General features: G+C 68.9%; 41 protein-coding genes (1 of these 41 running past the window's edge). 9 read left to right on the top strand and 32 right to left on the bottom strand.

The window, feature by feature from the left end; genetic code table 11:
- The 4 genes from AWZ10_RS26405 to AWZ10_RS26390 all read left to right on the top strand — a co-directional run.
- Positions 1-1,272, top strand: the 3' portion of a protein-coding gene (locus tag AWZ10_RS26405) for a glycoside hydrolase family 15 protein (RefSeq protein ID WP_046703415.1). It extends 549 nt beyond the left edge of the window; only the last 1,272 of its 1,821 coding nucleotides appear in the window; its start codon lies off the left edge, out of view; its stop codon occupies positions 1,270-1,272.
- A gap of 3 nt (positions 1,273-1,275) precedes the next feature.
- On the top strand, positions 1,276-2,220 hold the full coding sequence (locus tag AWZ10_RS26400) for a cyclase family protein (protein ID WP_107084459.1): 945 nt from the start codon (positions 1,276-1,278) through the stop codon (positions 2,218-2,220).
- A gap of 26 nt (positions 2,221-2,246) precedes the next feature.
- Positions 2,247-2,732 (top strand): gluconokinase, encoded by a 486-nt coding sequence (locus tag AWZ10_RS26395; protein ID WP_060892173.1) that lies wholly within the window; start codon positions 2,247-2,249, stop codon positions 2,730-2,732.
- 174 nt (positions 2,733-2,906) lie between these two features.
- Positions 2,907-4,487: a GMC oxidoreductase gene (locus AWZ10_RS26390; RefSeq protein WP_060892165.1), complete on the top strand. Its 1,581-nt coding sequence runs from the start codon at positions 2,907-2,909 to the stop codon at positions 4,485-4,487.
- Positions 4,488-4,527: 40 nt separating this feature from the next.
- Here AWZ10_RS26390 and AWZ10_RS26385 read toward each other — a convergent pair whose 3' ends face one another.
- The 8 genes from AWZ10_RS26385 to AWZ10_RS26355 all read right to left on the bottom strand — a co-directional run bounded on the left by AWZ10_RS26385 (position 4,528) and on the right by AWZ10_RS26355 (position 13,396).
- Positions 4,528-5,568: a cytochrome d ubiquinol oxidase subunit II gene (locus AWZ10_RS26385; protein WP_046703417.1), complete on the bottom strand. Its 1,041-nt coding sequence runs from the start codon at positions 5,566-5,568 to the stop codon at positions 4,528-4,530.
- A complete protein-coding gene (locus AWZ10_RS26380; RefSeq protein WP_060892164.1) occupies positions 5,568-7,052 on the bottom strand; it encodes a cytochrome ubiquinol oxidase subunit I in 1,485 nt (494 codons plus the stop codon). Before AWZ10_RS26380 ends, AWZ10_RS26385 begins: the two co-directional genes overlap by 1 nt.
- Positions 7,053-7,145: 93 nt before the next feature.
- Positions 7,146-8,486: an NAD(P)/FAD-dependent oxidoreductase gene (locus AWZ10_RS26375; RefSeq protein WP_060892163.1), complete on the bottom strand. Its 1,341-nt coding sequence runs from the start codon at positions 8,484-8,486 to the stop codon at positions 7,146-7,148.
- A 6-nt stretch (positions 8,487-8,492) separates the two neighbouring features.
- Positions 8,493-9,332 (bottom strand): SDR family oxidoreductase, encoded by an 840-nt coding sequence (locus AWZ10_RS26370; protein ID WP_046703420.1) that lies wholly within the window; start codon positions 9,330-9,332, stop codon positions 8,493-8,495.
- A 294-nt stretch (positions 9,333-9,626) separates the two neighbouring features.
- Positions 9,627-9,902, bottom strand: coding sequence for a hypothetical protein (locus AWZ10_RS51600; RefSeq protein ID WP_159058339.1), 276 nt, complete (start codon positions 9,900-9,902; stop codon positions 9,627-9,629).
- A 355-nt stretch (positions 9,903-10,257) separates the two neighbouring features.
- Positions 10,258-10,407: a hypothetical protein gene (locus tag AWZ10_RS51595; protein ID WP_159058338.1), complete on the bottom strand. Its 150-nt coding sequence runs from the start codon at positions 10,405-10,407 to the stop codon at positions 10,258-10,260.
- A 144-nt stretch (positions 10,408-10,551) separates the two neighbouring features.
- The gene (locus tag AWZ10_RS26360) at positions 10,552-11,934 is read right to left on the bottom strand and encodes an RICIN domain-containing protein (protein ID WP_060892161.1); all 1,383 of its coding nucleotides are present in this window, start codon (positions 11,932-11,934) and stop codon (positions 10,552-10,554) included.
- A 31-nt stretch (positions 11,935-11,965) separates the two neighbouring features.
- On the bottom strand, positions 11,966-13,396 hold the full coding sequence (locus AWZ10_RS26355) for an endo-1,4-beta-xylanase (protein WP_046703423.1): 1,431 nt from the start codon (positions 13,394-13,396) through the stop codon (positions 11,966-11,968).
- Between the two features lie 901 nt (positions 13,397-14,297).
- On the opposite strand from AWZ10_RS26355, the gene AWZ10_RS26350 reads away from it, so the two are divergent.
- Complete coding sequence (locus AWZ10_RS26350) at positions 14,298-15,776, top strand: non-reducing end alpha-L-arabinofuranosidase family hydrolase (protein WP_046703424.1); 1,479 nt, start codon at positions 14,298-14,300, stop codon at positions 15,774-15,776.
- 498 nt (positions 15,777-16,274) lie between these two features.
- On the opposite strand, the gene AWZ10_RS26345 is transcribed toward AWZ10_RS26350, so the two are convergent.
- The 3 genes from AWZ10_RS26345 to AWZ10_RS26335 form a co-directional block, all read right to left on the bottom strand.
- Positions 16,275-16,667 carry a VOC family protein gene (locus AWZ10_RS26345; RefSeq protein WP_046703425.1) on the bottom strand — a complete coding sequence of 131 codons (393 nt, stop codon included), beginning with the start codon at positions 16,665-16,667 and terminating at the stop codon, positions 16,275-16,277.
- 697 nt (positions 16,668-17,364) lie between these two features.
- A complete protein-coding gene (gene pntB / locus AWZ10_RS26340; protein WP_060892160.1) occupies positions 17,365-18,795 on the bottom strand; it encodes a Re/Si-specific NAD(P)(+) transhydrogenase subunit beta in 1,431 nt (476 codons plus the stop codon).
- 6 nt (positions 18,796-18,801) lie between these two features.
- Positions 18,802-20,361 (bottom strand): Re/Si-specific NAD(P)(+) transhydrogenase subunit alpha, encoded by a 1,560-nt coding sequence (locus AWZ10_RS26335; protein WP_046703427.1) that lies wholly within the window; start codon positions 20,359-20,361, stop codon positions 18,802-18,804.
- A gap of 532 nt (positions 20,362-20,893) precedes the next feature.
- Between AWZ10_RS26335 and AWZ10_RS51590 the strand changes: the two genes are divergently transcribed.
- The gene (locus tag AWZ10_RS51590) at positions 20,894-21,136 is read left to right on the top strand and encodes a hypothetical protein (RefSeq protein ID WP_046703428.1); all 243 of its coding nucleotides are present in this window, start codon (positions 20,894-20,896) and stop codon (positions 21,134-21,136) included.
- A 46-nt stretch (positions 21,137-21,182) separates the two neighbouring features.
- Here the strand turns inward: AWZ10_RS51590 and AWZ10_RS26330 are convergent, their stop codons facing one another.
- From AWZ10_RS26330 to AWZ10_RS26275, 12 genes are all read right to left on the bottom strand, one after another.
- Positions 21,183-21,686 (bottom strand): hypothetical protein, encoded by a 504-nt coding sequence (locus AWZ10_RS26330; RefSeq protein WP_060892159.1) that lies wholly within the window; start codon positions 21,684-21,686, stop codon positions 21,183-21,185.
- 1,265 nt (positions 21,687-22,951) lie between these two features.
- The gene (locus AWZ10_RS26320) at positions 22,952-23,986 is read right to left on the bottom strand and encodes a ricin-type beta-trefoil lectin domain protein (RefSeq protein WP_319329268.1); all 1,035 of its coding nucleotides are present in this window, start codon (positions 23,984-23,986) and stop codon (positions 22,952-22,954) included.
- 374 nt (positions 23,987-24,360) lie between these two features.
- Positions 24,361-27,213: a glycosyl hydrolase family 95 catalytic domain-containing protein gene (locus AWZ10_RS26315; RefSeq protein WP_060892157.1), complete on the bottom strand. Its 2,853-nt coding sequence runs from the start codon at positions 27,211-27,213 to the stop codon at positions 24,361-24,363.
- Positions 27,201-27,515 (bottom strand): inositol-3-phosphate synthase, encoded by a 315-nt coding sequence (locus AWZ10_RS48135; RefSeq protein ID WP_159014982.1) that lies wholly within the window; start codon positions 27,513-27,515, stop codon positions 27,201-27,203. The genes AWZ10_RS26315 and AWZ10_RS48135 overlap by 13 nt, the downstream gene beginning before the upstream one ends.
- Before the next feature lie 255 nt (positions 27,516-27,770).
- Positions 27,771-29,252, bottom strand: coding sequence for a ricin-type beta-trefoil lectin domain protein (locus AWZ10_RS26310; RefSeq protein ID WP_060892156.1), 1,482 nt, complete (start codon positions 29,250-29,252; stop codon positions 27,771-27,773).
- 215 nt (positions 29,253-29,467) lie between these two features.
- Positions 29,468-29,944: a non-reducing end alpha-L-arabinofuranosidase family hydrolase gene (locus AWZ10_RS55505; protein ID WP_107417497.1), complete on the bottom strand. Its 477-nt coding sequence runs from the start codon at positions 29,942-29,944 to the stop codon at positions 29,468-29,470.
- 384 nt (positions 29,945-30,328) lie between these two features.
- Positions 30,329-31,282, bottom strand: coding sequence for an RNA polymerase sigma factor (locus AWZ10_RS26300; RefSeq protein ID WP_244172550.1), 954 nt, complete (start codon positions 31,280-31,282; stop codon positions 30,329-30,331).
- A 68-nt stretch (positions 31,283-31,350) separates the two neighbouring features.
- On the bottom strand, positions 31,351-31,662 hold the full coding sequence (locus tag AWZ10_RS26295) for an SDR family oxidoreductase (protein ID WP_046703435.1): 312 nt from the start codon (positions 31,660-31,662) through the stop codon (positions 31,351-31,353).
- Positions 31,659-32,864 (bottom strand): mandelate racemase/muconate lactonizing enzyme family protein, encoded by a 1,206-nt coding sequence (locus AWZ10_RS26290; RefSeq protein WP_046703436.1) that lies wholly within the window; start codon positions 32,862-32,864, stop codon positions 31,659-31,661. Before AWZ10_RS26290 ends, AWZ10_RS26295 begins: the two co-directional genes overlap by 4 nt.
- 3 nt (positions 32,865-32,867) lie before the next feature.
- Complete coding sequence (locus AWZ10_RS26285) at positions 32,868-33,695, bottom strand: carbohydrate ABC transporter permease (protein WP_046703437.1); 828 nt, start codon at positions 33,693-33,695, stop codon at positions 32,868-32,870.
- Complete coding sequence (locus tag AWZ10_RS26280; protein WP_240439302.1) at positions 33,695-34,495, bottom strand: carbohydrate ABC transporter permease; 801 nt, start codon at positions 34,493-34,495, stop codon at positions 33,695-33,697. Before AWZ10_RS26280 ends, AWZ10_RS26285 begins: the two co-directional genes overlap by 1 nt.
- Before the next feature lie 184 nt (positions 34,496-34,679).
- Positions 34,680-35,951, bottom strand: coding sequence for an ABC transporter substrate-binding protein (locus AWZ10_RS26275; RefSeq protein WP_060892154.1), 1,272 nt, complete (start codon positions 35,949-35,951; stop codon positions 34,680-34,682).
- 107 nt (positions 35,952-36,058) lie between these two features.
- On the opposite strand from AWZ10_RS26275, the gene AWZ10_RS26270 reads away from it, so the two are divergent.
- Positions 36,059-36,883 (top strand): FadR/GntR family transcriptional regulator, encoded by an 825-nt coding sequence (locus AWZ10_RS26270; protein WP_341846099.1) that lies wholly within the window; start codon positions 36,059-36,061, stop codon positions 36,881-36,883.
- A 673-nt stretch (positions 36,884-37,556) separates the two neighbouring features.
- Here AWZ10_RS26270 and AWZ10_RS26265 read toward each other — a convergent pair.
- The 6 genes from AWZ10_RS26265 to AWZ10_RS26240 form a co-directional block, all read right to left on the bottom strand.
- Complete coding sequence (locus AWZ10_RS26265) at positions 37,557-39,860, bottom strand: RICIN domain-containing protein (RefSeq protein ID WP_060892170.1); 2,304 nt, start codon at positions 39,858-39,860, stop codon at positions 37,557-37,559.
- A gap of 336 nt (positions 39,861-40,196) precedes the next feature.
- Positions 40,197-41,075, bottom strand: coding sequence for a sugar phosphate isomerase/epimerase family protein (locus AWZ10_RS26260; RefSeq protein ID WP_060892152.1), 879 nt, complete (start codon positions 41,073-41,075; stop codon positions 40,197-40,199).
- 4 nt (positions 41,076-41,079) lie between these two features.
- The gene (locus tag AWZ10_RS26255; protein ID WP_060892151.1) at positions 41,080-42,252 is read right to left on the bottom strand and encodes a substrate-binding domain-containing protein; all 1,173 of its coding nucleotides are present in this window, start codon (positions 42,250-42,252) and stop codon (positions 41,080-41,082) included.
- A 22-nt stretch (positions 42,253-42,274) separates the two neighbouring features.
- Positions 42,275-43,246 carry an ABC transporter permease gene (locus tag AWZ10_RS26250; protein WP_060892150.1) on the bottom strand — a complete coding sequence of 324 codons (972 nt, stop codon included), beginning with the start codon at positions 43,244-43,246 and terminating at the stop codon, positions 42,275-42,277.
- 1 nt (position 43,247) lies between these two features.
- The gene (locus tag AWZ10_RS26245; RefSeq protein WP_046703444.1) at positions 43,248-44,219 is read right to left on the bottom strand and encodes an ABC transporter permease; all 972 of its coding nucleotides are present in this window, start codon (positions 44,217-44,219) and stop codon (positions 43,248-43,250) included.
- Complete coding sequence (locus tag AWZ10_RS26240; protein WP_060892149.1) at positions 44,216-45,727, bottom strand: sugar ABC transporter ATP-binding protein; 1,512 nt, start codon at positions 45,725-45,727, stop codon at positions 44,216-44,218. The genes AWZ10_RS26245 and AWZ10_RS26240 overlap by 4 nt, the downstream gene beginning before the upstream one ends.
- Before the next feature lie 662 nt (positions 45,728-46,389).
- Here AWZ10_RS26240 and AWZ10_RS26235 point away from each other — a divergent pair.
- Together AWZ10_RS26235 and AWZ10_RS26230 are read left to right on the top strand one after the other, a co-directional pair.
- Positions 46,390-49,950 carry a ThuA domain-containing protein gene (locus AWZ10_RS26235; RefSeq protein WP_060892148.1) on the top strand — a complete coding sequence of 1,187 codons (3,561 nt, stop codon included), beginning with the start codon at positions 46,390-46,392 and terminating at the stop codon, positions 49,948-49,950.
- A gap of 71 nt (positions 49,951-50,021) precedes the next feature.
- Positions 50,022-51,515 carry an arabinofuranosidase catalytic domain-containing protein gene (locus AWZ10_RS26230; RefSeq protein ID WP_060892147.1) on the top strand — a complete coding sequence of 498 codons (1,494 nt, stop codon included), beginning with the start codon at positions 50,022-50,024 and terminating at the stop codon, positions 51,513-51,515.
- 469 nt (positions 51,516-51,984) lie between these two features.
- Here AWZ10_RS26230 and AWZ10_RS26225 read toward each other — a convergent pair whose 3' ends face one another.
- From AWZ10_RS26225 to AWZ10_RS26215, 3 genes are all read right to left on the bottom strand, one after another.
- The gene (locus AWZ10_RS26225) at positions 51,985-53,682 is read right to left on the bottom strand and encodes a ThuA domain-containing protein (RefSeq protein ID WP_060892169.1); all 1,698 of its coding nucleotides are present in this window, start codon (positions 53,680-53,682) and stop codon (positions 51,985-51,987) included.
- 29 nt (positions 53,683-53,711) lie between these two features.
- Positions 53,712-56,546: a carbohydrate-binding protein gene (locus AWZ10_RS26220; RefSeq protein WP_060892146.1), complete on the bottom strand. Its 2,835-nt coding sequence runs from the start codon at positions 56,544-56,546 to the stop codon at positions 53,712-53,714.
- Between the two features lie 700 nt (positions 56,547-57,246).
- Positions 57,247-57,671 (bottom strand): polyprenyl synthetase family protein (locus AWZ10_RS26215; protein WP_208618554.1); only part of this gene is annotated, 425 nt, incomplete at its 5' end.

Below are 57,671 nucleotides of genomic sequence, written 5' to 3'. Positions count from 1 at the left end.
TTCACCGTCTGCGCCTCCGGCGGCGAGGCACCCGCACCCCTCACGGTCGACGGGCTCACCGCACAGGTCGATGACACCGGCCTCTTCTGGCAGGGCTGGCTGCGTCAGTCCCGCTACCGGGGCCGCTGGCCCGAGCTGGTGCACCGTTCGGTCATCACCCTCAAGCTCCTCACCTACGCCCCCACCGGCGCCCTCGTCGCGGCGGCCACCATGGGCCTGCCCGAGCAGGTCGGCGGAGAGCGCAACTGGGACTACCGGTTCACCTGGGTACGCGACGGCGCGCTGTCCGTGCGGGCCATGCTGGACCTGGGGTTCGTCGAGGAGGCCACCGCCTTCGTCCACTGGCTCGTCGACAGACTGCACGAGCGCGAAGGCAAGGAGGAGGAGCCGCTCCAGACGATGTACCGGATCGACGGCAACCCCGACCTGCCGGAGGAGACACTCGAACACTTCGAGGGCTACCAAGGCTCCTCCCCCGTCCGCATCGGCAACGGCGCCGCCGACCAGCTCCAGCTGGACATCTACGGCGAGGCCCTCTACGCGGTGTCCCAGGGGCTCGAGCTCGCGCAGCAGACCACGTACCGGGGATGGAAGGTGGTGGCCAGGACGCTGGACTGGCTCGCCGACCACTGGGACCGGCCGGACGAGGGCATCTGGGAGACCCGCGGCGGCCGCCAGGACTTCACCTACAGCCGCGTGATGTGCTGGGTCGCCTTCGACCAGGGCCTGCGCCTGGCCGAGCACTTCCGCAGGCCCGCCGACGTGGAGAAGTGGCGAAGCGCCAGGGACGCCGTCCTCGAACAGGTCATGGAACGCGGCTGGAGCGAGCAGGAGGGTGCCTTCGTCCAGCACTACGGCGGCGACGTCCTGGACGCTTCCCTGCTGCTCATGCCCAGGGTCGAATTCATCGCCCCGAGGGACCCGGCCTGGCTCTCCACTCTCGACGCGATGGACCGCAAGCTGGTCTCCGACAGCCTCGTCTACCGCTACGACCCGGCGGCATCACCGGACGGGCTGCGCGGCTCGGAGGGCACCTTCAGCCTGTGCACCTTCCTCTACGTCGACGCGCTGGCCCGGGCGGGGCGGCTGCCCCAGGCCCGCTACACCTTCGAGAAGATGCAGACCTACGCGAACCACGTCGGACTGTTCGCCGAGGAGGTCGGTCCGAGCGGGGAGCAACTGGGCAACTTCCCCCAGGCGTTCACCCACCTGTCGCTCATCATGGCCGCCACCACCCTCGACAAGGCGCTCGACGCGGAGAACGGGCGCTGATCCATGGTCACGCATGCCCGTCCGGCAGGACCGCCGCCGCTGACCGAGGACGAGTTCGGCGTGCTGTACCGGCGTCTGCTCTCGCGCGCCGCCTGGGCCGCAGGTGACCGGGGTGCTTTGGACGCGCTCACTCCCTCCCGGGTGGTGGCCGCCACCCGGGAGGTGCGGACCGGCCGAACGGTGACGCTCTCCGCGCCGGTGGAGACGCTGGCCGGCCCGGACAATCCGGAGCCCGCGAGGCACCGGATGAGCGGGCAGCCGGACGAGGACGCCCCGGGCGGGCTCCACTTCGCGAGGGACAGCTTCGCGATGAACGTGCACGGCGACGCCGACAGCCACATCGACGCCCTCTGCCACGTGATCTACGACGGCACACTGCACGGTGGCGTGTCCGCGAGCAGCGTCACGGCGGGCGGGGCCACGGCGCTCTCGATCGAGGCGGCGCGCGACGGCATCGCCGGACGCGGCGTACTGCTGGACATCCCTCGGCTGCGCGGCGTGCCCTGGCTCGAACCGGGTGATCACGTGAGCGCCGACGACCTCACCGCGGCCGAGACGGCCCAGCGTGTCCGCGTGGCCGAGGGCGACCTCCTGTTCGTCCGGGTCGGCCACCGCCGACGCCGCGCCGAACTGGGCGCATGGCACGCGGCGGACGCTCGCGCGGGGCTCCATCCGTCCGCGTTGGAGTTCCTGGCGGACCGGCGGGTCGCCGTGCTCGGCGGCGACGGCAACAACGACACGGCCCCGAGCTCCACCGAGGGCGTCGACTTCCCCGTGCATGTGCTGGCAGTCCACGCCATGGGCCTTCACCTGCTGGACTACCTGCAGTTCGAGGACCTGGCACCGGTCTGCGAGGCGGAGGGACGCTGGTCCTTCCTCTGTGTGATCGCCCCGCTGAGGCTGCCGGACGCCACCGGCTCGCCGGTCAACCCGATTGCCGTCCTGTGACCCCGGTGCCCAAGGTCGTGGTGGTCATGGGGGTCTCGGGATCGGGCAAGTCCACCGTGGGACTTCTGCTCGCGCAGCGCCTCGGAGTGCCCTTCCTGGAGGCGGACGGCGTCCACCCGGCCGCGAACCGCGCCAAGATGACCGCGGGTCGCCCACTCGACGACGAGGATCGCCGGCCGTGGCTGCTGTCCCTCGCCGAGTGGATCCGCGAGGCGACCGATGCCGGCCAGGGCGGGGTGGTGGCGTGCTCGGCCCTCAAGCACGCGTACCGGAACGTCTTCCGCAGGGCGGGCGCGGGCGTGTGGTTCCTGTATCTGGCGCTCGACCGCGCGACCGCCGACCTACGGGTCGCAGGCCGTGTGGACCACTTCATGCCCGCCCGGCTGGTGGACTCCCAGTACGCCGCCCTCGAACCGCTGCGGCCGGACGAGCCCGGCCTGACCGTCGACGCGGCGGCGGACCCGCGGACCATCGTCGACCAGGCGGTGCGCGCCGTCCGGACCATGAGGTGACTGCACACCCGTTCGACTCCGTCGGGTCGCCGCCATCCAACCCACCCGATAGCTTGATGATTGGAGCTGAATGTCCCGATTGCGTAAGCGTCCGTGCGGAACAGCCCAGCCCACGGGCCCTCGGGCGGGCGCTACGGCCAGGACAGCCGACGACTTCCAGAACGGGACCCCCTCATGGCCGACGATCAGCACTACGACGTCATCATCATCGGTACGGGAGCGGGCGGCGGTACGCTCGCGCACCGGCTGGCCCCCACCGGCAAGCGGGTCCTGATCCTGGAGCGCGGCGACTACCTGCCGCGGGAGCGGGACAACTGGGACTCCACCGCCGTCTTCGTCAAGGGCAAGTACCGTGCCCCCGAGTTCTGGTACGACAGACACGGCAACCAGTTCCCCCCGGAGGTCAATTACTACGTCGGGGGCAACACCAAGTTCTACGGCGCCGCGCTCTTCCGACTCCGGCCCGAGGACTTCGGCGAACTCCGCCACCACGACGGCGTCTCACCGGCCTGGCCGATCCGCTACGAGGACCTGGAGCCGTACTACACCCAGGCCGAGCACCTCTATCTGGTGCACGGCCGCCACGGCGAGGACCCCACAGGAGGGCCGACCAGCGCGCAGTACGCCTACCCGCCGGTCGAGCACGAGGCGCGCATCCAGCAGCTCAGCGACGATCTGGGCAAGGCCGGCCTGCACCCCTTCCACCTGCCCATCGGCGTGAACCTCACCCAGGACGATAACGGTCGGGCCACCCACGACAGCGTCTGCATCCGCTGCGACCGCGTCGACGGCTTCCCCTGCCTGGTGGGCGCCAAGTCCGACGCGCAGGTGATCTGCGTCGACCCGGCGCTCGAGTACGACAACGTCACGATGGTGACCAACGCCAATGTGCGGCGTCTGGAGACCGACCCGACCGGACGCACCGTCACCAGCGTCGTCGCCGAACTCAGGAACGGAGTGACCGAGGGATTCAGCGCCGACATCGTGGTGGTCGCCGCCGGCGCGGTCAACTCCGCCGCCCTGCTGCTCCGTTCGGCGGGGGACAAGCACCCCGGCGGCCTGGCCAACAGCTCGGACGTGGTGGGACGCCACTACATGCGTCACAACAACCTGGCGCTGATGGCGGTCTCGAAGGAACCGAACCCCACCAGATTCCAGAAGACCTTGGCGCTGAACGACTGGTACCTGGGCGCGGACGACTGGGAGTATCCGCTCGGCGGCATCCAGATGCTCGGCAAGTCGGACGCCGACCAGATCCATGGCGAGGCACCGCGCTGGGCCGGTGCCGTCACGCCCGACATGCCCTTCGAGGTACTGGCGCACCATGCCGTCGACTTCTGGCTGTGCGGAGAGGACCTCCCGCTGCCCGAGAGCCGGGTCACCCTCGACAAGGACGACGGCATCCACCTGGCGCTCGACGAGAAGAACAACGTGGCCGGGTTGAAGCGCCTCCAGCACAAGCTTCAGGGCATGCTCGGGCACCTGGGCATGCACGAGCACCATCTGCTGTCGCACAGCATCTACCTGCACAAGGGCATGCCGATCGGCGCCACCGCGCACCAGGCGGGCACCGTGCGGTTCGGGGACGACCCGAAGAGTTCGGCCCTCGACGTCAACTGCAAGGCCCACGACCTCGACAACCTCTACGTCGTGGACACCAGCTTCTTCCCCAGCATCGGCGCGGTGAATCCGTCCCTGACCGCCATCGCCAACGCCCTGCGGGTCGGCGACCACATCGGCGCCCGACTGAGCTGACAAGGGTGTCGTACACAGCGACGGAGTCGGCCGGCCACTGTCACAGGTTGTCGCCGGGTGCTCCGGCGGCCCGGGTGTCGGCGTCGGTGAGTTCCTCCAGCTCACCCATCGTGTCGAGCCGGTAGAGCAGCGCCAGCGCCGGACCGACCAGCACGATCGCGATGACCGTGACGATCGCCAGCCAGCGCAGGGTGTGAGCGGCGCCGGCCGCTTCGGCCACCGTCAGCGAGGTGGGCAGCGCATAGGGCCGCTGCGCGAAGCCCCAGGCGCCGACGGTCAGGGCGACGCTCGCCACCGAGGTGTAGCGGGACCAGCCGTGGGACCGGCGCAGCACAAGCAGCACCGTGGCCAGACCGCAGACCGCGGCCAGGATGATCAGCAGCAGGCCCAGGCCCCCGATGAGGCCGTCCCAGACGTACCGGGCGTCGTCGTGGGTGACGGGCAGGCCGATGAGCGCAAGGACCACAACGGCGCCGAAGGCGATCAGCGCCCGTACGCGGAAGTAGTCGACGAGATCGTGCGCGCCGAACCGCACGGCGTCGGCGCAGAGGAAGACCGCCCCGAGGAAGGCGGTGGCGGCGATGGCCAGCAGTCCCACGAGGACGGAGGTTCCATTGGCCCAGGCATCCGCCGAGGCGGTCGTGCCGACCTTGACCCGGCCGGAGGCGATGCCACCGATCACCGCCCCGAGGAAGAACGGCGTCACCAGTGACGAGACGGCGAACACCGCGCCGTAGATGCGTCGTTGGGCCAGCCGCCGGGACGGCTTGCGCAGGGCGAACCCGGCGCCGCGGAGCACCAGGCCGATGGCGGCGAGGGCGAGCGGCAGCCACATCGCGGAGAAGACTGCCTGGAACATCGTCGGGAAGCCGGTCCACATGATGACCAGAATGAAGATCAACCAGACGTTGTTGACCTCCCAGACCGGCGCCATGGCGTGGTCGATGAGCCAGCGGGGCCGCTTGCCGCGTTCCGCGCCGCCGGCCATGAGGTCCCAGAAGCCCGCGCCGTAGTCCGTGCCTCCGGCGCAGGCGTAGGCGGCGATCGCGAACACCAGCACCCATGCGATGATTTCGGCCATTACGACGCACCGTCAGGGGTGTGGTCGGACCCGCCGCCGGGCGCGGTCCCGACGGCTGCGGGCTCGGGCTCGCTTCTGGGCCCATAAGGGGTGTCGGTCTCCGGGGGCAGTTCGCCGTGCGCGGCGGCCGAGCCCTCGTCGGCGATGCGCCAGCGGGTGCGCATCTTCAGGAGGACCGCGAGGAACGCACCGAATACGGCCACGTACACGACGATGACGATGCCGAGCATCGCCCACAGCGATCCGGCGTGAGTGCTGGTCACCGCCTCCGAGACCCTCATGTGGTGGTAGACGATCCAGGGCTGGCGGCCGACCTCCGTGGTGATCCAGCCGCACTCCACGGTGACCAGACAGGCGACTCCCGCGAGCGCGGCGCAGCGATAGAACCAGCGGCCGCCGGGGTTGTCCCGGTGTCGCCACCAGGACCAGGCGTACCAGAGCGCGAGCAGGAGCAGCAGGCTGCCGATGGTGACCATGATGTCGAAGGCCCAGTGGGCGATGGTGGCCTGAGTCGCCGTCGGGCGGTCACTCGCGGGGACCGACGACAGGCCCGTCACCTTGGTGTCCGGGCTGAATCCGGCGAGGATCGAGTCCAGTTGGGGGATCTTGAGGCCGCCGGAGATCGTCCCGTCGGGATGCAGACGCCCGAACATGTACTCCGGTACGTGGGTGTCGGTCTTCCAGACGATCTCCATGGCGGCGAACTTGATCGGCTGCTTGTGGAAGACGGCGCGAGCGGCGGAGTCACCGAGCATGAACTGGACCGGGGTGAGGATCGAGGCAACCGTGAACGGCACGGTGAAGCCGAGCCGGTGGTAGCGGTCGCGGCGTCCGCGCAGCCAGCCGACCGCGTACACACTGGCGACCACGTAGCCGGCTGTCAGGAGCATCGCGACCACGAAGTGCCAGTACTCCGGGCCGAACATCGGTGTGAAGATCGCCTGCCGCACGTTGACGTCGACCGGATTGCCCCGGGCGTCCAGGCGGAACCCCTGCGGGGTGTTCATCCAGGAGTTGGCGGCGATGATGCCGAACGATCCCATCAGCGCGGCCAGCGGCAGCGGTACGGCCAGCCAGAAGTGCGTCCAGGGCTTGAGCCGACGCCAGCCGTAGAGGTAGATCGCGATCAGGACGGCCTCCAGGAAGAACGCCCATGCCTCGATGCCGAACCCGAGGCCGAACACGTCACCCCAGCGGCCCATCAGGCCGGGCCACAGCAGACCGAACTCGAAGGACAGCACGGTGCCGGTGATGACGCCGATGGCGAACTGGACGGCCATCACCGCCGACCAGCGCCGGGCGAGGGTGAGGGCGACGGGGTCGTTGCGGCGCAGCCCCCGGTGGTGCATCAGCAGCGTGATGAACGGCAGTGCCACACCGAACGGGACCAGCAGGATGTGTGAGGCCAGGGTGAAAGCCATCAGTTCACGAGCCGGCAGGAGTTGGTCCGGCGTGTTCGCGAGATGGACCGCTGTGCTGAGCATGTGCGCCTCGGAGGTCTGCCCCGCATGAGGAGGCGGGGCTGAGGAAGGACGGGTTATGGAGGGACGACCCGGAGAGGCCGGCCGAGGACCGCGTCAGGAATCCGGCGGGGGCGCCTTCGACTCGGGCGGCCCGGCGGCTGGAGCGTCGGTGTCGGGCATGGTGAAGGCACGCTCGCGGCGCGATCCGGTGGCGAAGGCGCCGGACCAGCTGAGCACCGCTCCCAGCCTGTTGCGGAAGCCGGTGAGGAAGGCCAGGTGGATGAAGAGCCAGACGAGCCAGCCGATGAAGCCCGACAGATGCAGCGGACCGGCCTTGACGACGGCCCGGCCACGGGCGATGTAGGCGGCGCTGCCGAGATCCACGTACCTGAAGGGCTTCGGCTGTTTCGTCCTGCCTTCGACGGTGTGGCGCACCGTCCGGCCCGCGTAGGCGCCCGACTGTATGGCGACCTCGGCCAGGCCCGGCAGCCGGTTCAGGCTCATCACGTCGCCCGTGACGCGGATCTCCGGATGGCCGGGGACGGTGAGGTCGGGTTCGACGAGGATACGTCCGGCCCGGTCCTGTTCGGCACCGGTCGCCCGGGCCAGCGCGGCCGCGATCGGCGGCGCCTCGACGCCCGCCGTCCACAGCACGGTGCGCGCGTCGAACCGGGTCGTCCCGCCGCCACGGTCGCGTACCGTCAGGCCGTGCGCGTCGATGTCGGTGACCACCGTGCCCAGGTGGAGCTCCACGCCGAGGTGCTGCAGGGTTCGGGCCGCACGGTGGGCCAGCGGAGGGCCGAACGCGCCCAGCACCGCGTCGGACCCCTCGAACAGCAGCACCCGGGCCTTGGCCGAATCAATGCTCTGGAACTCCCGGTCGAGCGTGTGGCCGGCGATCTCCCGGATCTGTCCCGCGAGTTCGACACCGGTCGGGCCGCCGCCGACGAGCGCGAAGGTCAGCCACTGTTGCCGTTCGCCGTCGTCCGCGGCCGTTTCGGCCATCTCGAACGCCCGGTAGATCCGTCGGCGGACGTCCAGCGCGTCGTCCAGGGTCTTCATTCCCGGGGCGTGTGCGGCGAACTCGTTGTGCCCGAAGTAGGACTGGCGCATGCCCACTGCGACGATCAGATCGTCATAGGGCAGCGCGAGGGCTCCGCCCTCGGGTCGCCGTGCGTGGACCAGCCGGGCGCCGGCATCCACGTCGGTGGCTTCGGCCAGCACGCAGCGCACGTTGTGGTGGCGCCGCAGTACCCCGCGCATCGGTCGGGCGATCTGTCCCTCGGACAGGATTCCGGAGGCGCACTGGTACAGCAGCGGCTGGAAGAGGTGGTGGGCGCGGCGGTCGACCAGGGTCACCGCGACCGGTGACTTCCGGAGGGCACGGGCGGCGAACAGTCCGGCGAACCCCCCTCCGAGGATCACCACCCGGCGGGGCGTGACGTGATCCTGCATCGGGGATCAGCCTCCGGTGGCGAAGCCGGGGAAGAGCGTCATTCCGCCGTCGACGTAGAGGGTGGCGCCGACGACGTAGTCGAGCAGGTCGGACGCCATGGCGACGACCGCGTTGGCGATGTCGTCCGGGTCGCCCACGCGGCGGTACGGGATCAGGCGCAGCAGCTCGGCCTCGGCCTCGGGGGTGGACCAGGCGTCGCGGTTGATCGGCGTGCGGATGGCGCCGGGCGCGACCGCGTTGACCCTGATCCGCTTAGGGGCCAGTTCCTGGGCGAGGGTCTGCATCAGCATGCCCACACCGCCCTTGGAGGAGGCGTAGTTCACGTGCCCCGCCCACGGGACGATCTGGTGGACCGAACTCATACAGATGATCTTTCCGGCCGACCGGGAGACCTCCTCCACCACGCCGCGCCGGATGAACTCCTTGGCGGCCTCCCGCGCGCACAGGAACTGGCCGGTCAGGTTGACGTCGATGACCTTCTGCCACTGGGCGAGCGTCATCTCCGTCAGGGCCGCGTCCCGCTGGAGGCCCGCGTTGGCCACCATGATGTCGATGGTGCCGAACTCCTCGACCATCCGCGCGACCATGGCGGTCACCTGGTCCTCGTCGGACACGTCGGCCTCGTGGGCGTAGGCGCGGACCCCGAAGCCCTCGATCTCCTTCACGACGTTCTCCGCCTCGTGCGCGCCGACGACGTAGTTCACCACGACGTCCGCTCCGGCCCTGCCCAGGGCCACGGCGGTCGCCAGGCCGATGCCCGAGTTGGCACCGGTCACCAGCGCCTTCTGGCCCCTGAGAAGCTGCGCGGATGTCGTCCCGCGGTTCTCGACTCTTCCTGCAACCACGATCTCTCCTCGGGCGATTCGGACGGCACGCCCTCAGGAATCGGGCGACGCTCATGAGGTGGGCCGGGACTGAGGCCGGCCCGCCAGGACAGACACAGGAGCCGTCGCATACCCGGGCTCCCGACGAAAGCACCCTGCGCCCCGGGCTGGACCGACCGGCACGCTGTGCCGCCGATTTCGGCGCGGCACGTCACGCAGTCGGGCTACGGGCGCCGGCGTTCCCGCTGTTCATCAATCACGGCGGCGATCGGTGTCCTGGCAGCTGCTGGACGCGGTTTCCTCACTGTCCGATCTTCAGCGGGCTGGAGGTGAAGACCTGCTGGTCGAGGAGCGTGAAGCGTTCACTGGTTTTGAGCATGCGCCGGAGGTTGTCGGGCCGGCGGCTGCCAACAGTTCGTCGAAGAACAGGTGGGAGTGGACGTCGAGCACGGGCTCAGACTTCCTTTCCGTGGGAGCCGCCGGGTGCAGGCTGAGGTTGGGGCCGAGGGGGGCGAATGCGTGCCCCCACAGCTCGCCGGGCCTGCCCTCGGCGCTGTCGACGTACTGCGCCGGCCAGGTGGCGTCGTTCATCTGCACCCCCTTCCCCGGCGTGTGACAGGGCGCGCAGCATGGCTGAAGGGCCGGTCTCCGATCAGGACGTCGGTACCGGAGACCACCCGTGGTTTCGGCGGGCCCGGGTGGCTTCTTCTGTCCCGGCGAACGGCTCCACAGTGCCGTACGACGCCCACCGGACAGGCCTTCTTGGCGTGCAACCGTCACTATCGGCGCCGCCGAGGTCGGGGGGCGAACGTGAAGACGTCGAAGGCGGGGTCGGGGCGCCGTGGCGCGCCGTCCTGGTTCGGTGCTGCTGCCGAGTGCGGGGCGGTCGGTCGGGGCTGTCCACGAAGCGCACACCCCCGACCACGGCAGCCCTTCGCGGTCGTCCTTACGCGGCCATTGCCATCTTCTTCGCGCGCTCCTTGAGATCACCGCCGCCGTCGCCCTCGTTCAGCAAACCCGCGGCCGTGGCGGCCTGCGAGGCCGTGAACCGGGCGGACGAGACCTCCCGCCGCGAGGGCGTGTCCTCGAACACCACGTCTCTCAGGGCATGTTCACCAGCCGTGCCCAGAACGAGGGCGTGGGCGCTCTCCTGGAATAACCTCTCCGTCCTCCGATCCGGGACGGACGTCGACCGAGTGGAGCCAGGACCACCCTGGCTCCACTCAGAGGTGCGGGCGTGTCACTGGAACTGTGCGAAGAACCTCCAGATCTCTGCCTTGGTCCAGGTGGTGACGCCGCTTTCGCCGGAGGAGCCGTCGACCGGACCGGGTATGTGGCCTCCGTCGAACGCGGCCCACTGGACCGGGTATCCGGCACGGCAGCCCGAGTAGGTGGTGGTGATGTGTGTCCGGCTGCCCGGTCCGGGCTCGCGCGGGTTTTGGGCGGTGCAGCCGTTGTTGGCGACGAACTTGTCGCGCAGGGAACGTCCTTGCGCGATGCCGAGGACGTTGTCGCTGATGCCGTGGATTCCGAAGTAGGCGATGGGCTGGGAGCCGCCGCTGCACCCGCTGATCTGGGCGCCGGACATGACCGCGACGGCCCTGAAGACGTTCGCCCGGCTGCATGCGAGTGCGTAGCTCATACCGCCGCCCCAGCTGAATCCCGTGGCGAAGCGCTGTGCCGGGTTGACACAGAGGCCGCCCTCGATGCGCCGGATCATGTCGTCGACGAAGGTGATGTCCTCACCGCCCGAATTGGCCCAGCCGTTGCCGAGGCCCTGGGGGGCGACGAGGATCGCGCTGTTGTTCGACTGTTCCTGTTGGCCGTAATAGGACCAGGCGTTCCCGCTCGTGCCGCCCGAGGCGACGTCGCCGGCGGTTCCGCCCCGCCAGTGGAACGCGAAGATCAGCCGGTAGGGGCGGCTGTTGTCGTAGTTGGCGGGAACCCTGAGGATGAAGCTGCGGCTCTTGCCGCCGCTCTGAATCGTGTGCGTACCGCTCGCCAGCGTCGGGGCGCTGCCGCATCCGCCGCCACCACCGCCGCCACCACCGGACGACAGCTTGATCATCTGCCATTGCTGGTTGGCGCCGCCCCAGTCGGAGTATTGGACGACGGTGCCGCCGTCGGCGGTGGAGGCGCCCTGCACCTCCACCGCCTTGCTGCTGGTGCGGTTGATCAGCCGGACGTGGCCCGCGTCGGAGTCGGCCAGGCGGAACTGCTGGTTGGCCCCGTTGCCGTCGGCCCACTGCTGGATCGCGGCACCGTCTGCGGTCGAGGCGCCGGCCACGTCGAGAACCTTGCCCGAATGCCGGGCCTTGAGGCGGTAGAAGCCGCCGCCGGAGTCCACGAACTGCCACTGCTGGTTGGCTCCGTCGTTGCGCGTCCACTGGTTGACCCGCGCGCCGTCGGCGGTGGACGTGCCAGAGACGTCCAGTGCCTTGCCGCTGTTGCGATTGACCAGGGCATACCAGGCATTGGTGTCCACCGTCGCCGCCTCGGCGGGCGCCGGATTCACCGCGGTGAGCATGCCGATCGCGAGGGTAGCCGCCACCACGGCGGCGACCCGGGACCACCAGCGGTGTCTGCGTGGAGGGGCGGGGGAAGCCGCACGGTAGGTCTTCATCGATTCACCCTTCCGTTCGTGGCAGGTCCCATCAGGTGCGGGTCCAGCGTTGGTTGCTGCTGTTCGAGCAGGAGGAGAGCTGGATCAGGGTGCCGTTGGCGGTGCCGCCTGCGACGGTGTCGAGGCACAGGCTGGACTGGACGCCGGCGATGGATCCGTCGGAGTTGAGGCGCCATTTCTGGTTGTCGCCGCCCCAGCAGCTGTAGATCTGGACTTTGGTGCCGTTGCCGGTGCCGGCGGCGTCCAGGCACTTGTTGCCGTAGACCCTGAGTTCACCGGCGGCGGTGTACGTCCACTGCTGGTTGGTGCCGTTGTGACAGTCCCACAGGTGGAGCTGGGTGCCGTCGGTGGTACTGGTGCCGGGCACGTCCAGGCAGCGGCCCGAACCGACGCTCTTGATCGGTCCGGAACCCGGAGGGGGCGTGGTGGAGCCGCCGTTGAGTGCGTTGAGGACGGCGGTGTAGGCGGGCTTCTTGCTGCCGTTGCCGTTGAACAGCAGCGGCGTGTCCCCCGGTCGCCAGGAGTCGGTGTCGCGCACACCCCAGACGGTGATGCCGAGGCAGCGCGGGACGGCCAGGCAGTCGTTGGTCACGTTGGCGTAGGTCGTGGCCGAGGCGCCCTGGATGTCGAGTTCGGTGATGGCCACGTCGACGCCGAGAGCGGCGAAGTTCTGCAGGGTGGTGCGGAAGTTGCTGTTGTAGGGACTGCCGCTGTTGAAGTGCGACTGGAAGCCGACGCAGTCGATCGGTACGCCGCGCTGCTTGAAGTCTCGGACCATGCGGTACATGGCCTGGGTCTTGGCCCAGGTCCAGTCCTCGACGTTGTAGTCGTTGTAGCAGAGCTTGGCGGCCGGGTCGGCGGCGCGCGCGGTGCGGAAGGCGACCTCGATCCAGTCGTCGCCGCTGCGTTGCAGGTTGGAGTCGCGCCGGGCTCCCGAACTGCCGTCGGCGAAGGCCTCGTTCACGACGTCCCACTGGACGATCTTGCCCTTGTAGTGGGCCATCACGCCGTTGATGTGGCCGATCATCGCCTGGCGCAGGTTGCTGCCGCTGAGGCTCTGCATCCAGCCGGGCTGCTGGGAGTGCCAGGCCAGGGTGTGGCCACGCACCTGCTTGCCGTTCTGCACCGCCCAGTTGTAGACGCGGTCACCGGCGGCGAAGTTGAACTGGCCCCGCTGCGGTTCGGTGGCGTCGATCTTCATCTCGTTCTCGGCCGTCACCATGTTGAACTCACGGCCCGCGATCGTCGTGTACGCCGAGTCGCCCAGCCTGCCCGAGGCGATGGCGGTGCCGAAGTAGCGGCCGCTCTGCGCCGCCGCGGCGCCGAGCGTGTTCTCGGCGGCGTGTGCGGTCGGCGGCGCGACCAGTGTGGCGACCGCACCGAGGACGCCGACGAGCAGCGCCAACAGCAGGCCCCGGATCTTCCGGCGGACAACGGGTCTGGGAAGGGCATACGAGCCCATGAGTGTGCCTCCAAGGTAGAAATCACGGAAGGACTGAAGCGCAGGGGAATGCGTCGTCCGATCCCACTCGGCGGACGGACGGGGCGGGCCGGAAACCGGGCAGCACGGAATCACCGGACACGTCGGTCATGGGACCTGGACGATCTCGACCCGCACGGACGGCACCCGGTCGGCGGTCGGGTGACGTACGGCGGGGCGACGGCGGTGTTGCGACACAGGCATGGGGGTACTCCATCGCGGCTCAGCCGGGGGACCGCCACGCAGCGTCGAGTACCCCTCCAACTGCGCGAAGAGCCAGGATGCGCTGGTGCGAACCTCATCGGAACGAGACGGGTGGCGCAGGTGCTTTGGTGCGCAGATCTGTCGTTCGGCTGTGCGTGGATCTGTCGTGCAGCACAGATTGCCCCGGGCCGACGCGGTTCGACATCTCGAACTATGGCCGGGTTCTCAGAGTGGGATGATTGAGGAATTGACGATGGATCGTCAATACTCCCCGCAGAAGAAGTTTCGGTTCCTCGTCCGAAACTTTCCGGATTGCCGGCGAGCTGGACGGCGAACCCCGGCGCCGCCTTCGGCGGATGCCGTAGGACCGGGGCCGGAACAAGCGTGCGGACGCCGCTTGCTCGACTTCCCCTCTCCGTGGACGCCTTGGACTGGCGAGCCGTATCGCGATACCGGCGTGCTTCCGGTCGGCGTGACAGCTCGTCAAGCCCAAAGAGGAGGCGCTCTTTGTGGACAGATCTGTGACAGGCCTTGACCGGAGGGCACCACATTCCTAGCTTGTGGCATCGAAGCATCCGGGAATTTCTTCGAACGTTTCGAGATTGTCCCCGCCCCCGGCACGTCCGCTCCGCGGTTCATCGGGGTCACCTCACCCCAGCCCTCCAAAGGAGGCCCTCTGATGTGGTTTCGGCACCCGCCCCCGGTCCGCTTTAGACGCATACTCGCCGTCCTTGCGCCCTTGCTGCTCGTGGCCACCTTCCTCGGTGCCCAGCCCGCCAGCGCGGCGACCGTAGACCCCAACGCCTCGTATGTGCTGGTCAACCGCAACAGCGGCAAGGCCCTGGATGTCTACAACCTGGCGACCAACGACGGCGCCCGCATCACCCAGTGGACCAGGAACGATCAGAACCAGCAGCAGTGGCAGTTCGTTGATTCCGGGGGCGGCTACTACCGCATCAAGTCCCGCCACTCGGGCAAGGTGCTGAACGTCCTCAACGAGTCCACCGCCAACGGCGGCGCGATCGTCCAGTGGACCGACCTGAACAGCACCAACCAGCAGTGGCGGCTGGCCGACAGCTCGGACGGCTACGTGAGGTTCATCGCGCGCCACAGCAACAAGGCCCTCGAAGTACAAGGCGCGTCCACCGCCGACAGCGCGAACATCGTCCAGTACGACGACTGGGGTGGCAGCAACCAGCAGTGGCAGCTCGTCAAGGTCGGCGGCGGCAACCCCGGCACGTGCGATCTTCCGGCGACATACCGCTGGACATCGACGGGCGCGCTGGCGCAGCCCAAGGCTGGGTGGGCCTCGCTCAAGGACTTCACCGTCGTCCCCTACAACGGCAGGCATCTCGTCTATGCGACGACACACGGCGCCGCGGGAACGGGAGCGGGCTGGGGTTCGATGAACTTCGGCCTGTTCAGCAACTGGCCGGAGATGGCCTCGGCCGGCCAGAACGCGATGTCGAACTCCGCCGTGGCGCCCACGCTCTTCTACTTCGCGCCGAAGAGCATCTGGGTGCTCGCCTACCAGTGGGGAGGTGGGAGCGCCTTCTCCTACCGGACGTCGAGCGACCCCTCCAACCCCAATGGCTGGTCCGCACAGCAGGTGCTCTTCTCCGGAAGCATCACCGGCTCCGGCACCGGCCCCATCGACCAGACGCTCATCGCTGACGGCCAGAACATGTACCTGTTCTTCGCCGGTGACAACGGCAAGATCTACCGGGCCAGCATGCCGATCGGGAACTTCCCGAGCAGTTTCGGCTCGAACTACACAACGATCATGAGCGACACAGCGGACAACCTGTTCGAAGCCCCGCAGGTCTACAAGCTCCAGGGCCAGAACCGCTACCTCATGATCGTCGAGGCGAGAGGCTCGCAGGGCCGCTACTTCCGCTCATTCACGGCCACCAGCCTGAACGGCTCATGGACACCCCAGGCCGCGACCGAGAGCAACGCCTTCGCCGGCAAGGCCAACAGCGGCGCCACCTGGACCAACGACATCAGCCATGGCGAACTGATCCGCACCAGCGCCGATCAGACCTTCACCGTCGATCCCTGCAACCTGCAGTTCCTCTACCAAGGACGCAACCCCAACTCCGGCGGCGAGTACGGCCACTGGCCCTACCGGCCGGGTCTGCTGACACGGCAGCGCTGACGGCGTGACACGAGTCCGGTTCCGGTAGGGAGCCGGCGTGGCGGGCTCGGCGGAAGGCCGAGCCCGCCAGGGTCACGCGACCACGTCAGCGCTCGTACGGCGACGGAGCGCGGGTCGTGGGCGGCGATGGCTCGTACACACGGCGATGGCCGCGGTTGGAGGCGATGCGCATGGCGCGCTCGGGCCGGCCCATGCACCGCGCGGAGTTGCACCTGCCGCTGAGCCACAAGTGGGCGGTCTGGGACCACACCGACACCACGGTGAAGCTCACCCAAGGAAAGCCCGCCCTGACGCCGGCCGCGAGATCAACGGTACAGCCAGGGTGCAGCCTCCAGTCCGAAGCTCGACAGAGACAGAGACAGAGACAGAGACAGAGACAGAGACAGAAACGGAGACGGAGACGGAGACGGAGACGGAGACGTGGCCTGGGACGCGGTGGGCGACCCGGAGCTGATCCCGGCCGATGGTCCTCCGGACGCCTCGCCGTCACCTCGTTCGTCACTTCTCCTGGAGCACGGAGAGGACGTTCCCTGCGGGGTCGGTGAACCACGCGATCGCCGCAGGGCCGCCGTCGCCGACCCGGACGATGCCCTTCTCGTCGTGGTCGAATCCGGGATACCGCTCGAGGTTCACGCCGCGCCGATCCAGTTCGTCGACGGCGGACTCGATGTTGCCGACGGGGAAGTTGAGAAGCGTGAACGTCGCGGGAGTGTGCGTCTCCTTCGGGTAGACGAAGACACGCGCGCCGCTGCCAAGTGTGAGGATCAGCATCCGCATGTCTCCCTGTCCGGCCTCCTCCACCTGCAGCCCGAGAGTCTCCCCGTAGAACCTGCGGGCCTCGCCGAGGTCGTCGACCGCGAAACCACTGAACGCCGGTGCCTGTCCGAACATGCCGTGTGTCTCCTTCACGCGTGAGCCGTCCTGAGGACCTCAGGGCACACCAAGCGCGCCCGGGGCGCCGGCACGCCACACGGACAACGCCCGGATGGTCGCGTGCCCTTCACCCACACGAAGCGGTACCCGACCACCGGCGGCCCTCTGATCAGCCTTCAACCTGCTCCGCCGCGAGCCGACCGCACACGGTTCCGGTCCGTCCTTGCGCACACGGGGACGCTCGGTGTCCTGTGGACCTCGGAAGCGGTGTTCCTCGTTCTCTGCTCACCCTGCGACGTCTCGTACGGGGCGGGCCGATGGACCACCGTGTGCGCGGCGATCGTCGGGGGTGTTCCTCATGTTGGTCGCGACGCTATGCGCCTGTTGCGGGTCGGTTCCCGGGCCACGAGGCGATGGATTCCCCACCGGCCGGCGTCCAAGGCGCCGGCCGGCCGATGTTGCGGTGAGGGATGCAGGGCTCTGCGGGGTTCGTTGTCCTGACCGTCTGCACGGTATCGGCGCCGGGTTACGCGCTGGCGTCGCCTGCCGACGACCCGGTGCCGGTTTGGTCGGCGGGACGATGCGCCTGGGCCGGGGCCCGCCGGATCTGCCTGCCGAGCAGGACCACCACGGGCACGGACGACTGAGCAGTGCGGTGTTGCCGATCCGTGTCCCGGACGACGTACCGTCCGGGACACGCGTCGCACCTCGCGGTTCAGCGTGACGTGCCGGCCATCTCCGGGACCGGGGTGTCGAGGGCGTCGAGGCCCCGCAGGATGTCCTCCACCCGCTGCTTGGCGTCGCCGAAGAGCATCAGGGTGTTCTCGCGGAAGAACAGCGGGTTCTGCACGCCCGCGTAGCCGACGGCCATGGACCGCTTGAAGACCACCACGTTCGCGGCCTCCCACACGTGCAGCACGGGCATACCGGCGATGGGGCTGGCCGGGTTGTCGATGGCGGCCGGGTTGACGGTGTCGTTGGCGCCGATGACGAGGACGACCGAGGTGGCGGGGAAGTCGTCGTTGATCTCGTCCATTTCGAGGACGATGTCGTAGGGCACGTTGGCCTCGGCGAGCAGCACGTTCATGTGTCCGGGCAGCCGGCCGGCGACGGGGTGGATGCCGAAGCGCACCTCGACACCCCGCTCACGCAGCTTGCGCGCCAGTTCGGCCACCGGGTACTGGGCCTGGGCCACCGCCATGCCGTAGCCGGGCGTGATGATCACCGAGGAGGCGTCGCGCAGCAGTTGTGCGGTCTCCTCCGCGTTGATCTCCCGGTGTTCGCCCTGCTCACCGTCGTCGGCCGCCGCCGGGGCGCCGAAGCCGCCCGCGATCACCGAGATGAAGGAGCGGTTCATCGCTTTGCACATGATGTACGAGAGGTAGGCGCCGGACGATCCGACGAGCGCGCCGGTGACGATGAGCAGGTTGTTGGCGAGGAGGAAGCCGGAGGCCGCCGCGGCCCAGCCGGAGTAGCTGTTGAGCATGGAGACGACCACCGGCATGTCACCACCGCCGATGGAGGCGACCAGGTGCGCGCCCAGGGCGAGCGCGATCACGGTGACGGCGATGAGCAGGCCCATGCCGGGGCGGGCCACGAAGGCGACAGTGAGCACGACGAAGGCGACGAGGGCGCTCACGTTGAGGACGTGCTTGCCGGGCAGCGTGAGGGGGCGGGAGTCGATGCGTGCCGAGAGCTTCAGGTACGCGACGACGGAGCCGGTGAAGGTGACGGCGCCGATGAACACCCCGATGAACACCTCGGCGTGGTGGATGCCCAGCAGCGAACCGGTGAGATCGGCGTCGACATCGAGGTAGCCGTTCCAGCCGACGAACGCGGCGGCGAGACCGACGAGGCTGTGCATGATGGCGATCAGCTCGGGCATGCCTGTCATCTCGACGACCCGGGCGCGCCACAGTCCGATACCGGCGCCGAGGGCCGTGGCGACGGCGATCAGAACGAGACCGGTGGCCGTGATGCTCCGCGAGGCGAGCCCGACGGTGGCGGCCAGGGCGATGGCCATGCCCGTGATGCCCCAGACGACTCCCGAGCGGGACGTCCGGTGCTGGGAGAGCCCCGCGAGGCTGAGGATGAACAGCAACGCGGCGACGACGTAGGCGGCTTCTGCTGCCGTGACGATGGTCATCCCTGATCAGCCCTTCGAGAACATGCCGAGCATGCGGCGGGTGACGGCGAATCCGCCGAAGATGTTGATGCTCGCCAACAGGATCGCGGCGAACGACAGCACGGTGACGGCGGCGTTCCCGTGCCCGATCTGCAGCAGCGCGCCGACCACGACGATCCCGGAGATGGCGTTGGTGACCGACATCAGCGGGGTGTGCAGCGCGTGGTGCACCTGGCCGATGACGTAGAAGCCTATGACGATCGCCAGCACGAACACCGTGAAGTGGCCGATGAGTTCGCCCGGTGAGAAGGCGGTCACCAGGAACAGGGCGAGCGCTCCGGCGCCGACGAGGACGTAGGCGGACCGGGCCGGGCGTGCGGGCTTCGCCGCCGTCTCGGAGGAGGTCGGCGTCGCGGGTTCCGGGGCCCCGTCCGGGGCCGGCGCGGCGGTCACCTTCACCGGGGGCGGGGGCCAGGTCTTCGCTCCGTCGCGGACCACGGTCATCGAGCGCTGCACGGCGTCGTCGAAGTCGAGGACGAGCCGGCCGTCCTCGCCGGGGGTGAGCAGCTTCATCAGGTTGACGAGGTTGGTGCCGTAGAGCTGTGAGGCCTGGGCGGGGAGCCGGCCGGGCAGGTCGGTGTACCCGATGATCGTCACATCGTTGTCGGTGACGACGGCCTTGCCGGCGACCGTGCCCTCGACGTTGCCGCCCTGGGCGGCCGCCATGTCGACGATGACGCTGCCGGGCTTCATGCGCGCGACGTCCTCGGCGGTGATGAGCCTGGGTGCCGGACGGCCCGGGATGAGCGCGGTGGTGATGATGATGTCGACGTCGGCCGCCTGCTCGGCGTACAGCCGCTCGGCGAGCCGGTCGTAGTCGTCGGAGGTGGCCCTGGCGTAACCGTCGGTGCTGACTTCCTGCGCGGCGGAGACCGTGAGGAACTCGCCGCCCAGGGAGCGGACCTGCTCGGCGACCTCGGGCCGGGGGTCGGTGGCGCGGACCACGGCGCCGAGGCTGCGGGCAGCGCCGATCGCCGCGAGTCCGGCGACCCCGGCGCCGGCCACCAGGACCTTGGCGGGTGGCACCTTTCCTGCGGCGGTCACCTGGCCGGTGAAGAAGCGCCCGAAGGCGTGCGCGGCCTCGACGACGGCCCGGTATCCGGCGATGTTCGCCATCGAGCTGAGGACGTCCAGCGACTGGGCTCGGGAGATGCGGGGCACGGCGTCCATGGCGAGGACGGTGATGGGTCGCCGGGCCAGATCCTCGACCAGGTCCGGGTTGAGTGCCGGGCTGATCAGCGCGACCAGTGTCGCCCCGTCGCGCAGCCGGCCGACCTCCTCGGTGGAGGGGCCGTTCACCTTGAGCACGATCTCCGCCGCCCACGGGTCGCCGAGCCTGGCGCCGGCCTCCTCGTAGGCCGCGTCGGAGAAACGGGACGAGGCCCCCGCCCCCGGTTCGACCACCACGCCGTACCCGAGCGCGACGAGTCTCTTCACGGTGACCGGCGTCGCCGCCACCCTTGTCTCGCCCGCGGTGGACTCGGCCGGGACGCCGATGCTCTGGGGTTCGGGTTCCGCTTGGACCATCCTCTGTCTCTCTTCCCGTGGACGTCGTGGTGCCGGGCCTCACCACCCGGCGCTTGGTGTGCTGGTCCGTTCCTCGGTGCTCATGCCTGGGCGCTCGCCCCTGTGGTTCCGGCTCCCCCTTGTCGACCCACTTGTTGACCCATGCCCCGTGAGTACGAGGTGGATACGGGGCGGGCGCACCCAATCGCTGCTCGGGTAGGCGGGGTTGATGCCGCCGTTGCGACGGGTCGGCGAACTCGGCCGGAAGCGGTGGTGACCGCGAGGCCGAATCCGATGAGGGCGAGGCCCGTGGTCCGTTCGAGCGCGCGGCCGAGGCGTGGCCTGTGGAGGATCGGCCCGGCCTTGGACAGGAGGAGCCCGCAGCCGCCCAGCCGAACGAGGGTGAGGGCGCTGGGGAAGAGGACGAGCAGCGTCATGGCCCAGGCGGTCGGCAGCCCGGGCGGTGCTGGCGCGGGCAGCACCGGTGCAGAAGTCGGCGATCTTCGGGTTGAGGACGTTGCTGACCAGGCCGGTCCGCCGGGGGTTACCGGCGGTGGACTGGCGTCACACCCGCGTCGAGGTCCTCAGGACCGAAGCTCTCACCCCACCGGAACAGGGCCCGAACCGTGCCCTCACCGGCGGCCTCTGGTACAGCCCCTACGACGACCGGCATCTCGACGGCGCCCGCAGCCTGGGCGTCAGCCATCTCGTCCGCTCGCCGAAGTCCTCAACGGCTGCCGAACGAAACGACCACCGTCATCCTCGCCACGTATCGACCGCCGTCGTACCGAGTTGACGCAACGGTCGGTCGACCACGTCGCGGCCGCCGATGCCTCCTGCCGTTACCCGAAGGCGAGCAGGACGTGATAATCCATCAGACCTGCGTAGTTGATCAGCAAGGTGGTCAGGGCTGCGGCGATCCCGGCCGACAGAGGTGGAAGCAGGTACAGGACCGTTCGGTGCAGGGGTCGGGTTCGGGACGGTAGCAGGGGTACGGACGCGGCGAGAAGCAGGACGGACACGGCCAGGACCGCAAGCGGTGTCACCAGGAAACGACGGGCTGTTTCGAGTGGGTCGGTCCAGACTGTCGCCCACCGGATGCAGCTCGCCACAAAGGTGAGAGTGGTGGCCAGTGGCGCCGCTCGCAGGACGTCGGGCACCACGTCGGCTCTTGCTATGAGGATGGCCAGGAGCACGGCCAGGCCGGCTCCGGCCGCTGACCACATGTCGAGCAGTTGGACCGCGGCCTTCTCGTCCGCCTCGATGGGCGATACCGTTCGCAGGCGTACTGTGCAGGTCGCTGCGGCCGCGGCGCCGGCGGAGAGCAGGACGATCAGCGGTGGCATCCGCGACACCGTGGTCCCCCGCCAGACGCCAAGCGAACACGCAGCCCAGCACGGCGGCGACCGCGAGGGGCCCGGTCCATGCCGCCCTCGTCGCGAGGATCAGGTATTCGGACGGTGTGGACAACCACACGTACACCGATGAGGCTGTGCCGATCCAAAACGCGAGTCCGTACAGGGTCGTGGTCGCCAGCATCGGCACCATCCATCCGCCCACGCCCTCGCCACGCCACCACGGCCGGGACAACGACACACAGATCGCAGTCGCCCCGGCGGTCGCCAGGCGAAGAGTGACCAGCACCCACCAGGTGCCGTACGGGCCGCCGGACGTGGCGCCGGTGCGATTGACTCCGATGTACAGCCCGATCGGCACAGCCAACGGGACTGTCAGGTATGCGCCCGCGCGGTGCCACCAGGGTGCCCGCGAGTCCGGGGGCGGCTGGTGCCACCATGCCGGACCGCACGCCACCGCCAACAGCAGATCGGCGAGGGTGGCGTCGATCGCCAGGGTCCAACCAGCTACCGGCGTGTTGGTGAACGCCGGCGTGGTCACCTGATAGGAGGCCGTGAGCACGGTCACCGCGAGGGCTCCGGCGACCGACTCGTCAAGACGGCCGAGTACAGCCGGTGGTGTCCGAGTGGCCAGATGGGTCAGCCGCACAGCACGACGGACCACTCACCAAGATCCGGACCAGGAGCGGACCAACTCGGCTTCGCAGTAGACGAGTCCGGCCTTTTGTCGCAGGTCAGAAGCGAGGTCAGGCGTGTACCACCGCAGAGGAAGAACCTCCTGGTGTCGTGCTCACCGAGAAACTGGGCTTCTTCCAGACGCACAAACGAAGGCGCCTGACCGGGGCTTTTGCCCTCCAGGGGCCTTCCTCTTGGCTGGCCCAGAGCCAAGACCGACTTACGCCGTAACTCCCAGTTCTTCCCACTGCTCTCCCGCTCCTGACCAGTACTTCCGGACCAGTCACGGACCAAACCCCGCCTCGCCCTCCAGACTCCGCGTTATCGGGAGTTACGCCGAACGTCTTACAGTCCCTCTCGGCCATCAACCGTTCATCCGAAGGCGCGGATGTCTCGTATTCCGGCAGCGACGACGCGCCTGCGGTTCATGGGCAGATCCATCACGTACTCCTGTGGGGCCTCCAAAGGCCGACGAACCCGCTGGGCCCAGGGTGCGGTCATGCCGAGACGGACTTCCGAAAGGCTGGACCGACTGGAGAGGAAGGCGGCCGCGACTACTGCGGCCGCCTTCACACCTGTGCTCACGCTCGGGCCCAGCGTTGGTTGACGCCGGTGTGGCAGCTCCACACGATCACCGCAGCACCGTTGGCGGTGCTGCCGCCGTTGACGTCCAGGCAGAGTCCGGTCTGGACGTTGCTGACGGTTCCGTCGGTGTTCACATTCCATTGCTGGTTCGCGCCGCCGGTGCAGTCCCAGATCCGTGCTCGGGCGCCGGAGGCGGCGTTGCTCGGCACGTCCAGGCATCGCCCCATCACCCGCAGGGTCTGTCCGGTCAGGGTGAACTGCTGGTTGGTGCCGGTGTGGCAGTCCCAGATGATCGTCGGGGCGCCGTTGGACGAGTCGGCGCTGCTGACGTCCAGGCATCGGTCGGCGGACCGGCTCCGCAGCCGGAATGTGGTCGGGTTCGGGGTCGGGTCAGCACCCGTGAAGAAGCTCCAGATCTCTCCCTTGACCCAGCTCCTGGCGCCGCTCTCACAGCCGGCGCACCCGTCCACGGGGCCTTGCTGGTGCCCCCCGTCGAACGCGGCCCAGACGACCGGATACCCCTCTCGGCAGCCCGAGTAGGCGGTGGTGATGTGGGTGCGGCTGCCCGGCGCGGGCTCCGGCGGGTTCTGGGCAGTACAGCCGTTGTTCCTGACGAACCTGTCCCGCAACCCGCGCCCGGCGCCGATGTTGTCATTGATGCCGTGGATTCCCATGTACGCGAAGGGCTGGGTGCCCCCGCTGCACCCGCTGATCCCCCCGGGCGCGGCTATCGCGGCGACCGCACGGAAAACGTTCGGCCTGGCACATGCGAGTGCGTAGCTCATGGCTCCGCCGTAGCTGAACCCGAGGGCGAAGCGCTGCGTGGTGTCGACACAGAGGTCGTTGTCGATACGCCTGATCATGTCGTCGACGAAGGTCACGTCCTCGCCGCCGGAGTTGCCCCAGCCGTTGTTGATGCCCTGCGGAGCAACGAAGATCGCACTGTTGTTCGCCAGTCGCCGGAGTCCGTAGTGGGCGTAGACGTCGCCATCGCTTCCGCCGCCGGCGACTTGCCCGGCGGTGCCACCCAACCAGTGGAATCCGAAGACCAATCGGTGTTGACGGGTGTTGTCGTAGTTTTCGGGGATGCTCAGGATGAAGGAGCGATTCTTACCGCCGCTTTGAATCGTGTGCGTACCGTTCGTCAGTGTGGGGGTACGTCCGCATCCGGCGGTCCCCGCGAGTGTGGCCCCGGCGGTGGGCGACGTGCCGGCCGCAGCGCTGACTTCTGCCACGCCGGCCATGACGAGAGCGAGCAGTACCGCTACCACGGCTCGCCAGGAAAACAATCTGTGGATCGACATCATGCGGCTCCCTCGGTGCTCGGTGACATGGCTCTCCCTGGTTGGTCGGGCCGCGGTTGGCCCCGGGGCCAGGGCCCGTCTAGGACCCTGGGGTCTGGGCCCTAGACGCGGTGGAGTTGGAATCGCTGGTTGGTGCTACCGGTGGCTGCCCACTGGGAGATGCGGGCTCCGTCGGCGGTGGAGGCCTCCCACACGTCCAGGGCGAGGCCGCTCTGCCGGTTGACCAGACTGATCACGCCACCGCCGTGGTCGACCGTTCGCCACTGCTGGCCATGGGCGTTGGTATCCGGCTGCTGGGTGATGTCGGCGCCGCTGCTGCTGCTGGCGACGTGCAGGACCAGACCGCTGTGCCCCACCCGGATCTTGTAGTGCCCGCCGTCGGAGGGCAGGAACTCGAAGTGCTGGTTGAGACCGGCGGTGATCTGCCACTGGATCAGCCGCGCACCGGCGGCCGTGGACGCACCGTCGATGTCGGCAGCCTTGCCGCTGTGCCGGGCCACCAGCCGATAGGCCACGCCGGTCTCCACCGGCCCCGACCTGAGTGCGGACGCGCGGTAGGTGTTGCCGGCCTGGCCGGCGAACTCGATGAGATCGGCCTCGAGCCGCTTCGGCTGGACCGGCTCGCCGCTCGAATCGTCCCGCAGCGTGAAGTCGCCGGTGAAGATCCGACTGCGCACCCGGACGGCACCGGTTCGGTCGGGTGCGACGACGAACTCGATCCGGCCGCTGCTCCACTCGGCGCCGACGGTGTATCCGCCGCGGCCGCGCAGTCCGCTCACGCGCCCGGTGGGCCAGGCGGCCGGCAGCGCCGGCAGCACGTGCAGTTCGCCGTTGTGGCTCTGCAACAACATCTCCGCGATGCCCGAGGTGGCGCCGAAGTTGCCGTCGATCTGGAAGGGTGGGTGCAGGTCGAACATGTTGGGCGCGAGCCGGTCCGTCCGCACCAGGTCCCGGATCAGCTTGTGGGCCCGGACGCCGTCCTCCATCCGTGCCCAGAAGTTGATCTTCCACGCGAGCGACCATCCCGTCCCGTCGTCACCGCGCAGCTCCAGTGTCCGCCGCGCGGCCTCGTACAACTGGGGTGTCCCGCGCTTGGTGATCTGGTTGCTCGGATGCAGACCGTACAGGTGGGAGACGTGCCGGTGAGTGCGCTCGGTCTCCACCCAGTCGGCCAGCCACTCCTGGACATTGCCCCTGGAGCCGACCCGCATCGGCGCCAGCCGGTCCCGGGCCGCCACTGCCTGAGCGCGGAAGGTGGCGTCCACGCCGAGGATTTCGCCGGCGCGGGCGACGCTGTTGAAAAGGTCGCGCAGGATCTGGTTGTCCATGGTGGGCCCCGCGCAGACGGTGGCGTTCGCATGGTGAGTGAGCTCCGGAGAGTTCGACGGGTTGGTGACCAGGTATCCGAGCGTCGGGTGGGCGACCAGGGTGTCGAGGAAGAACTGGGCGGCGCCCTTGAGGGCCGGATAGTTCGAGCGGAGGAAGTCGATGTCACCGGTGAACAGGTAGTGGTCCCAGATCAAGGTGGCCAGCCATGCGCCACCGGTCTGCCACATCCCCCACTGCGCTCCGTCGACGACCGAGGCGCCCCGCCACGCGTCGGTGTTGTGGTGCGTCACCCAGCCGCCGGCGCCGTACTGCGCCTGGGCCACCCTGGCGCCGGTCACGGTCAGGTCGTTGATCATGTCGAAGACCGGGAGGAAGCATTCGGACAGGTTCGTCGTGTCGGCGGGCCAGTAGTTCATCGGCAGGTTGGCGTTGATGGTGAACTTCGAGTCCCAGGACGGAGCCATCTGGTCGTTCCAGATGCCCTGCAGGTTCGCCGGCTGGGTGCCCGGCCGCGAGGACGAGATGAGCAGATATCGGCCGAACTGGAACAACAGGGCGGAAAACTGTGGGTCGTTCACTTGCGCGTGCTGTGCGATCCGTACGTCGGTCGGCTGGTCGGCCGCCGTCGTACGTCCCAGATCGACCGACACCCGGTTGAACAGCGCCTGGTAGTCGGCGAGATGCCGGCTGCGTAGTTCGCCGATGGCGACGTCGCGGGCAGCGTTGAGGCGGCTCCGCGCGATCCCCTGGTAGTCGCCCTCGACGTTCCGGAAGTTGACGTAGCTGGAGCCGATCGACACCAGCACCGTCACGCTGGTGGCGCCGGAGACCCGCAGCGTGCCACCCGAGCTGCTGACCGTGCCGCCCGTCACGGCGGCGCTGGCCAGGGCGAGGAACCTGACCCGCCCGGCGATTCCCTCCATGGCGGCGGAGATGCCGTCGAGGGCGATCGTGGCCCCGTCCGGGCTGGACACCGTGGTCCGTTGTGGACTGTCGAATGTGGCGTTGAAGGCGATGGAGTTGGCCCGGTCGGCAGTCAGCCGGACCACGATCACCCGGTCAGGTGCGCTGGCGAACACCTCACGCTGGTACCGCACGCCGTTCAGCACGTAGGTCGTGAGGGCCGTGGCGGTCGTGAGGTCGAGCGTCCGGTTGTACTGCGACGCACCGGTAGCGCTGCCGAAGGAGAGCAGAAGGTTTCCGACCGGCTGGTAGGCCAGCTGTCCGGCCGGGCTGCCCAGCATCGTCTGACTGATCAGGTCCTGCGCCGGCCCCCACTGATCCGCAAGGACCCGCCGCCGGATCTCCGCGATGTTGGCCGCGCCGCGGGTGTTGGCGGAGTCGTACGGACCGCCGGCCCAGACGGTGTCCTCGTTGAGCTGCAGCCGTTCGGTGTCGACGTTGCCGAACACCATCGCGCCGAGGCGTCCGTTGCCGATCGGCAGTGCCCGCAGCCAGTCCGCGCCGGCCGGCTTGTCGTACCACAGGGCGAGGTCGTTGGCTGCCAGAACCTCCGGCGGCGCGGCCGAGCCGTCCCTGGCCATGGCCGTCCACCCACCCGGGACGATCCCTGCTCCAGCCGCCGCCCCGGCGGCGAGAAACCGTCTGCGTGTCACCTTGGACATGTCGTTCTCCCTTCACTGACTGGGGCAGGGCGCGGACGCGGCGCCCGGGAGCCGGGCGCGCCGGTGGACGGGGTGAAGTCGGTGTAGGGCCAGCCGGCCCGGAACGCGGCGTAGGCGTAGGTCGAACGGGTCGGCAGCACCGTGGCCGGCGCGGCGTGGGCAGCCTCCAGCGCCGCGAGACCGGCATGCGCCGGGTGGCCGGTGGCGCACGGCTCGGTCGACGCGCCGTTGATCACCACCGTCCGGTCGAGACGATGCTGGTCGCGGAACTGGACAAGGTCGTCGGCGAGCGCGGCTGCCACGTCGGTCGGTGGGCCGCGACCGGAACCGGGCGGATCCAGCGTTCGACCTCAGCCAGGTCGCCGGAGACGGCGACCACCGGCCGGGCGGGGATCACGCCGGAGTCGGCCAGTGCCTCCGCCTTCTTGATCCACGCGGACCGCGTTCTTGCGCCCGGTGGTGAACCTCGTCGCCTCGTAGAACAGAACGACCCTTGACCTGCCGGCAGACCATTGCCGTGGCGTCGTTGTTGCCATCGGTTCGGCCGCGCCTGGCGGTCACCGTCCACCGTGTCCGCCGAGTCGGGCGTCGCGTCGCGCGTCAGTGTTCTGGATCTGCCACCTCTGGTTGTCGCCGCCCCAGCACGTCCACAGCTGCGCCTTGAAGGTGGCGGTGTTCACGTCGAGGCAGAGGCCGGAGCGAACGCTGCGGATGGTGCCGTCAGCGCCCACCGTCCAACGCTGGTTGTCGCCGCCGGTACACGCCCACGTGCCGACCACGGTGCCGTTCGTCGTCCCGCTGTTGTACACATCCAGGCACTTCTGGCCTCCAAGTGCGGTGATCTGTCCGCCGACCGTCAAGGTCCACTGCCGGCCAACCGAGTTGGCGCAGGTGTCCACCTGGACCTGGATGTTCGCCGTGGTCCCGCCGGGGATGTCCAGACAGCGTCCGGTGCTGACGTTGCGCAGCAGGCTGGTCGGGGCCGGGACGTCGCCGTCCAGGCCCCAGCCGTGCCTGAGGCGCTCGCGGCCGCTGGCGCTGGGCGTGCTGAGCGTGAGGTTGGTACCGGTGCCGTGCAGTTTCTGCATGGCATACCAGTCGTCGGCCTGACCGGCGCGTATCTTCCCGCCCAGCCCGGGCCAGTAGATGGAGCCGATCCGCAGTTCCCGAAGCACCGTGGTGGTGGCCCGGAAGTAGCGCACGAAGTTGTCGGTGCTCCCGGCGTCGTGGTAGTTGAGCCCGGTATCCATCGGCGCGCCGAACTCGTCGACGACAGTGCGGTCGGCGCAGGAGCCGATCGCGTTCCGCAGGTACGCCACCCACTGGTCGTAGGTCTTCGCACCGCTGAAGAACGTGTAGTGGTGCAGCGACAGGAACGTCCCGTCAAGGCGGCGGTCGGCGCACATGGATCTGATGTCGGTGTTCAGGCCGGCGCCGCTGACGAAGATGCGGTTCCGCGGAATCGACGGGTGGCTGCTGATCCAGTTGCTCACCACGTTCGCCCACTCGCCGGCGCTGTGCCCTCCCGGTTCGTTCATCGGCTCGAAGTGGACGAGGCTGTTGGTGCCGTACCGGGCAAGCACGGTGTTCCACATGGTGTCGAAGGCGCTCGGGTCGACGATGCGACCGCCGCGGGCGGCCACTCCGTCCTCCCAGTAGGAGAGGACGACCTTGAATCCCTTCGCGGTGGCTGCGTCTATCGCGCCCGTGTACGCGCTCCACCAGCTCGTCCCGACTGTGTAGGTGTTGATGGGGAGCCGAACGGTGTTGGCGCCGAGGTTGTTCTCGAAGCCGGTGTAGATGGCGGTGGCTTTCGCCACGACCGTCTGGTAGCTGTCGGAGCCGCTCAACCCGTGCAGGACCAGCGGTCCACCGTGGAAGTTGTCACCGAGCCGGGCCCAGTTGACGCCGCGGAACTGGGCGGTGTCGGCGGCGGCCGGCGAGGCGCTCTGGTGCTCGACGACCGCGAGCGCGCTGAGAGCGGTCAGGATGCAGGCGAGCGCCCGGGCGAGGTAGCGCCGGCGACGGGTGTGGGGCATGGTCGTGCCTTCCCGGTTGGCGGTGTGGTCACGTCTGCACTGTGCGCGATCTGTTGACGTCGGCCGCCTGCCGGCAGCCGGCCGAGCCGGCGCGGAGCTTGCCCACTCCGCGCCGGCCCCCTCCCAGATCGCTCCGCGCGGCGAGCATGTCAGCGTCATGCCGCTGCCGTGGCGCCTGGAAAGCCTCGCTCCCCGGCTTCGCCCGGATCTCCGGGTCAGCAGGTGGAGTTGGTCTGGGTGAGTAGCCCCATCCGCCACGGCAGGGAGATGCGGTCGCCGCCGGCGTTGGGGTGCATGCCCTGGTACAGGAACTGCGACTGGCACGGGTTCAACGGCACGGTCTGGTCGTCACCGGCCCGGATCAGCTCCCCGTGGCTGAAGTCCCGGGTCCACGCCGGGCCCGAGAACGTCACGTTGTCGGAGCGGGCGCACGGGCTCGGCTCCGTCGCCAGGTGTGGCGTCCACGAACCGCTGAGGCTGCCCGAGGTGAACGACCGGTATCGGCGGCGACCTCTCGTTCTCGGCGACGACGCTGTTGAACTCGCGGTTGAGAACCGACATGGAGGTGTTGGAGGAGAACTTGTCCGTTCCGGCCGACCGCGGCGCCAAAGTAGCGGCCCTTCTCCAGGGAGCAGGATGGGTCGGGCCCGGGGCCGCCGCGGCGGATCAGCCGAGTACACGAATTCGTTCATCACCGGCACCTTTCGAAGTCGGGGCCACCTCACTGTGTTGGCGCCGGCAATCCGTAGATCGCTTGTGGATTCCGCTTTCACAGGTCATGAATGGGGAACGGTGACGCGTCGACGACTAGAAGATTGTCAGATTGCCACGGTCCATTCAAGAGGGAACGGTCGATATATATGAGCCAGAGCCGTGGTGCAACCAACCGGAGAAGCGGGACTATTGACGGCCACCCCTCATAACCTTTTCAGGCGGCGAATTGGAGTGACGTGCGCGTGTAATTCGCGGAAGTTTTCGTTATCAGCGGCCGGCTTGGACAGTCGCAGTCGACGTAGTGCCGAAAAGCACGGCGCCGTCACCGAACGCGAAGACTTGGGTGTCGACTCGAGCGGCCCTCAGGCGAGTTGGTCGAGTAGCCCAGCCTTGACGCCGGCAACCGGCCCCGAGCCGATCTCGGCCGACTCGGCTCCCATCACGACGGCGTTCTCGGTCGCCCCGGCGAGCGCAGGTCTGTCGAGCACCGCGGCCGACCGCGCCGGCGGGACGGGGAGCAGCGCCAAGGCGACGATCAGCCGCTCAAGGGGTACCAGTTCGCCGGCGGCCCGGCCGCAGTCCGCACAGGATCGGGTGTGCCGGGTGATGCGCTTACGCCACAGCGTGCTCGGTACGCCGTCCCAGCCTCCCAGCGCGGCGGTCAGCTGTGGGCACCGGGGGCTGGCCTCCAGCGCGGCGACGAGTGACCGGCTCAGCTCCAGCTGGTTGCGCATCCGCTGGACGCGCACACCCGCGTGAGCCACGCTCGTTCCCAGCGCCGCCGCGAGCTCCGCCCTCGCCAGCCGGCCCGCGGTCTCCAGCCACCACAACGACAGCAGCGCCCGGGCGTCCGGGTCGAGCCATCGACTGGCGCGTACGGTCTTTCGGCGATGACCGGACAGCTCGACGTGGATCAGGGCCAGGTTCTCGGCGTCGGCGTCCGGCGAGTCGGTCATCTCGTCGAGGGGGGCCGTCCGTTCGGCATCCGCCTGCCGCCGGTGCAGATGGGTGCTGATCTGTCGTGTCGCGATCGTGGCCAGCCAGGGCCGGAAGCACTCCGGGGCGCGCAACGTGCGCAGCTCAGGAAGTGCCCGCAGCATCGTCTCCTGCACCACGTCGTCGACGTCCGCAAGCTCACCCAGTGCCCTGCGCACGATCGCGTATACCAGTGGCAGGTACGTCGCGGCCAGGTCGTCGAGGGCTCTTGGATCGCCGGCCTGTGCGGCGACGACCAGGCTCGTCTCGTCGGATCGGCCGGCTCGCATCACGAGCCCGTACACATTGACTCGGGCAAGGCCGCCCCAGGTGCCGCGCACGTCGCCACCCTCGGGTTCGCACGCACGATCGACTCGGGCGCGGCCGGCTGGCAATGCATGGCAGCCCATCATCGTCCCAGCCATCCGCCGTCAACGGGAAGAACGATGCCGTTGACATGGTCCGACGCCGAGGAGGCGAGGAACACCGTGGCCCCGGCGAGATCGTCGGCGCCTCTCCAGCGACCGGCCGGGATCCGGCCAAGGATCGCCTGGTTGTGCTGGGGGTCCGCGCGTAACGCCTCGGTGTTGTCGGTGGCGATGCAGCCCGGTGCGATGACGTTGACGCCGCGCCCGCCCCACTCCTTCGCCAGGGCCGGCGCCTCGGTGACCCGGCTCTCGATCTCGAGGGTCCGGGCCCCGCGGTGGACAACCGCTTTCATCGATCCTCCATCCCCATGGTGTCTAACGTCTCTTCCGCGGTGGATCTGCACGGTTCAGGGGTGACCGCGAGCAGCCGCAGCCCGGCCTGCTCCGGCCGTATGTGCGGTCCGTCGGGTGCGTGTGCCGTTCGCTGACGGGCGGCCGCGGTCATCACCGTTTCGTCGATCCGGATGCCCAGGCCCGGCGTGTCGCCGAGCACAAAGGCACCGTCCTCGACGTGCAGGTCCATCGCGACGCCGATCGGCGGCTGCAGGCCCTGCAGTTCGCTGACGAGGTGGTTGGGCACCGACGTCGCGGCGTGCAGCAGCGCGACAGGCGTGTTGCCGATCGGGCTGACCGGCAGGTCGTAGGCGTGCGCCAGCGCGGCGACACGCAGGAAGTGGGTGACTCCCCAGACCGCGGCCGTCTGGACGATGTCGACGCCTCCCGCCGCGATCAGCGGGCGGAACTGCTCGAGGCCGGTGAGGTTCTCCCCACTGGCGACCGCCGTCCGTACGCCACGGCTGACAGCGGCCAGGCCGTCGGCGTCCCAGCGCCGGACCGGCTCCTCGATCCAGGTCAGGTCGAGTGTGCGTTCCAATTCGCCGACGTGGCGTACCGCCTGCTTGCGGCTCCAGGACTCGTTCGCATCCAGCATGAGCCCTGGCCGGGTCCCGTGCGCGGCCTCGGCCAATACCTCGCGTACGAGCAACAGCCGGTGCCGGTCACGCTCGATGTCCAGGCCGCCCTTGAGCTTCGCCGCCCTCAGCCCGCGTTCGGCATAGACCTGGTAGGTGGCGACGAGCTCGTCGTCGGTGAGGCCGATGTCCAGGCCGGAGGCGTAGGCGTGGACCATGCGGTCGTTGCCGCCGAGCAACCGCCACAGCGGCTCACCCACGGCCTGTGCCTTGATGTCCCACAACGCCGTGTCGAACGCACCGATCGTGCCGAACACCACGCCGGCATGCCCGGCTTTGAAGGTGTGCCGCAGCATGCGGTCGTAGAGGGCGGTCACCGCGCGCGGGTCCTGGCCGTCGATGGCGGCGAAAATCACCTCGGCTTCCACGTGCGGTCCCAGGCCGACTCCGGTGATCCCCTCATCGGTCTCGACGATGACGACCGGCACGGGCACGACGCCGTCGTCGTGGACGCCGTTTGCGTCACCGACAGGTCGACCCCATTGCTGTGCCGTCGTCAGGGTTCTGTACCCGGTGATGCGCATGCGTCAGCCCTTCGTCGCGCCGGCCGTCACGCCGTCGGCGATCTGGCGCTGCAGGAACAGGTAGGTCACCAACACGGGTAGCCCGGCGATCAGGACACCGGCTGCGAAGGTGGGGATGTCGGCGGAGTACTGGCCGCGCAGTGAGGTGATGCCCACCATCAGGGTGCGATGGTCGGCCGACGGCATCATCAGCAGCGAGATGAGCACGTCGTTCCAGCAGAACAGCGCGTCGAGGATGCCCACCGACAGCAGTGCCGGAGCACCCATCGGCAGCATGATTCGCCGGTAGACGCCGTACAGGGTGTTTCCGTCGATCCGTGCGGCGTCGACGAGCTCGGTGGGCACCGCCCGGTAGTAGCTCGTCATCAGGAAGACGGTGAACGGCAGGAACTGCGCGACGTAGGCGAGGATCAGCCCCGGATAGGTGTCGATGAGACCGCCGTCGGCCATGATCCTTGCCAGCGGCACCATGATCACCTGGAACGGGATGAACAGTGCCGCGAGGCAGACCAGAGCCAGCGTGGACGAGCCACGGAACCGCACCTGGGCCAGCGCGAACCCGGCCATGGACCCGATGAGCAGGAGCAGCGCCACGGCGCAGGCCACCACGATCACGGAGTTGAGGAAGTACCGCCCCATGCCGACGCTGTTCCACGCGGTGCCGAGGTTGTCCCACTGGAGAGTGCTTGCCAGGGAGAACCGGTCGAGGATGTACTCCCGGCGGGTCTTCATCGCGACGTTGGCGGTGAACAGCAGCGGGTAGATCGTCGCCAGGGCGAGGAGCACCATCGGCACGGCGACCAGCCACCTGCTCGGCCCCAGGCGAGACATCAGTCCTCCCTCCCCGCCCGGCGCAGCAGGCCGACCTGCAGCAGGCCCACGACCAGCATGATGAGGAGGAGGACTGTGGACGCGGCCGACGCGAGCGCCGGGCGGCTCATCTGCCCCTGCTGGACCCAGATGTAGTACTCCGGCAGGTAGGTCGACCCTTCCGGGCCACCACTGGTCATGACGTAGAGCAGCCCGAACATCGAGGTCAGCATCCCGATCATCGTGGTGACGACGACGAACTGGATGGTGCGGGACAGACCCGGGATGATGACGTGCCAGATCATCCGCGCGAGCGAGGCGCCGTCGACCCGGGCGGCGTCCAGAAGTGCGGAGTCCAGGGTCGCGAACCCGGCCAGGAACACCACCAGCGCCATTCCTGACGTCGCCCAGATGTGCACGCCGACAACGGCGAACATGGCTACGTCGGGATCGCCGAGCCAGTCGACCGGGCCGACCCCTGAGCCGCGGAGCACGTCGTTCAGCGGACCGTCGAAGGCCAGTAGCAGGTTGAAGATCGCGCCGACGATCACCGGTGAGAGCACAGCCGGGAAGAAGTAGACGCTCCGGAAGAACGGGTGTCCTGGCACCCGCAGGTAGATGAAGGTAGCGAGCAGTCCCGGGATCGCGACCGCGACCGGCAACAGCAGCACCAGCAGTCCGACGTTGCGCAGCGCGGTGCGGAACAGCGGGTCGTCGATGAGCTCCGCGTAGTTGTCGAGCCCCACCGTGGCACCGTTGCTTTCGCCGTCACCGGTGAAGGAGAAGTTGACACCCAGTCCCAGTGGCCAGAGCCGGAGCACCACGATGATCAGGACAGCGGGAGCGACCAGGACGTAGGGGGCGAGGCGTTCGGCGCGTCGGCCGCTGCGGACTCGCGGAGATTTCGACGCGGGGCCGCGGCCACCTACCGCCTCGCCTGCTCGCGCCCCGTCGGTCGGGCCTGCTTGAGCAGCGCGGACCGACGAACCATCGGATGACATGGCCTCAGCCCGCTTGGTCGGACGCCGCCAGCTGCTTGACCGCCGCGTCGACCGTGACCGATCCGCTCAGCAGTTGCTGAGACAGCCGCCCCATCAGGTCCACAGTCCTGGACGACAGGGCCACGTGCAGGGCGGGCTTGCCACGGTCGATCTCGGACACGATGGTGGCGACGGCCGGTCCACCGCTCGAGACGTCCACGGTGCGGTCGGCCGCGATGGCGCCCGCGTCGGCGTAGAACGACTTCAGTGCGTCGGTCGAGGTCAGGGAGCGCACCAGGTCGGCGGCGACCTTGGGGTCCTTGGTCCACTTCGCGACGCCGTAGCCGATGCCGCCGTCGTAGGGAAGGCTCGGCGTGGCGCCGGCCGTGACGACCGGCGGCTTCATGACGCCGACATTGCCGGCGTCGAGGAATTCGGCGAAGTCCTTCCAGTGCCCGATGTCCGACATCAACCCGATGACGTGGGCGGCCTTGTTGGACTGGAACACCGCGAACGCGTCGTTGAACATCGCCGTCGAGTTCGCCCCGTCGTTGTTCAGGCCTTTGTCATTGGCCTCTTTCCAGAGCGAGAAGACCCGCTTGACCGCCGGCGAAGACCAGTCTCGTTTGCCGGCGATCCAGTCGTCGTACTCCGTGGGCGACAGGACGCCCGAGCCGAGCCCGGACAGGAAGAACTGGATACCGATGCCTTCCTTGTTGCCCTGCGCGAAGCACCTGGCACCGGTCGCCTTGGTGATGGTCCGGCAGTTGGCGACGAACTCGTCCCAGCTAGTGGCCGGCTGCTCCGGGTCCAGCCCTGCCTTCCGGTAGAGCGACTTGTTGTAGTAGATCGGGTGACCTTGCAAGGTCACCGGAGCGGCGTAGGTCTTGCTGTCCTTGCTGAAGGCCTCCCACCCGGCCAGCCGTTTCCTGTCATCACGGACGTACTCGTCCAACGGCAGAAGGGAGTCCGCGCGGTCACGGATCTGCCCGCCGCCGTTGAAGAGCATGACGTCCGGCCCCTTGCCGGCTTGGATGGCGGCCCCGAGCAGGGTGTAGTACTGCTCGAACGGCTGCGCGACGAACTCGACCGTCACGCCGGGATGCCGCTGGGCGAAGTCGGCCTTGGCCTTCTTGACGTATGAGGACGCTGTGGCGTCGCCGGACTTCCAGTCCCAGACGACGAGCTTGCCTTTCGCACCACCGGACGCCGAATCCGGGTCGGATGCGCTTCCGCAGCCGGCTAAGACAACGAGCCCGGCAACCAGGGTCGCCGACCACAGTGTTCGCTGCTTCATTGCTGCCCCACTCTCCTGATGGTGGCCGGCTGTCCGGCAGTTGAGGCTGAGGAGGAACGCAACTCGTATGACGTATGTAACCCGTATGACGTATGACGTCAACAGGGATGCCGTACAGTAGGCCAACATCCTTGGTACGGCACGGGTCCCGGGGGGGTGTCATGACGGCAGTACCGCAGTCATCCGCAAAGGCCTCCGAGGCCCCCGCTTGGAGTCGGCGCCCGGCGAATCTTGCCGCCGCGGTCACGGCTGAGCTGGTGGAGCGGATCGTCCGTGGAGTCCATCCGTCCGGTTCTCCGCTGCCCCCCGAGCCCGTGCTCTGCGAGACCTTCTCGGTCAGCCGCACCGTGGTCCGCGAGGCGGTGAAGATGCTTCAGGAGAAGGGGCTGGTGCAGGTCCGCCAGGGCGCCGGCACGACGGTCACCCCGTCGGCGATGTGGAACATGCTTGACGAGCTGGTCCTCGGCGCGACCATCGCCGAGGACGAGAGCCTGGCCATCCTCGATCACCTCGTCGCGACCCGCCGCGCGCTGGAGTCCGATATGGCCAACGTCGCCGCCCGCCTGGCGAACACCGAGGTGATCGACCGGCTACGCGGTCTGGTGGAGCGGATGGATGAGCTCGTCGACGACCCCGCTGCGTACCAGGAAGAGGACCGGGCGTTCCACGACACCGTCATGCAGGCGTCGGGGAACCGCATCGGGCGTGCCGTGGTCCGTTCGCTGGAGCGCCAGGTCATCAACTCCGCCCGTTACATGGGCCGAACCGGCCGCGCCTTCTGCGTCGCGTCCAACCACGGCCATCGGCGCATCTACGAGCGGATCGCAGCGCACGACCCCGAGGGCGCGGCCGAGGCGATGTTCACCCACATCACCGAGGCGTGGGTGGTGCGCCGCAGCGGGCCGGGCGGGCCGACCCGGCTGCGGCGTTAGAGGCGACTGACGGTCCTGCCGCGGGCGAGGCCGATGCCATCGCAGCGCAGGTGGTCATCTCCTGGTGGCAGTTGAGGGCCACCTCGTTCGTCGACCACGAGTCGATGTGGTCGAGTGACACAGCAGAACATCGGCTTGCAGTCGGCCGGCAGCCCGCCGGGGGACGGATCCTGCAGCTCGACGTTCGGGACGCCGGCCAGCGAGCCCGTCGGCGGGTTCGGCAGGGCAGGAGCAAGCTGGTTGGCGAAGATTCGCTGTGCTGTTCCGGCCGCTCTCTGGCCCCAACCGGCCACGTAGGAGTGGCTGAGGGCGTTGGCCGAAGAGGTAGTCCGTCGCCTGGACGGCACTGTCGCGGTAGCGGACGTCCCCGGTCAGGCCGAACGCCGTCGCGAGCACGATCGCGTTGTTGACGACGACGCTGCTGGTGCTGTCTGCGACTTGGGCTGTCCGGGCCTTGGCACACCCCTCTGAACGACCGGAATGAGCCATAGCCACCGGCATTGCGTCCAGGGACTCGCGCGACGAGGGCGAGGGGCCGGCAGAGGCCGGCGGCGGCGTGCCGCATTCAGCACGTGCCCACAGATCCACCGAGGCGCGGTGGGGCCCGCACCCACTCGGGCCCCACCGCCGACATCCGCTCCTGTCCCGAAGGAGCGGACAGGCGTTGATTCCGCTATCGCCGTGCCCACTGCTGGTTGGTGCCGCCGTGGCAGGACCAGAGGGTGATCCTGGTGCCGTTGGCGGTGCCGCCGGCGTTGGCGTCGAGGCAGAGTCCGGACTGGACGCCGGTGATGGTGCCGTTGGGGTTGACGTTCCACTGTTGGTTGTTCTGGCCGTTGCAGTCCCAGATGACGACCGGGGTGCCGTTGGTGGTGCCGCGTCCGCTGGCGTCGAGGCACTTGTTGCCGGAGACGGTCAGTTGTTTGCCGGCGGTGTAGGTCCAGGTCTGGCCGGCCGCGCCGGTGCAGTCCCAGAGTTGGGTCTGGGTGCCGTTGGTGGTGCTGGAGCCGGGGACGGTCAGGCAGCGGCCCGACTGCGCGCCCACGATCTGCTGAGCCGTTGTCGGCGGTGGGGTGGTGTCCTGCGGTCCGGCGGACGCCATCACGTCCTGGGCACCGGAAGGCCAGTTGCCATTCGTGACCGTGACATTGCCGGAGACCACGTTGCCGCGGTCCCCGTCGGTCACGTTCGTGCTGCCGTTGGTCGACCAGTTGTTGGTGACGGTCCAGTTCCCCATGTTCTCGCCACCCCAGTAGTTGGCCGTCGCCCACGTACCGGTGTTGGCGAAGACGTTGTTGGTGGCCGTGTAGTACTTCGAGCCCTCGTCGAAGTACAGCCCGAAGTATCCGTTGGTCCGCAGGCAGTGGTTCCGGCTGATCGTCGCGCTCGGGTTCCATCCGAGCGTGTAGATGCAGCCACCGTCGTTCATCTGCTGCATGACATCGTGGATGTAGTTGCCGACGAGCCGGTTGTTGGACGCGGTGGTCGGCGTCGTGTAGCGCGGCTGGTAGTTGTACAGGCCGCGGTTGGCGTAGTGGTTGCTGCCGCCCGCGTCGTTGGCGCCCCAGCCGTACCCGATCGACATGCCGGAGTACGGCATGTTGTAGACCTCGTTCTGGGCGACGGTGCTGTTGGTGACGTACGTGGTCAGGACAGAGACGATGCCCCGGTGGTCCGTCCCGAGGTCGTGGATGCGGTTGTTGCTGATCGTGATGTCCCTGTTGACCATGCGCTGGTCGCTGGGGTGGTGGGCGTCGGCACGCACGCCTCCCACGAGGATGCCACCGGCTGAGCTCCGGGCGATCTCCGACCGGGTCACCGTGATGTTGCCGGCGCCCAGGCCGACGCCGCTGGCGTGGGCGTTGGCGTCGTTGCCGATACCGATGGCCGTCTGGCCCAGGTTGACGAACTTGGAGTCGCTGAAGGTGATGGTGTTGGCGGCGGAGATCTGCACGGCGGCCGGCATCTGCCGCCAGTGCGGCCGGGCGGCCTCGAACTGCGTGCAGCCGTTGTGGCAGGAGTCGAAGCTCGGCCAGCTCCAGTTGCCGGCGATGTACGCGCCGGTCTGCTGGTCTGCGTAACCCTGGTTGCTGCTGGGGCCCAGCCAGCTCGTACCGGTGAAGGTGATCCCGCTGAACGTGACGTGGTGCGCCGGCTCGCCGTACGTGCCCCCGACGTTCACCAGCGACTGCAGCGTCGGCAGTTCCACGCTGACGGTGCTCATGTTCTGCCCGGCCAGGGGGATGTAGTACAAGGCTCCGGCCGTGGGGTTGAGGTACCACTCGCCGGGCGAGTCCAAGAACTCGTACGCGTTGGACAGGTAGAACGGACCGGCCCGGTGTGGCCGCATGAGGGTGTCGTAGCCGAAGTTGTTGTTGTTCCATGCCGGCTGCTGCATCGTGATGAAGTTCGCACTGATGCTCTGCACCGGCGAGTACCGGTCGGTGAAGGAGTTGACGCTCTCCACCTCGATCCGGCTCTGGTCGGCCAGGTTGTTCAGATAGCTCAGCGCACCGCCCGAGAACGTCATTCCGGCGCTGGAGGCCGTGAAATCGGCCCTGTTCACCTGCGTGCGTGCCCGGGTGGCGACGGCGCCGTCGACATGGAGCTGCCGGGCATCGAGACCCTCGGGCACGTCGGCCCGCCAGATGTTCCTGGCTGCGTCGGCCACCGACCAGTCGGTGACCGCCCGGGCACCGGTGATCACCGGACGCGCCGACGGGGCGGCCCGCCACACGACCGTGTGACCGCCTGAACCGGAGTCCTCCGCCGTCAGCCGCCAGGGTTGGGCCAGCCGGTACACGCCGTCGGCCAACTGCACCACGATGTCGTCCGACATGGCGTCGTTGAGCGATCGCACCGCCGCCTGCGCGGCTGTCAGTGAGCACGGCTGCGCGCTGGAGCAGTCGGTGCCGGTGCCGGACGGCGAGACGTGCACGGTGAGGGGAGCCGCGGATGCGGGCGCGGGGAACGCCATCACGGCGGTCGCGGTCAAACCGGCTGTGGCGGCTCCGGCCAGAAGCCGCCTTCGTATCCAACTGAGAGTGGTGAACACGCTTTCTCCTTATGGCGGTTCCCGGGCGGAAGGGGATGACGGCGCGACCGGGCTACTCGGCGTGCGGGGATGAGGGCTCGCGGAGGGGACACGACGTTCGGGCGTGGGCGTGGGCGTTGCGCTTCGCTCGGTGCCGACCGCCGAACTGTCGGCGCGTTGTACGGCGGTCGGTGCACAGACCGGTCGGACCGTAGGGCGGTTCCCCGTGGGCCGATGCGTATGACGTGCGACGTCGTTCGGAAACCAAAGCGACCCCTTTCACCCGGTCAAGGGAGCGTTTTCCAGTCCGCGGAGGACAGTTCGGAGGTAGGACAGCCCGTCACGGGCGAGCGTGTCCTGCGACGGGGCGAGCGGCCGCCAGATCGAGGCCGCGGTAGCGATGGCCTCGTTCTGCGCGGTGAACGACTCGATGCACACCGCGCCGCCGTAGCCCGTCGTGGCCAGGCGGGCGAGGAAGCGTGGCCAGTCGAAGTGGTCGGCCCCCGGGGTGCCGCGGTCGGTGCCGCTGACCTGGACGTGCTTGATGTGCGGACCAGCCGTGCCGAGCGCCTCGTAGGGGTCGGCCTCCTCGATGTTCATGTGATAGGTGTCGATCATGAGACCGACGTTCGCGGGCAGGCCGTCGATCAGCTCCACCGCCTGCTCGACCGTGTTGACGACGCTCGTCTCATAGCGGTTGAGGGCCTCCACGCCGATGCTCACACCCCGCTCCCCCGCGTAGTCGGCTACCGGCCGCAGGGCGCGGCGGACGTCCGCGTAGCAGGCCGCGCGCTCCACCGGTGACATGCGCCAGGTCCGCCCCACCGCGGCGTAGACCGGGCCGCCGACGCAGGGCGCGCCGACGGCCACCGCGCTGTCCACACACGTCCGCAGGTACGCCACGGTGGAGGCGACGACCTCCGGCGGGGCGTTCACGAGGTCACGTCCGGGCGAGGTGACCGCACAGACGCCGACCGCGCGCAGGCCGTACGCCGCCAGCAGGTCCCGGGTGCGGGCCGGGTCCCAGTCGCCGGGTTGCTCGATCGGCAGCTCGACCGCGTCGAAACCGAACGCCGCGATCCGCGGTACCAGCTCGGCCATGGCCTCGTCGTCGACCGGCGAGGCCCAGACCCACGGGTTGACACCGATGGTGTACACCGAACTACTTCCAGCGCCGCGGGTAACCGGGCAGGTCGGTGCAGCCGCACATCGCGTAGTGCAGCGGCGGCATGGTGGCGTCGACGTACTCGTCCAGGTTGTCCTGGGTGATGGTCGGCTGAGGCAGCTTCCACGGGTTCGGCACCTGCTCGCCGTCAAGGACCTTCAGGGCGGCGATGATCGGGGTGCGCCACTGGTAGGTCGGGTAGGTCGGGGCGATCGCCGTGAGCTTCTTGTCCTTCCACAGCTTCAGGAAGTCGAGCTGGTCCTCGCCGTTGATCGGCGGCACGGGCTTGCCGGCGTCCTCGAACGCCTCGACCGCCGCGCCCGCGACCGCCCCGGCGTCCATCCAGACGCCGTCGATCGTGCCGTACCGCTGGATGTAGTCGTTGACGATCTTCTTCGTCTTGGCCGGGTCGCCGTCGGTGAACTCGACGCCGACGACGTCGACGCCCGCCTTGTCGAAGGCGACCTTCGCCGCGGACCAACGGGTCTCCAGCACGTCGACGCCGGGCAGGATGCGCAGCGCGAGCACCTTGCCACCGCGCTTCATCTTCTGGGTGACGAACTCCGCCGCGACGTGGCCGAATCCGTAGCCGCCGATCGGGTTGATGAACGTCACCGGGCAGGTCGTGTCGACGCCGCGGTCGAAGACGATGACCGGTAGGCCCTTCCGGCAGGCGGCCTCCACGGCCGGGGTGAGCGTCGCGGTGGTGTTCGGCGAGACGATGAGCGCGTGGCAGCCCTTGCCGAGCAGGTCGTTGATGTCGGCGATCTGCTTCTGGTCCTTGCCTTCGGCATCGACGTGGACGAACTCGGAGATCCGGCCGCGGTGCGTGTCGACCTCGGCCTGCATGGTCTTGAAACCGACCTGGCGCCAGGGGTTGTTCAGCCCCGCGTTGGAGAAACAGATCTTGTACGGTCCGGGCTTGGTGAACTTCGCGGTCTCCACCATCGCCGGGTTGAGCGCCTGTTCCCAGGGCTTGTCGGCCGGCCCGGTGGGCGCGGCGTCCAGGAGCGCGAGCTGCTTGTCGTAGTCGGCCTGCACGAAGAACTTCGACTGTTCCCCCGTGCCCGACCCGGTGCCCGCGGAGGGCGACCTCGATGCGCCGGTGGTGGGCTCGTCGGTGGCGCAGCCGGCCAGCACCAGTAAGGTGCTCACGGCCAGCACCGTCATGGAATGCCTCACTGAATCCCCTTTATCTGGACGGGAGACGGAAGGACGCCGCCGCCACGGCGAACAGGATGATCGCGCCCTGTACGGTCGGTTTGAGGGCGCCGGAGACGCCGTAGAAGTTCATGAGCGTGAAGAGCGTCTCGAGGGTCAGCGCGCCCAGCATCGCGCCGACGACCGAACCGCGGCCCCCGCCCAGAGCGACACCGCCGAGGACCGCCGCGGTGATCGCGCCGAACTCCAGGCCGGCACCGGCCTGGAACGACACTCCGCCGTACCCGCCGATGAGGACCGCCGCGAGTGTGGCGGCGAGTCCGCTGAGGACGAACGCCATGGTCTTGGCGCGCCACACACGCACGCCGCTCAGCTCGGCGGTCCGCGGGTTGCCGCCGACGGCGACCAGGGTGCGGCCGAAGTCCGAACGCGTCAGCACCAGCACAAGAGCGGCCGCCGCCAGCAGGATGACCAGGGCGTACGGTATCCGGCCCAGCGCGGGCACGTCCTCGAACCCCGACCGACCGAGCCGCCGGAACTCCTCGGAGAGGCCGCCCTTCGGGGCACCGTTGGACCACAGGTACACGGCACCGACGAGGATCAGGAACATCCCGAGGGTCGTGATGAACGACGGCACCCGCAGCCGCGTGGTGACGAGGCCGTTGACGAGGCCGACGGCGATGCCGAACGCGAGCAGGAGCACGACGACGGGCCAGCCGGCCGACGGATCGCTGTCGATCAGCCGGGCGGCGATGACCACCTGCGCGGTGACCAGAGAGCCGACGGACAGGTCCAACTCGCCGGAGACGATCACGAAGTACTGGCCGGCGGCGAGCAGGACGATCGGCGCGGAGCGGCCGAGGAAGGACATCAGCGACGGCGGCGAGAGGAAGTCCGGTTGGCGGGCGGTCAGCAGAATCAGCAACACCGCCAGGATCACGATGATCGGTGCGAGACCGCCGGAGCGGAACTCAAGGAGCCGCGGTGGGCGCGCGATCCGCATGCTAGGACGCCTTTCGCATCGCCCGGCGGGCGTAGACGGCGACCGCCGCGATGATGATCACGCCTCGGATCACCTGCTTGAAGAACACGTCGACCTCGAGCTGGTTGAAGATGGCGTCGATGCTCGCGAGCAGCAGTACGCCGCCGACCGTGCCGACAACGCCGCCGCGCCCGCCGGCCAGGGCGGTGCCGCCGAGCACCACCGCGGCGATCGACTCCAGGTCGTACAGTCCCTCGGTGCCCACCCTTGGTGCGCCGGCGCCGAGCCGACTGGCGAGATAGACCCCGGCGAGGCCGGCGCAGAGGGCGCACAGCACATGGGCGGTGACGAGGACCCGGCTGCCCCGCACACCGGAGAGCCGGGCGACCTCCGGGTCACCGCCCACGGCGATCAGGTGGTGGCCGAAGCGGGTGCGCGCCAGCACGAACCAGGCCGCGGCGGCGACGGCGAGCAGCAGCAGGAACGACACCGGCACCGGGCCGATGCGCTGATACCCCAGGCCCTGCACCAGGGCGGGTGCGGTCTTGCCGGCCGGGCCGTCGTATCCGTTGTCGAGGTATCCCTTCAGCAGCAGCCCGACGCCGACGGTCGCGATGAAGGGGTTGATCCGCGCTGTCGTGACGAGCAGGCCGTTGACAAGGCCGATCGCGCTGCTGACGGCGAGCGTCAGGCCGATCGCCGGTAGCAGCGCACCGTCGTCACCGGCCATGGTCTCGGCGGCGACGAGGGTGCTCAGACTGACCACGTACGCCACGGACAGGTCCAGCGAGCCCCCGACGACGACCAGCGTCTGGCCGACCGCGACGAGGCCCAGACCGGCGGCGACGTGCAGCAGGCTCACCGTCGTCGGCACACTGAACAGCCGGCCGCCATCGACCGTGACGACGAGCCAACCGATCGCCAGGGTGAGGACCAGGGCGACGAACACGCCGGGCGGAGTCCGCCGGGTCGGCAGGGACAGCGCGCCGCTCATCCGGCCGCCTCCCGCGCGGTGCCGACCGCCAGGGCGAGGACATTCTCCTCTGTCGCTCCTGCGGATAGTTCGCCGGCGATCCGGCCGTCGCGCATGACGATGATCCGGTCGCTCATGCCGAGCAGCTCGGGCAGCTCGGACGAGACCATCAGCACGGCGGCGCCGTCGCGGGCCAGTCGGCGGACGAGATCGTGGATCGCCGACTTGGCGCCCACGTCGATGCCCCGGGTCGGCTCGTCGAAGAGCAGGATCCTCGGGGCGAGCGCGAGCCACCTGGCCAGTACGACCTTCTGCTGGTTGCCCCCGGACAGGAAACGGATCTCCTGGTCCTCCCCGGCGGCGCGGAGCTCAACGGCCGCGAGCAGCTCCCGGACCCGCGCGGTCCGGGCACCGCGGCCGACCCAGCCCGGGCGGACGGCGCGGCCGGCCAACAGCGCGTTGTCGAGCACCGACTGCTCGGCGACGATCCCCTCGCCCTTGCGGTCCTCGGAGACGTAGGCGATACCGGCCCGCATCGCGGCGCGGGGCGAGCGCAGCCGGACCGGCGCTCCGTCGACGGTCACCTGGCCGGTGCCGAACGGTGCGGCGCCGAACAGTGCGCGAGCCAGCGCCGACCGGCCGGAGCCCTGCAGGCCGCCGACGCCGAGCACCTCGCCAGCGCGCAGCCGTAGGTCGATGCCGCGCAGCTTCCGGTTGCCTCCGCCCTGGACGGTCAGCCGCACCGGGCCCAACTCCTGCGGCTTCGCCGGGCCGGGGTAGTAGCTCGACAGCTCGCGGCCGACCATGTGGCGCACCAGCTGATCGGCGCTGGTGTCCGCGGTGTCCAAGGTGGCCACCGCCCGGCCGTCCTTGAGCACGGTGATCCGGCTGGACAGGTCGAAGACCTCCTTGAGGCGGTGCGAGACGTACAGCACGCCTATCCCGTGCTCCTGCAGCCGCCGTACGAGCGCGTAGAGCTGGTCGGCTTCGTGGTCGGCGAGAGCCGCGGTGGGCTCGTCCATGATGAGCAGCCGGGCGTCGAGGGCGAGCGCCTTGACGACCTCGACCACCTGTTGTTGCGCCACGCCGAGTCGTCCCACGCGCGTGTCGGGCGGTAACGAGCCCTCCCCGATCGAGGCGAGGAGCCCCGCGGTGTGGCTGAGCATCGCCCTGCGGTCGACGAGTCCGCGGCGCAGGGGCTCGCGGCCCAGACAGACGTTCTCCGCGACGGTGCGCTCGGGCAGCAGGGTCAGCTCCTGGTAGACGATGCCGATACCGGCCTGTCGGGCCTCACGCGGGCTGCGGAACGTCCGCGGTGCGCCGGCGAACTCGACCGTTCCCTCGTCGGGTTGGTGGACGCCGGACACCACCTTCATGAGCGTGGACTTGCCGGCGCCGTTCTCGCCGACGACCGCGTGCACCTCGCCCGGCCGGACCTGGAGGTCGACGCCATCGAGCACCCGCACGCCGAGGAACGACTTGCCGATGCCTCGCAGAGCGAGCAACAGCGACGGCGGCAGGCCAGACATGGTGGGACCCTCTACATTCGCTCGTCAGCAGGATTGAGTCACCGATAGCTGAATCGTTCGGGTACGGCCGGCATGGAATGACAGTTCCCGCCCGCTGGCTATCGTCGAATAGCCGCGGACTTTCGCCGGACGCGATGGTCGACATCGCGGCCCCGAGGGTAAATGCCTCGATGAGCGCCTGGCAATAGCATCGGACATCACAGGAGGACGTTCGCCGTTCGAACTGCTCGATGTGGATCGGCGATCGGTCGACGGCGATTGATACGCCAAAATCTGTTATCGAATCGGACCGTCCACAGTCGCGCGCCGAGCCACGGCGACTGATGCGCGAAATGTGTTATCGAATCGGCCCGACGACAGTCGCGCACCGAACCACGACGATTGATGCGCGAAATGTGTTATGGAATCGGCCCGTGTCCGAGCCATATTGACTGTTGCGATAGGCCGCTGCATGCTGACCGGCAGACCACGGGAGATGGCCGCATCCGGTGTGACGCCCCCTCTCTTCCGTAGGGACTTGACTGCCCGTCACGGCGGACGGGATGACGAGCGGAAGGCACACGCGTGCCTGCGACGCGCTCAGGCACTCCGGCGCATCGCCAGGTGCGGCCGGCGCGTGCCCGTGGTCATGCCATCGTTGCTCCGCCGAAATAGGAGACGGCATGCGTCGCATCATATTTATCTTCGGGGTGATCGCGAGCGTGCTCCTGTCGCTCGTCGTAGCCCAACCGGCGTCAGCGGCGCCGGCCTTCCGAGCCCTGGTCTTCACGAAGACAACCGGCTATCGGCACGATTCGATCCCTGCCGGCCTCACGATGTTCCGGGAGCAGGCGGCGGCCAACGACTTCGAGTTGGTCCACAGCGAGGACTCGAGCGTTTTCACCCCGGCGAACCTCGCCACCTTCGACGTGCTCATCATGTTCCAGACCTCGGGAATGGTGTGGACCACGGCGGCCCAACGTCAGGCGCTGGAGGGCTACCTCGCCAGCGGCAAGGGCATCGTCGCGATCCACAACGCCACCGACATGGGCATCGAGAACGAGTACCCGTGGTGGGACCAGACCATCAACGGCGGCGCGCACATGCCGGAGCACTCCCCCGGCGTGCTGTCCGGCACCGCGATCGTCGCGGACAAGAAGCACCCGTCGACGGCCGGCCTGCCGGACCGTTGGAACCGCAGCGAGGAGTGGTACAACTTCGACCGCAACCCCCGCGGCGACGTCCATGTCCTGGTCACCGCGGACGAGCGCACGTACAACCCGGGCTCCCGCGCCATGGGGCCGGACCACCCCATCTCCTGGTGCCGCAACACCGGCGGCGGTCGCGTGTGGGCCACCGGCATGGGGCACACCAGCGCCGCCTACAGCGAGACCCATTTCCGCAACCACGTCCTCGGGGGCGTCAAGTGGGCGGCCGGCAAGGAGCCCGGCGACTGCGGCGGCACCGTGTGGAGCAACTTCGAGAAGCGCACCCTCGACGACAACACCGCGGACCCGATGGCCCTCGCGGTCGCCCCGGACGGGCGGGTGCTCTACGTCCAGCGGGGCGGGCAACTGAAGATCTTCAAACCGACCACCAACAGGACCGTGACAGCCGCCACGCTCAGCGTCTACACCGGCGGCGAGGACGGCCTCACCGGACTGGCGCTCGACCCCGACTTCGCCGACAACGGCTACGTGTACCTGTATCACTCCCCGGCCGGAGTCCCGAACGACATCAACCGGGTCTCCCGGTTCACGCTCACCGGCGACACCCTGAACATGTCGAGCCAGGTGACGATCATCGACATCCCCGCGACCCGGGACCGCACCTTCGCCGAGCCCGGGCACACGGGCGGGTACATCGAGTTCGGCCCCGACGGGAACCTCTACATCGGTACCGGGGACGACGTCCCACCGAACCTCGACTCCAACTGGCAGGGCTACGCCCCGCTGGACTGGCGGTCGGGCAAGGCCAACCTCGACGCCGCCCGCACCGCCGGCAACACCAACGACCTGCGGGGCAAGCTCCTGCGCATCCGGCCGTCGGCCGACGGCGGCTACACCGTCCCGGCCGGCAACCTCTACCCGCAGGGCACGGCGCAGACCCGGCCGGAGATCTACGCGATGGGCTTCCGCAATCCGTTCCGCTTCTCGATCGACCCGGACAACGGGTGGGTCTACCTCGCCGACTACGGCCCGGACCGGAACCCGCCCACGACCAACCGCGGCCCCGAAGGGCTCGTCGAGCTCAATGTCATCAAGACCCCGGGCAACTACGGCTGGCCGTTCTGCCACGGCGACAACCAGGCCTACGCGCCCTACAACCCGAGCACCGGCGTCGTCGGCGCCAAGTTCAACTGCAACGCGCCGGTCAACAACTCGCCGAACAACACCGGCCTGACCAGCCTCAAGCCGATCGTCGCGCCGAACATGTGGTACGGCTACGGCGTCTCACCGAACTTCCCCGAACTCGGCTCCGGCGGCTCGGGGCCGATGGGCGGACCGGTCTACCGCTACGACGCCGCGAACCCGTCCGAGACGAAGTTCCCGCCCTACTACGACGGGGTCCACTTCTTCTACGAGTGGTCGCGCCACACCGTCAAGGAGGTCCACTTCGACTCCGCGACCGCGGTCACCCGGACCAACCCCTTCATGCCCGCCGCCAAGTTCCTCAAGCCGATGGACATGGAGTTCGGGCCCGACGGCTCGCTGTACCTGCTCGAATGGGGCAACAACTTCTCCGGTGGCAACAACGACTCGGGGCTCTACCGCATCGACTACAACCACGGCGGGCGGTCGCCGATCGCCAAAGCCACCGGAACGCCCACCAACGGGAACGCGCCACTGAACGTGCAGTTCAGCAGCGCGGGGTCCACGGACCCGGATCCCGGTAACACGCTCAGCCACCACTGGACGTTCGGCGACGGCACCACGTCCACGGCGGCCAACCCGTCACACACCTACACCGCCAACGGCAACTACACCGCCCAGCTCAAGGTCACCGACAACACCGGCAAGACGGCCTTCGCCAACGTGCCGATCACCGTGGGCAACTCCGCACCGATCGTCACCCTCACGATTCCGTCCAACGGCGGCATGCTGGACTTCGGTGACCGCGTCCCGTACAAGGTCTCCGTCTCGGATCCCGGCGGCGCGCCCATCGACTGCGCCAAGGTGTTCGTCAACCCAGCTCTCGGCCACGACGACCACCAGCACGAGACCACGGACCATCCGGGGTGCTCGGGCACCATCGACACGACGCTGCTGGGCGGGCACCCCGACGGCGCCAACCTGTACTACGTCCTCAACGCCCGCTACACCGACGACGGCGGCCCCGGCGGTGCGAACCCGCTCACCGGCTACGCCCAGGCGATCCTCCAGCCCAAGCACAAGCAGGCCGAGTTCTACACGGACCAGTCGGGTGTGCAGATCGTCGAGCAGGCCGGCGCGGAGAGCGGCAAGCGAGTCGGCAACATCTCCGACGGCGACTGGATCTCGTTCAAACCCATGAGCCTGTCGGGCGTCACGAGCGTGCGCTACCGCCTGTCGTCGCCGAGCGGCGGCGGATCGATCGAACTGCGCGCCGACTCCCCGACCGGCACACTCCTGGCCACGACACCGGTGCCCAGCACCGGCGGCTGGAACACCTACCAGTCCACGCAGGCGGTGAACACAGCCGATCTCTCCGGCTCGCACCCGCTCTACCTGGTGTTCAAGGGCACCTCGAACAACTGGTTCGACCTCGACTCGCTCACCTTCGGCGGCAACGGGGTCGGCGAACCGGGCAGCGGTGGTGGTGGTGGTGACGGCGTGGCCGGTCGGACCTGGACGGTCGCAGCGCAGCACAGCGGCAAATTCGTGGACGTCAACGGCGCCTCGACCGCTGATGGCGCCCAGGTCGTCCAGTGGCCGGCCAACGGCGCCAACAACCAGAAGTGGCAGGCCGTCGACGCCGGTGGCGGCGCCGTCTACCTGAAGGCGGTGCACAGCGACAAGTGCCTCGCCGTCGCGGGCGGCTCCACCGCCCAGGGCGCGTTCCTGCAGCAATCCACCTGCGACAACGGCCAGCCGCAGAAGTTCCTCGTCACACCGTCCACCACGGTGGGCGTGTATACGGTGAAAAGCCTCCCCAGTGGACTGTGTGTCGACGTCAACGGCGGCTCGACGGCCGACGGCGCACGACTCCTGCAGTGGAGCTGCCACAGCGGCACCAACCAACAGTGGCGGTTCACCGCCGTCTAACCCGTCCGGACGGGATGCCCGGCGCGGTCGCGCGCCGGGCATCCCTCTCTACGAACCCGTGAGGAACCGCCATGGTGTTTCGGATACCTCGGCCCCGTTGGTACGGACGGCTGTCCGCGCTGGGCGCCGCCCTGGTGCTTGTCGCCGTCGGCGCCACCGCGGTGGCTGCACCGATCGAGCCCGGGCAGAGCGCCCCCATCGTGGGGTCGCAGTCCGGCCGCTGCCTGACCGTCCCCGGCTCCAGCACCACCAACGGCACCCAGACCCAACTCTGGGACTGCACCGGCGCGCCCGGCCAGACCTGGACCTACACCGCCGGCAAACAACTGACCGTCTCCGGCGGCAAGTGCCTCGACGCCAGCGGACGCGGCACCACCAACGGCACCGCCGTCGTCATCTGGGACTGCAACGGCCAGAACAACCAACAGTGGAACGTCAACCCCAACGGCACCATCACCGGCGTCCAGTCCGGACTCTGCCTCGACGCCAACGCCGGCGGCACCGCCAACGGCACCAGAATCACCCTCTGGTCCTGCCACGGCGGCACCAACCAGCAGTGGAGCTCGCCGACCCCGCCGACGGACCCTCCGGTGCCAGGGGGCGCGGGCACGTGTGACATCTACGCCTCGGGCGGCACCCCCTGCATCGCAGCCCACAGCACCACACGAGCGCTCTACGGCACCTACAACGGAAACCTCTACCAGGTCCGGCGCTCGTCCGACAGCACGACCCGGAACATCGGCGTCCTGAGCGCGGGCGGCACCGCCGACGCGACGACGCAGGACTCGTTCTGCGCGGGGACCACCTGTGTCGTCACCGTCGTCTACGACCAATCCGGCCGCGGGAACGACCTGTGGTACCAGGGATCGAGTGTGGTGCCCGGCTCCCCCCAGAGCCGCCCGGCGAACGCGACGTCGGAGTCGCTGGCGGTCGGCGGCAGCAAGGCCTACTCGCTCTACATCAACCCCGGCAACAGCTACTGGCGGGACGGCCACCTGACCGGCGTGCCGACCGGCAGCGCCCCCGAAGGCATGTACATGGTGACCAGCGGCACCCATGTCAACGGCGGCTGCTGCTTCGACTACGGCAACAGTGAGACGACCCGAGCGGCCGACGCGGCCGGGGCGATGGACGCGATCAATTTCAGCACCCAGTGCTGGTTCGGCGGGTGCTCCGGCACCGGCCCATGGGTCCAGGCGGACCTCGAATGGGGGCTCTACTCCGGTGGCAGCCAGGCCTGGAACACGAACCAGCGGGCCTTCACCAGCAAGTTCGTGACGGCGATGTTGAAGAACAACGGGACGAGCCGATTCGCGCTCAAGGGTGGCAACGGCCAGACCGGAAGCCTGACCACGCTGTGGGACGGCGCGCTTCCGCCCGGCTACAGCCCCATGAAGAAGCAGGGCGCCATCATCCTCGGCAGCGGTGGTGACTGCTGCAAGCCCGGCGGCGGCGCGAACCTCAGCGCCGGCACCTTCTACGAGGGCGCGATGGTGTCCGGATATCCGTCCGACGCAACCGAGAGCGCGGTGCAGGCCAACATCGTCGCCGCCGGCTACCGCTGAGTCGCCACCTCCATGAGGGCGATCTCGAACGACAGCGCGATCGCTCGGGCGGACAGGTGAGCGGGGGCACCGGCGGCACCCAGCCGGTCGCGTACATCGGACCGCACGGCTTGCGGGGCCCGGTGCTCCCGATCTCCACGGGACGTTCGCCGCGTGACAGGTTCGTGCGGAACAACGGCCGCACTCCCCCGGAACCCGCCGAGCCGTGGCGCAGACTCCTCGCGGCTGCCGGACCAGCTGGGGACGGTGCGGCCACCGGCTTGCTTTCGTGTCGGCGGTGCGGCGGGGGCGGTCCTTCAGGAGTGGGCGCACACGCATGCGCCGGACGCCCCGGCCCGCTCGGGAGCACGTACTCGGCCACGCCCGCACCAAAGCGCGGCACAGCCTGACGTCAGCCACACCCGGCCTGGGAACGCGGAAGGGCCACCGCACGGTGAGTGCGGTGGCCCTTCCAGCGTGCCGCGTCAGCTCAGGGCAGGGTCCATTTCTGGTTGGCTCCGCCGTGGCAGGTCCACAGGGACACGAGGGTGCCGTCCGACGAGTTGGCGCCCGACACGTCCAGGCACTTGCCCGCCTGCGGGTTGCGCAGCGACCCGTCCGGGTACGCCTGCCAGTTCTGGTTGGCGCCACCGTTGCAGGACCACAACTGGACTCTCGACCCGTTACCGGTGACATCCAGGCACTTGCCCAACGCCTTGACCGTCGACCCCGGCGCCACCGTCCACCGCTGCCCCGCCGAGCCCGTACACGACGAGATCTGCACCGCCGTCCCATCCGCCGAGCCGCCGTCACGGACATCCAGACACTTACCCGCGAGCCCCACGATCGGACCCACCCCGGGGGTGGGCGGGCCGCCGCCCAGCTCCTTGATCCGGACGTTGCGGAACGATACGTCGTCCCCCGTACCGTGATTCTGGATGCCGACGTGGCCGGCGAGCGAGCGGGCGGGGTCGGTGTTGGTGAAGTCATTGATCTTCACGCCATTGAGCCAGACCTGGAGCCGCTCGCCCTCCACCAGCAACTCGAAGGTGTTCCACTCGCCCGGTGGGTTGAGTGCCGCGTCCCGGGCAGCCGTGTCCGGGGCCTTGACGGCGTAGATCGAGCCAGTCGTACGGTCAGGCGCGTCGGTGGCGTCGATCTGGACCTCGTAGCCGTTGTTCAGTGCCGACGACGGGTCGCTCGACGGCGGGAAGCCCACGATCACACCGGAGTTGTCGTCGCCGGGCATCTTCCAGTCCAGCTTCAGCGAGTAGTCGGTGAACTGCCGGGCGCTGTACCAGAGCATGCCCAGGCCGCCGTACGAGGCGAGGGTGGCGTCCGAGTTGGTGAAGCCGCCTGGGCCGGCCTGCGACCAGCCGGTGGTCGAGCCGTTGTAGAGGGCCGTATAGCCGTTCTCGGGCCGGCAGTCGGCCTTGGTCCGGCCTGCCGCGTACCGGATACCGCCTAGCAGGTGCGCCCGGAGCGCCGGCTCCGCGTACGACGCCTGGCTGTGCCCGCCGCCGGTGTAGAAGGACCGGCCCCCCGAATAGGTCTTGCACCAGGTGTGCGGGTGGTCGGCGCCCATCGAGCCGCCCGAGTACGACGACTCGTCCAGCGTGGTGAGCACGCGCGCGGTGGTACGGGGGTTGGTCCGGAAGTTGTACCACTCGTCGGTGCGGGTCCATGTCTGCGGCAGGTGGGCGGTCGCCGCGTGCGCCCGCCCCTCCACTTTGACGTTGGCCTGCTGGACAGCGGGGTGGGAGGCGAAGTAGGCGCCGACCAGATCGCCGTAGAACGGCCAGTTGTACTCCGTGTCCGCGGCCGAGTGGACGCCGACGAAGCCGCCGCCCGAGCCGATGTACGACTGGAACGCCGACTGCTGGGCGTCGTTCAGAACGTCGCCGGTGGTGTTGAGGAAGACCACCGCCTCGTAACGGCTCAGGTTGCCGGGGGTGAAGTGGTTGCCGTCCTCCGTGGCCGTCACCGTGAAACTGTTCGCCGCGCCGAGGTCGCGGATGGCCTGGATCCCTGCGGGGATCGAGTCGTGCCGGAAACCGGCTGTCTTGGAGAACACGAGGACGTCGTAGGACGTGTCCGCGGCACTGACGGGTGTGGGCTGCGCGAGGAGGGCCAGGGCGGCGAGTGTCGTGGCCACCCCACCAAGCAGCATTCGGGGTTGTCTGCGCATGTCCGTCGCTCCCTTCTTGGTGACAGAAATCAGGGCAGGGTCCATTTCTGGTTGGCTCCGCCGTGGCAGGTCCACAGGGACACGAGGGTGCCGTCCGACGAGTTGGCGCCCGACACGTCCAGGCACTTGCCCGCCTGCGGGTTGCGCAGCGACCCGTCCGGGTACGCCTGCCAGTTCTGGTTGGCGCCACCGTTGCAGGACCACAACTGGACTCTCGACCCGTTACCGGTGACATCCAGGCACTTGCCCAACGCCTTGACCGTCGACCCCGGCGCCACCGTCCACCGCTGCCCCGCCGAGCCCGTACACGACGAGATCTGCACCGCCGTCCCATCCGCCGAGCCGCCGTCACGGACATCCAGACACTTACCCGCGAGCCCCACGATCGGACCCACCCCGGGGGTGGGCGGGCCGCCGCCGGGATTGAAGGTGAACGCGTCGACGTCGAAGAGGAATCCGGAGCCGCCGGTGAAGGTCAGGTAGAGCGTGGTGGTGCCGGCCGGTGCACCGGAGATCGAGCCGTTGACAGTGGTGAAGTTCGTCCACGAGCCGGTGACCGGGACGGTGGCGGAGCCGAGGACGGTGCCGGTCGGCGAACCGGCCCGAACCTGCAACGTGCCGCCCGCGCCGGCTGACGACACCCGGGCGCTGAACGACGTGGCGTTGCTGAGCTTGTACGGCTCGAATGCGATCCAGTCGCCGTTCTCGATGTCACCAACGGACTTGCCGCCCTCTGCGGTCGACTTGTCCAAGGTGGCGATGCCTGACGATGTCTTGTAGTGCTCGGCCTGCCGGTGCTTCGGCTGCAGGATGTGCTGCTTGTGCGTGGTGAGCCCGGCGTTGTCGGTGTACTCGGCATCGAAGACCGCGAAGATGTTCGCCGCGTCGTCGTGCTCACCGTCGACCGGAATGGTGATCGTGCCGGAGCAACCGGTCTTCGAGGTGATCGGGTGGCCGTGGCTGTCGTGACCGACGATGTACGTCAGCTTGACCTTGGTGCAGTCGACCGTGCCGTCCTCCGGATCCGTCACGGTGATACTGAACGGCACGGTGTCGCCGAAGGCGAAGATCTCCCCCGCGGTGGGGCTGTTGATGGTCACGGTCGGCGCGGTGTTGCCGACGGTGATCCGCACGTCGGCGGTGCCGGTGGCACCCTGCGGGTCGCGCACCGTCAGCGTGGCCGTGTAATCGCCGTTGGCGTTGTACGTCTTCGTCGGGTTGGCGACGGTGGAGGTGGTGCCATCACCGAAGCTCCACGCATAGGTCAGTGCCCCACCGTCAGGGTCGGATGAGCCGGCCGAGGAGAATGTCACGGTCAACGGCGCCGCGCCGGAGGTCCGGTTGGCGCCGGCCATCGCCGTGGGCGCCCGGTTGCCGCCGCCGACGTAGTCGAAACGGTAAAGGGCAGAGTATTGGTCGCCCTGGTACAGCCCGGCACCGTAGTCCAGCACGTAGTAGGAGCCGTCCGGGCCGAACGCCGAGTCGATCACCTGCTTGCCGGTCCAGGGGAAGCTGTCGATGCTCCCCGGGGAACCGTCGGCGTTGAGGTGGATCGGCTTGATCCAGCCGCGGCCGAACTCCGTGGCGAAGAACTGCCCGTCGAACGACTGCGGGAACTTCGTGGGCGAGCCGACGTCGGGGTCGTACCGGTACACCGGGCCCGCCATCGGCGACTCCGAGCCGCCGCCGAACGCCGGCGGGCTGCCGGCGTCGCCGCCGTAACGGATCCAGGCAGCCTTGGCGGGGGGCAGCGTACTCAAGCCGGTATTGCGGAACGAGTTGTTCGTCGGCCCGCCCGAGCAGTTGTACTTCGCTCCTGCCGTGTTGGTGGCGAAGTCCCACTCGGCGTACGTCTCGGAGCTCGTGTTCGTGCCGTTGCAGTATGGCCAGCCATAGAAGCCCGGGCCCGTGACGCGGTTGAACTCGACCTGGCCCTGCGGCCCGCGCGCCGAGGTGGCGCCGGCATCGGGGCCGTAGTCGCCGACGTAGACGATGCCGGTGGCCTTGTCCACGCTCATCCGGAACGGGTTGCGGAGGCCCATCGCGTAGATCTCCGGCCGGGTCCTGGCCGTGCCGGGCGGGAACAGGTTGCCTGCCGGGATCGAGTACGACCCGTTCTCGTTCACCTTGATTCGTAAGATCTTGCCGCGCAGGTCGTTGGTGTTGGCGGCGGTGCGCTGCGCGTCGAACGCCGGGTTGCGGTTGGACCGCTCGTCGAGCGGGGAATATCCGGCGGACTCGAACGGGTTGGTGTCGTCGCCTGTGGACAGGTACAGGTTGCCTGCCGCGTCGAAGTCGATGTCTCCGCCGGCGTGGCAGCAGATACCCCGGTCGGCCGCCACGTCGAGGATGTCCACTTTGCTGGACTGGTTGAGCGTGAAGTCGGCGTTGAGCGTGAACCGGGAAAGCCGGTTGACACCCTGCCACGCCGACCAGTTGCCGCCGGTGGTCGGTGCGTCGCCTCCTGGTGTGGACAGCGGCGGGGCGTAGTAGAGGTAGATGTGCCGGTTGGTGGCGAAACCCGGGTCGATGCCGATGCCCTGCAGGCCGTCCTCGTCGTGCACGTATACGGGGATGTTGCCGATCACCGTGGTGGTGCCGTTGGCCTCCGTGCGGCGCACGGTCCCGTTGCGAGCGGTATGCAGCACCGACCGGTCGGCGAGTACGGCCAGCGACATCGGCTCACCGACCTCCGCGACACCGCGGGCCAGTTGGACCTGCTGGAAGTCGGCGGCGTTGATCGGGTGCGCCGAGGCCGGGGTCGCACTGGACAAGGTCGCGGTGAGAGTGGCCGCGACCAGGAGCAGAGCCGAACCGATGGCCGGCCAACGCGCGGCTTTAGCCCTCCTGATTCTCATGAACATGACAATGCAATCCCCTTCCTGAACAGATGGCTGCCAGGCTTGGGGCGCGCGCTGCCGCGCCGATGCCGTAGCGGGATGTCGCCGCTTCGGCCCGCCAGGTGTGCTTCAGCAGGCCACTACGCCGAGCGGGGGCAACGGCTCGGAAACAGGAGAGGTCGATGGCTACCGCGCTGTCGGGTCACATCGACGACCGTGATGGTTCGCCGACAAGGCTAGAGACTTCAGCCCCATGTGTCCACACCTCCCTCCGGACCAGCCAGGCTTTTGGTCCGTTGTGGAGAAAGTTACGGAGGGCCCGAGCCCTGTCAGGACTCGGTGCCATCTCCAACGCGGATCGGCGGGACGCAGACGGGTACTTGATCGCACCGCCCGCCCCGACAACCCGGCCGAGCCCCGGCCACACCTTCGCCGACCACGAACGCACCCTGCGCACCGCAGCCGAGGCCGCGGGACTCACCACGTGCTGCAGATCGTGGCCATGAGCCGCCCCTGGCGAAGGCGACCAGTTTCTTTACTACGCCGGCCCGGCCGAAGTCAGCGACGTGGCCAACCAGTCCGCGACCACCCCGGGCCGGCAAGTCCTACGCATCAGTTGGAGCGCCGGAGCCCCGCGAGGAACGAGCGGGGCGCCCGCCGGACAGGAGGCGCTCGGCTGTCCCGGGGCCCGGTGGGAAGGCCCCGGAACGCGGCCGGCACTCCGTCAGAGGTCGCGACGCACGAGGAACGCCGCCAGCGCCCGCAACTCGTCGCCTGCCGTGCCCTGCAGCGAAGCGTCCGCCAGCGCGGCCTCCGCCGCCGCGATGTGATGGCGTGCCTCGGCCAGCGCCGCCGCCCGGCCGCCCGCCGCCTCGACGAGTACGGCCGCCTCCTGCGGGTCCGCTCCTGACTTCAGCACCACGGCCAGACGCCGCGCTTCAGCGGACGGGGAGTCGAGTGCGGCCAGCACGGGGAAGGTCTTCTTGGCCTCCCGAAGATCGCCGTGAACGGGTTTGCCGGTGATCTCGGGGTCGCCCCAGATGCCCAGCACATCGTCGATGACCTGGAATGCCAGGCCGAGACTGCGGCCCGCCCGGTCGAGAGCGGCTACCGCCGACGGCGGACCGCCGCCGAGCAGGGCGCCGAGCG

This window comes from Streptomyces europaeiscabiei, assembly GCF_001550375.1.
Classification (GTDB): domain Bacteria; phylum Actinomycetota; class Actinomycetes; order Streptomycetales; family Streptomycetaceae; genus Streptomyces; species Streptomyces europaeiscabiei.
This window is presented reverse-complemented; position numbering and strand designations above follow the sequence as displayed.

Bases quoted from the DNA above. Each gene is read 5' to 3' on its own strand.
- AWZ10_RS26315 (WP_060892157.1), bottom strand. From the start codon at position 27,213: ATGTCCAAGGTGACACGCAGACGGTTTCTCGCCGCCGGGGCGGCGGCT.
- AWZ10_RS26225 (WP_060892169.1), bottom strand. From the start codon at position 53,682: ATGCGCAGACAACCCCGAATGCTGCTTGGTGGGGTGGCCACGACACTC.
- AWZ10_RS26385 (WP_046703417.1), bottom strand. From the start codon at position 5,568: ATGGCCGAAATCATCGCATGGGTGCTGGTGTTCGCGATCGCCGCCTAC.
- AWZ10_RS26230 (WP_060892147.1), top strand. From the start codon at position 50,022: ATGGTGTTTCGGATACCTCGGCCCCGTTGGTACGGACGGCTGTCCGCG.
- AWZ10_RS26345 (WP_046703425.1), bottom strand. From the start codon at position 16,667: ATGTTCGGACAGGCACCGGCGTTCAGTGGTTTCGCGGTCGACGACCTC.
- AWZ10_RS26350 (WP_046703424.1), top strand. From the start codon at position 14,298: ATGTGGTTTCGGCACCCGCCCCCGGTCCGCTTTAGACGCATACTCGCC.
- AWZ10_RS26310 (WP_060892156.1), bottom strand. From the start codon at position 29,252: ATGCCCCACACCCGTCGCCGGCGCTACCTCGCCCGGGCGCTCGCCTGC.
- AWZ10_RS26220 (WP_060892146.1), bottom strand. From the start codon at position 56,546: ATGTTCATGAGAATCAGGAGGGCTAAAGCCGCGCGTTGGCCGGCCATC.
- AWZ10_RS26235 (WP_060892148.1), top strand. From the start codon at position 46,390: ATGCGTCGCATCATATTTATCTTCGGGGTGATCGCGAGCGTGCTCCTG.
- pntB (WP_060892160.1), bottom strand. From the start codon at position 18,795: ATGACCATCGTCACGGCAGCAGAAGCCGCCTACGTCGTCGCCGCGTTG.
- AWZ10_RS26360 (WP_060892161.1), bottom strand. From the start codon at position 11,934: ATGAAGACCTACCGTGCGGCTTCCCCCGCCCCTCCACGCAGACACCGC.
- AWZ10_RS26330 (WP_060892159.1), bottom strand. From the start codon at position 21,686: ATGCCACCGCTGATCGTCCTGCTCTCCGCCGGCGCCGCGGCCGCAGCG.
- AWZ10_RS26240 (WP_060892149.1), bottom strand. From the start codon at position 45,727: ATGTCTGGCCTGCCGCCGTCGCTGTTGCTCGCTCTGCGAGGCATCGGC.
- AWZ10_RS26285 (WP_046703437.1), bottom strand. From the start codon at position 33,695: ATGTCTCGCCTGGGGCCGAGCAGGTGGCTGGTCGCCGTGCCGATGGTG.
- AWZ10_RS26275 (WP_060892154.1), bottom strand. From the start codon at position 35,951: ATGAAGCAGCGAACACTGTGGTCGGCGACCCTGGTTGCCGGGCTCGTT.
- AWZ10_RS26390 (WP_060892165.1), top strand. From the start codon at position 2,907: ATGGCCGACGATCAGCACTACGACGTCATCATCATCGGTACGGGAGCG.
- AWZ10_RS26400 (WP_107084459.1), top strand. From the start codon at position 1,276: ATGGTCACGCATGCCCGTCCGGCAGGACCGCCGCCGCTGACCGAGGAC.
- AWZ10_RS26380 (WP_060892164.1), bottom strand. From the start codon at position 7,052: ATGCTCAGCACAGCGGTCCATCTCGCGAACACGCCGGACCAACTCCTG.
- AWZ10_RS55505 (WP_107417497.1), bottom strand. From the start codon at position 29,944: ATGAACGAATTCGTGTACTCGGCTGATCCGCCGCGGCGGCCCCGGGCC.
- AWZ10_RS26395 (WP_060892173.1), top strand. From the start codon at position 2,247: ATGGGGGTCTCGGGATCGGGCAAGTCCACCGTGGGACTTCTGCTCGCG.
- AWZ10_RS26295 (WP_046703435.1), bottom strand. From the start codon at position 31,662: ATGAAAGCGGTTGTCCACCGCGGGGCCCGGACCCTCGAGATCGAGAGC.
- AWZ10_RS26355 (WP_046703423.1), bottom strand. From the start codon at position 13,396: ATGGGCTCGTATGCCCTTCCCAGACCCGTTGTCCGCCGGAAGATCCGG.
- AWZ10_RS26290 (WP_046703436.1), bottom strand. From the start codon at position 32,864: ATGCGCATCACCGGGTACAGAACCCTGACGACGGCACAGCAATGGGGT.
- AWZ10_RS26250 (WP_060892150.1), bottom strand. From the start codon at position 43,246: ATGCGGATCGCGCGCCCACCGCGGCTCCTTGAGTTCCGCTCCGGCGGT.
- AWZ10_RS51600 (WP_159058339.1), bottom strand. From the start codon at position 9,902: ATGAACGACGCCACCTGGCCGGCGCAGTACGTCGACAGCGCCGAGGGC.
- AWZ10_RS26375 (WP_060892163.1), bottom strand. From the start codon at position 8,486: ATGCAGGATCACGTCACGCCCCGCCGGGTGGTGATCCTCGGAGGGGGG.
- AWZ10_RS26335 (WP_046703427.1), bottom strand. From the start codon at position 20,361: ATGGTCCAAGCGGAACCCGAACCCCAGAGCATCGGCGTCCCGGCCGAG.
- AWZ10_RS26245 (WP_046703444.1), bottom strand. From the start codon at position 44,219: ATGAGCGGCGCGCTGTCCCTGCCGACCCGGCGGACTCCGCCCGGCGTG.
- AWZ10_RS26255 (WP_060892151.1), bottom strand. From the start codon at position 42,252: ATGACGGTGCTGGCCGTGAGCACCTTACTGGTGCTGGCCGGCTGCGCC.
- AWZ10_RS26265 (WP_060892170.1), bottom strand. From the start codon at position 39,860: ATGGCGTTCCCCGCGCCCGCATCCGCGGCTCCCCTCACCGTGCACGTC.
- AWZ10_RS26270 (WP_341846099.1), top strand. From the start codon at position 36,059: ATGCCGTACAGTAGGCCAACATCCTTGGTACGGCACGGGTCCCGGGGG.